This is a genomic window from Mycolicibacter icosiumassiliensis (assembly GCF_900078685.2).
Lineage (GTDB): Bacteria > Actinomycetota > Actinomycetes > Mycobacteriales > Mycobacteriaceae > Mycobacterium > Mycobacterium icosiumassiliensis.
Map to the genome: position 1 here is coordinate 2,896,999 of NZ_LT546166.1, position 57,671 is coordinate 2,954,669.

Consider the following 57,671-nt stretch of genomic DNA (forward strand, 5'->3'; position numbering starts at 1 on the left):
CGGCCGGCCCCACCGTTTCCGCCGGTGCCGCCGACCCCGCCGTTGGTTTTCCCGAGGCCGTTGCCACCGACACCACCGGTGACGGTGGCAAGGGCGGCAACGGTGGTGACGGTGGCAACGGCCTCGGGAAAACCAACGGTGGGGTCGGCGGCACCGGCGGCACCGGCGGCAAGTCGGGCAGCGTGGCGGGCACAGCCGGCGCGACGCCGACCACACCCACCAACACGACCGGTGGCGACGGCACCGCCGGCGGCGCTGGAGCCGTGCACAAGGCGCCCAGCAGCTAACCCAACGGCCGAAAGCCCCGCACACACCACGTGCGGGGCTTTCGTCGTCATGTCGATAAGATCGACGCTTGCGTCTCAGCCAAAATCACAGCCAGTAGGGGGAGTTTCCTCGCGTGGGCGAACAACCAGTCGACCCGACCGTCGTCTCCGACGTGACCCTGACCACGGCGCTGCAGGCGGCGCAGACCGCATTTGCCGCGGCCGCCGACCTAGATGCGTTGGCCCACGCCAAAACCGAGCACCTGGGCGACAAGGCGCCGCTGGCGCTGGCACGCCAGGCGCTGGCCAAGCTGGACAAGGCCGACCGCGCCGACGCCGGCAAGCGCGTCAACGCGGTCCGCACTGACGCCCAGCGCGCCTATGACCAGCGCTTGGCGGCCCTGCGCGCCGAGCGTGACGCCGCCGTGCTGGCCGCCGAAAGCATCGACGTCACGCTGCCCTCGGCCCGCAGGCTCGTCGGCGCCCGCCACCCCATCACCATGCTGGCCGAACACGTCGCCGACACCTTCGTCGCGATGGGCTGGGAACTGGCCGAAGGCCCCGAGGTGGAAGCCGAACACTTCAATTTCGACGCGCTGAACTTCCCGGTCGACCACCCCGCGCGCAGCGACCAGGACACCTTCCAGATCGCCCCGCCCGGATCGCGCCAACTGCTGCGCACCCACACCTCCCCGGTGCAGATCCGCGCCCTGCTGGCCCGCGAACTGCCGGTCTACGTCGTCTCGATCGGGCGCACCTTCCGCACCGACGAGCTCGACGCCACCCACACCCCGGTGTTCCACCAGGTCGAGGGGCTGGCGGTCGACCGCGGACTGACCATGGCGCACCTGCGCGGCACCCTGGATGCCTTCGCCCAATCGGAGTTCGGCCCGGCCGCCAGGACCCGCATCCGGCCGCACTTCTTCCCGTTCACCGAGCCATCGGCCGAGGTCGACATCTGGTTCGAGGGCAAGAAGGGCGGACCCGGCTGGGTGGAATGGGGCGGTTGCGGAATGGTGCACCCCAACGTGCTGCGCGCGGTGGGCGTCGACCCGGCCGAATACTCCGGCTTCGCCTTCGGCATGGGATTGGAGCGAACCCTGCAGTTCCGCAACGGAATCCCCGATATGCGTGACATGGTCGAGGGCGATATCCGGTTCTCCCTGCCGTTCGGGGTGGGTGCCTGATGCGCATTCCCTACAGCTGGTTGCGAGAGACCCTGATCGCCGGCACGCCGGGTTTCGACATCTCTGCCGGCGAGCTCGAGCAGGCGCTGCTGCGGATCGGCCACGAGGTCGAAGCCGTGCACACCCTGGGGCCGGTTACCGGGCCGTTCAAGATCGGCCGGGTCGTCGAGATCGAGGAGCTCACCGAGTTCAAGAAGCCGATCCGGGCCTGCCGCGTCGACGTCGGCGAAGCCGAGCCGCGTGACATCGTCTGTGGCGCCAGCAATTTCGCCGTCGGTGATCTGGTGGCGGTGGCACTGCCGGGAGCGGTGCTGCCCGGTGACTTCGCTATCGCCACCCGCAAGACCTACGGCCGCACCTCCGACGGCATGATCTGCTCAGCATCCGAAATACGGTTGAGCACCGACCATTCGGGCATCTTGGTGCTGCCGGCGGGCACGGCCGAGCCGGGCGCGGACGCCGCCGCAGTGCTGGGCCTCGACGACGTGGTCTACGAGCTGGCCATCACCCCCGACCGCGGTTACTGCATGTCGGTGCGAGGGCTGGCTCGCGACATCGCCTGCGCCCTGGACCTGGATTTTGCCGACCCAGCTGTGGTGCCGGCGTTGCCCGCCGAGGGCGAGGCCTGGCCACTGAGCGTGCAGCCGGGCACCGGGGTGCGCCGTTTCGCGCTGCGCAGCGTCACCGGCATCGACCCGGCGGCGGTCTCGCCGTGGTGGCTGCAACGCCGACTGGCGCTGTGCGGCATCCGCTCGATCTCCCCGGCCGTCGACGCCACCAACTACGTCATGGTCGAACTCGGCCACCCGATGCACGCCCACGACCGGGCCCGCATCACCGGCGGATTCGACGTCCGCTTCGCCGCGGCCGGCGAGACCGTCACCACGCTGGACGACATCGAACGCAAACTGGAGCCGGTCGACGTGCTCATCGTCGACGACGTCGCCACCGCGGCCATTGGCGGCGTGATGGGCTCGGGTAGCACCGAAATGCGCGACGACTCAACCGATGTGCTGCTGGAGGCCGCGATCTGGGACCCCGCGGCGGTGTCGCGGACCGCACGGCGACTGCACCTGCCCAGCGAGGCGGCCCGGCGCTACGAACGCTCCGTGGACCCGGCCATCTCGGTGGCCGTGCTGGACCGCTGCGCGACATTGCTGGCCGAGATCGCCGGGGGAGTCATCGGGGCGGGCCTGACCGACTGGCGCGGTGATCCGCCGATGCAGGACTGGAGCCAGGCGCCCGTCGAGATCGCTGCCGACCTGCCGGACCGCATCGCGGGGGTGAGCTACCGCGAGGGCACCACCGTTCGGCGGCTGACCCAGATCGGCTGCGACGTGTCCGTTGACGGTTCCCGTTTGACCGTCACCCCGCCGAGCTGGCGGCCCGACCTGCGCCAGCCCGCCGACCTGGTCGAAGAGGTGCTGCGNGCTACCGCGAGGGCACCACCGTTCGGCGGCTGACCCAGATCGGCTGCGACGTGTCCGTTGACGGTTCCCGTTTGACCGTCACCCCGCCGAGCTGGCGGCCCGACCTGCGCCAGCCCGCCGACCTGGTCGAAGAGGTGCTGCGGCTGGAAGGACTGGAGTCCATCCCCTCGGTGCTGCCGACCGCACCGGCCGGACGCGGCCTGACCGCCACCCAGCGCCGGCGCCGCGCGATTGGCAAGTCCTTGGCCCTAGCCGGCTACATCGAGGTACTCACCACGCCGTTCTTGCCCGCCGGGGTGTTCGACACCTGGGGTCTGGCCGACGACGACCCGCGCCGCAACACCGTGTCGGTGCTCAACCCGCTGGAGTCCGACCGGCCACAACTGGCCAGCACCCTGCTGCCCGGTCTGTTGGAAGCCTTGGGCCGCAATGTGTCCCGCGGAATGAGTGACGTCGCGCTGTTCACCATCGCCCAGGTGGTGCAGTCGGCGGGGCCGGGCCAGTTCCCGGCCGTCACGCCGGCCCGACGCCCGACCGCCGACGAGATCGCCGGAATCGACGCCGCCCTGCCACGCCAGCCACAACACATCGCGGTGGCGCTGACCGGCCTGGCCGAGCCCCGCGGTCCGTGGGGGCCGGGCCGGCCCGTCGAAGCCGCCGACGCCATCGAGGCGGCCCGGATCATCGCGCGCGCCAGCGGTGTCGAGGTCACCCTGCGCTCCGGGGCGTATCTGCCGTGGCATCCGGGCCGCTGCGCCGAGGTGCTGGTGGGCGAGACCGTGATCGGCCACGCCGGGCAATTACACCCGGCCGTCATCGAGCGTGCCGGGCTGCCCAAGGGCACCTGCGCCGTCGAACTCGACCTGGACGCCATCCCGGTCACGTCAGCGCTGCCCGCGCCCCGGGTGTCGCCGTTCCCGGCGGTCTTCCAGGATCTGGCCCTGGTGGTCGATGAGAAGGTGACCGTCCAATCGGTGGCCGACGCGGTGCGCGAGGGCGCCGGTGAGCTGCTGGAGGACATCGCGCTGTTCGACGTCTACACCGGCCCGCAGGTCGGTGAGGGCCGCAAGTCGCTGGCGTTCGCGCTGCGCTTCCGGGCCGCCGATCGCACGCTGACCGAAGACGAGGCCAGCGCCGCCCGCGACGCCGCGGTGCGCTGCGCCGCCGAGCGACTAGGCGCCGTGCTGCGCGGGTAACTCCGCGCGAGCTGGCGGCACCACCCACCTGCGCGAGCGTGCGCGTTTGCACGCGACTACGCCGGCCCTTCGTACAACGCCGCACGTTCGCGGGCTATCGCCAACCCCGGTGCTGGGGCATGCTGAGAGGCGCCACCGGCACTTCGAGGGGAGTTGGCTCGATGCACGAACCCGACATCTATGACGTCGTCGTACTCGGCGCCGGACCGGTCGGTGAGAACGTCGCCGACCGTGCCCGGGCCGCCGGATTAACCGTGGCGATCGTGGAACGCGAACTCATCGGCGGCGAATGCTCCTACTGGGCCTGCGTACCCAGCAAGGCCCTGCTGCGGCCGGTGCTCGCGGTGGACGACGCTCGCCGCGTGGCCGGCGCTCGGGAAGCCGTCACGTCCCCGATCGACGCCGCCGGAGTCTTCGGGCGCCGCAATCACTATGTGGGGGATTGGGACGACTCCGGGCAGGCGGACTGGATCGAGGGGATCGGCGCGACGCTGGTGCGCGGCCACGGACGGCTGGACGGTCCGCGGCGGGTGGTCGTCGCCACTGACGGTGGCGACATGAGGCTGACCGCCCGGCATGCCGTCGTGGTCTGCACCGGAACCCGGGCGGCCCTGCCGGATCTGCCGGGCATGGCCGAAGCCCGGCCGTGGACCAATCGCGAAGCCACCGAAGCCATGTCGGTGCCCGGGCGCCTCGCCGTGGTCGGTGCCGGTGGCGTGGGTGTCGAAATGGCCACCGCCTGGCAGGGTTTGGGCGCTGCGGTGACGCTGTTGGTGCGCGGATCGGGGTTGCTGCCGCGGATGGAGCCGTTCGTCGGTGAATACGTCGCTCGCGGGCTGGCCGACGCCGGCGTCGACGTGCGCACGGGGGTGTCGGTCGCCCGGCTGGTGCGACCCAAGGGCGACGGTCCGGTGCGTCTGGAATTGACCAGCGGCAGTGAGCTGGAGGTTGATGAGATCTTGTTCGCGACGGGCCGCGCGCCCCTCACCGAGGACATCGGTCTGGAAACCGTCGGGCTGACCCCCGGCGACTGGCTGGACGTCGACGACACCTGCCAAGTGCGCGCCATCGAGGACGGATGGCTGTACGCGTGCGGCGACGCCAATCACCGGGCCTTGCTGACGCACGAAGGCAAATACCAAGCGCGTATCGCCGGTGATGCCATCGGCGCCCGCGCTGCCGGGACGGCGCTGGACACCGCGCCGTGGGGTGTCCACGCCGCCACCGCCGACCATCACGCCGTGCCGCAGGTCTTCTTCACCGACCCCGAAGCGGCCGCCGTGGGGCTCACCGCCGAGCAGGCCGAGCGGGCCGGCCACCGGGTGCAGGTGGTGGACGTGGAGATCGGCGACACCGTCACCGGCGCCAAGCTGCACGCCGACGGCTACCGCGGGCGGGCGCGCATGGTGGTCGACGCCGACGAGTTGGTCCTGCTCGGCGTGGCATTCGTCGGTCCGGGCGTGGCCGAGCTGCTGCACTCGGCCACCATTGCCGTCGCCGGGCGGGTGCCGATGCGCCGGCTGTGGCACGCGGTGCCGTGTTTCCCGACGATCAGCGAGATCTGGCTGCGCCTGTTGGAGGCCTACCGTGATGCCGAATCGGTCTGACGGTCGGCTACCGTCAATCACCGGCGGCGAAGGTGCGTAGTTGCACGACGACACGCCGCTAGATGCCGGGCAAACACCCTCGCGGGAAAACGTAATTAATTTGCATCAGTACGCATAGACATGCAAAGCTGCCTCTGTGACCAAAGCGATCAAAGTGGCGGTGGCGGGTGCCAGCGGCTACGCCGGCGGAGAGATCCTGCGGCTGCTGCTGGGGCATCCGGCCTACGCCGCCGGCCGGCTGAGCATCGGCGCGCTGACCGCCGCCGGCAACGCCGGCAGCACCCTGGGCGAACAACACCCGCATCTGGTGCCCCTGGCCGACCGCGTGCTCGAGCCGACCGAGGTCGACGTCCTCTCCGGGCATGACGTGGTGTTTCTCGGTCTGCCGCACGGGCATTCGGCGGTACTGGCCGAGCAGCTCGACGACCACACCGTGGTGGTGGATTGCGGCGCGGACTTCCGGCTGGGCGATCCAACCGATTGGGAACGTTTCTACGGCTCGGCGCACGCCGGCACCTGGCCCTACGGACTGCCGGAGCTGCCGGGCGGCCGCGACAAACTCAAGGACGCCCGGCGCATCGCGGTGCCGGGCTGCTATCCGACCGCGGCGCTGCTGGCGCTGGTCCCGGCCGTTGCCGCCGGACTGGTGGAACCCGACGTCACCGTGGTCGCGGTCAGCGGCACCTCCGGTGCCGGCAAGGCCGCCAAGGTCGACCTGCTCGGTTCGGAGGTGATCGGATCGGCGCGGGCCTACAACATCGGCGGCGCCCACCGGCACACCCCGGAGATCAGCCAGGGGCTGCAGGCGCTCACCCACCGCGACGTCAGCGTTGCGTTCATCCCGGTACTGATCCCGACCTCGCGGGGCATCCTGGCCACCTGCACCGCCAAGACCACGGCACCGCTGTCCGAACTGCGCGCGGTCTACGAAAAGGCCTACCACGACGAGCCGTTCGTGCACCTGCTGCCGCAGGGGCAGCTGCCCAAGACCGGATCGGTGATCGGCAGCAACGCCGCGCACCTGGCGGTCGCCGTCGACGAGGACGCCTCGACGTTCATCGCGATCGCCGCGATCGACAACCTGGTCAAGGGCACCGGCGGCGCCGCGGTGCAGGCGATGAACCTGGCGCTGGGCTGGCCGGAGACCGAAGGACTCTCGGTGGTAGGAGTGGCACCGTGACCGACAACGTACGGCTGGTGCGCGAGCAGGGCGTCACCGCACCCGAGGGCTTCCGGGCCGCCGGCATTGCCGCCGGCATCAAGGCGTCCGGAAAGCCGGACCTGGCACTGGTATTCAACGAGGGACCGGACTACACGGCCGCCGGCGTGTTCACCAGCAACCAGGTGAAGGCCGCACCGGTGCAGTGGAGCCAGCAGGTGCTCAAGACCGGACGGCTGCGGGCGGTGATCCTGAACTCCGGTGGCGCCAACGCCTGCACCGGTCCAGGTGGCTTCCAAGACACCCACACCACCGCCGAAGCCGTGGCCGCCGCGCTGTCGCAGTGGGGCACCGAGACCGGCGCCATCGAAGTCGCGGTCTGCTCCACCGGGCTGATCGGCGACCGGCTGCCGATGGACAAGCTGCTGCCCGGTGTCACCGAGGTGGTGCAGGAAATGGCCGGCGGACTGGTCGGTGGCGACGAGGCCGCCCGCGCCATCATGACCACCGACACCGTGCCCAAACAGGTTGCGCTGCACCACAACGACAAGTGGACCCTGGGCGGTATGGCCAAGGGTGCCGGCATGCTCGCGCCCTCGCTGGCCACCATGCTGGTGGTGCTGACCACCGACGCCAAGGCCGGCGCCGAGGCACTTGATCTCGCGTTGCGCCGGGCCGCCGCGTTGACGTTCGACCGGCTCGACATCGACGGCAGCTGCTCCACCAACGACACGGTCCTGCTGCTCTCGTCCGGTGCCAGTGAGATCACCCCCAGCCAGGACGAGCTCGACGCCGCGGTGCTGGCAGTCTGCGATGACCTGTGCGCCCAACTTCAGGCCGACGCCGAGGGCGTCACCAAGCGGGTGACCATCACCGTCACCGGCGCCGGTGGCGACGACGACGCCCTGGTCGCAGCCCGGATTGTGGCTCGCGACAGTCTGGTCAAGACCGCGCTGTTCGGCTCGGACCCCAACTGGGGGCGGGTGCTGGCGGCCGTCGGGATGGTGCCGTTCGCCATCAACCCGGACCGGATCACGGTGTCGTTCAACGGCTCCCCGGTGTTCCACGACGGTATGCCGATGCCGGGTGCCCGGGAGGTCGACCTGTCCGGGGCGGACATCGATGTGACTGTCGAACTCAACTTGGGCAGCGGGCACGCCATGGTCCGTACTACCGACCTGTCGCACGCCTACGTCGAAGAGAATTCCGCGTACAGCTCATGACCGAACTCACCACCACCGTCAAGGCGCAGGTGCTGGCCGAAGCCCTACCGTGGCTCAAGCAGCTGCACGGCAAGATCGTCGTGGTCAAATACGGCGGCAACGCCATGACCGACGACACCCTCAAGCACGCGTTCGCCGCCGACATGGCCTTCCTGCGCAACTGCGGCATCCACCCGGTGGTGGTGCACGGCGGCGGACCGCAGATCAGCGCCATGCTCAAACGGCTCGGCATCGAAGGTGACTTCAAGGGCGGATTCCGGGTCACCACACCGGAAGTGCTCGACGTGGCGCGCATGGTGCTGTTCGGCCAGGTCGGCCGCGAACTCGTCGGCCTCATCAACGCCCACGGCCCGTACGCGGTCGGCATCACCGGAGAGGACGCCGCGCTGTTCACCGCGGTGCGGCGCAGCGTCACCGTCGACGGGATCGCCACCGACATCGGGCTGGTCGGCGACGTCGACCAGGTCAATACCGCCGCGGTGCTGGATCTGATTGCCGCAGGCCGGATTCCGGTGGTATCCACCCTGGCGCCCGACCCCGACGGGGTGGTGCACAACATCAACGCCGACACCGCCGCGGCCGCCCTGGCCGAAGCGTTGCAGGCCGAGAAGTTGCTGATGCTCACCGACGTGGACGGCCTCTACACCGACTGGCCCAATACCGATTCGCTGGTCAGTGAGATCGACACCGCGACACTGGAGCAACTGCTGCCGAGCCTGGAGTCCGGCATGATCCCCAAAGTCGAAGCCTGCCTGCGCGCCGTCCGCGGTGGGGTGCCCAGCGCCCACATCATCGACGGCCGCGTCGAACACTGCGTGCTGGTCGAGCTTTTCACCCACGCCGGCACCGGAACCAAGGTGGTAAACCCATGACAACCCTGCAAGACCGCTGGCAAGCGGTGATGATGAACAACTACGGCACCCCGCCGCTGGCACTGGTCAGCGGCGAGGGTGCGGTGGTCACCGACGAGACCGGCAAGAGCTACGTCGATCTGCTCGGCGGCATCGCGGTCAACGTGCTCGGCCATCGGCACCCGGCGGTGATCGAGGCCGTCACCACCCAGCTGAACACGTTGGGCCACACCTCGAACCTCTACGCCACCGAGCCGGGCATCGCCCTGGCCGAGGGCCTGGTCGACCATCTCGGCGCGCCGGCGCGGGTGTTCTTCTGCAACTCCGGGACCGAGGCCAACGAAGTCGCCTTCAAGATGACCCGGCTCACCGGCAAGACCAAGATCGTTGCCGCCCAAGGCGCATTCCACGGCCGGACCATGGGATCGCTGGCGCTGACCGGACAGCCCGACAAGCAGGCACCGTTCGCGCCGCTGCCCGGTGACATCACCCACGTGCCCTATGGCGACACCAAAGCACTGGCCGAGGCGGTCGATTCGACTACGGCCGCGGTCTTCCTGGAGCCGATCATGGGGGAGGGCGGCGTCGTCACCCCGCCGGCCGGCTACCTGGCCGAGGCCCGCGGCATCACCGCAGCGCACGGCGCCCTGCTGGTGCTCGACGAAGTGCAGACCGGGATCGGGCGCACCGGCGCCTTCTACGCCCACCAGCACGACGGGATCACCCCCGACATCATCACACTGGCCAAGGGCCTGGGCGGTGGCCTGCCCATCGGCGCCTGCCTGGCGGTCGGTGCGGCCGGTGACCTGCTGACCCCGGGTCTGCACGGCAGCACCTTCGGCGGCAACCCGGTCTGCACCGCGGCCGCGCTGGCGGTGCTGCGGGCGCTGGCCGACGGCGACCTGATCTCCCGGGCCGCCACGCTGGGCAAGACTCTGAGCCACGGCATCGAAGACCTGGGCCATCCGCTGGTCGACCATGTCCGCGGCAAGGGCCTGCTGCAGGGCGTCGTGCTGACCGAGCCGAAGGCCAAGGCCGTCGAACTGGCCGCTCGCGAGGCCGGCTTCCTGGTCAATGCCGCCGCGGCGGGCGTGGTCCGGTTGGCGCCGCCGCTGATCGTCACCGACGAGCAGATCGGCAGCTTCATCACCGCGCTGCCGGGCATCCTCGACACCGCGCAGGAGGCTGCAAAGTGATCCGCCACTTCCTGCGCGACGACGACGTCACCCCGGCCGAACAGGCCGAGATCCTTTCGTTGGCAGCCGAACTCAAAGCCGCGCCGTTCAGTCGCCGGCCGTTGGAAGGTCCCCGCGGGGTCGCGGTGATCTTCGACAAGAATTCCACCCGCACGCGGTTCTCCTTCGAGATCGGCATCGCCCAACTGGGCGGGCACGCCGTCGTCGTCGACGGGCGGTCCACCCAGCTGGGCCGCGACGAAACCCTGGAAGACACCGGACAGGTGCTCTCGCGCTACGTCGACGCCATCGTGTGGCGCACGTTCGCCCAGGACCGGTTGACCGCCATGGCCTCGACCGCCACGGTCCCGATCGTCAACGCGCTCTCCGACGAGTTCCACCCCTGCCAGGTGCTGGCCGACCTGCAGACCATTGCCGAACGCAAGGGCGCACTCAAAGGGCTCAAGCTGACCTACCTCGGCGACGGCGCCAACAACATGGCGCACTCGCTGATGCTCGGCGGCGTCACCGCCGGAGTGCACGTCACCGTCGCCGCCCCGGAAGGTTTCACCCCTGATCCCGCCGTGGTCGCCGCCGCCAAGCAGCGCGGCGCCGACACCGGCGCCTCGGTCACGCTCACCAACGATGCGGCCAAAGCCGCCGCCGGCGCGGACGTGTTGGTCACCGACACCTGGACCTCGATGGGTCAGGAGGACGACGGGCTGGACCGGGTGGCGCCATTTCGGCCCTTCCAGATCAACGACGAACTGGTCGGCCTAGCCGACCCGGACGTCACGGTGCTGCACTGCCTTCCGGCGCACCGCGGCGACGAGATCACCGACTCGGTGATCGACGGGCCGCACAGCGCGGTGTGGGACGAAGCCGAGAACCGGCTGCACGCGCAGAAGGCGCTGTTGGTGTGGTTGCTGGAACGGTCACGATGAGCCGCGCCGACAGCACCGTCACGCGAGCGGGCCGCCAGGCCCGCATCGTCGAGGTGCTGTCCTCAGCGTCGGTGCGCAGCCAGACCGAGCTGGCCGGCATCCTGGCCGCCGACGGCATCGAGGTCACCCAGGCCACCCTGTCCCGGGACCTCGAAGAGCTGGGCGCGGTGAAACTGCGGGGCCCCGATGGCGGAGTCGGCGGCTACGTCATCCCCGAAGACGGCAACCCGCTGCGCCTTTCCGGCGGCACTGACCGGCTCTGCCGGCTGTTGGGCGAGCTGCTGGTGTCCACCGACGCCACCGGAAATCTCGCCGTGCTGCGTACCCCGCCCGGGGCGGCGGACTACCTGGCCAGCGCCATAGATCGGGCCGCGCTACCGTACGTGGTCGGCACCATCGCCGGGGATGACACCATCTTCGTGGCGGCCCGTGAGCCGATGACCGGCGCAGAACTCGCCGCCACCCTCAACGACCTGCAATAACACCCAAAAGCACAAAGCACAAAGCAAGGAGAACTCGATGTCCGAACGCGTCATCCTGGCGTATTCCGGCGGCCTGGACACTTCGGTGGCGATCAGCTGGATCGGCAAGGAGACCGGCCGCGAAGTCGTCGCCGTCGCCATCGACCTCGGCCAGGGCGGCGAGGACATGGAGGTGGTGCGCCAGCGGGCCCTGGACTGCGGTGCGGTGGAAGCCGTCGTGGTCGACGCCCGCAACGAGTTCGCGGACGAGTACTGCCTGCCGACCATCAAGGCCAACGCGCTCTACATGGATCGCTACCCGCTGGTCTCGGCCATCAGCCGGCCGCTGATCGTCAAGCACCTGGTGGAAGCCGCGCGTAGCCACGGCGGCACCATCGTCGCCCACGGCTGCACCGGCAAGGGCAACGACCAGGTCCGCTTCGAGGTCGGCTTTGCCTCGCTGGCTCCCGAACTGAACGTCATCGCCCCGGTCCGCGACTACGCCTGGACCCGGGAGAAGGCCATCGCGTTCGCCGAGCAGAACGACATCCCGATCAACGTCACCAAGCGCTCGCCATTCTCCGTCGACCAGAACGTGTGGGGCCGCGCGGTGGAGACCGGGTTCCTCGAGGACCTGTGGAATGCCCCGACCAAGGACGTCTACGACTACACCGAGGACCCGACGGTCAATTTCAACGCCCCCGACGAGCTGATCATCAGCTTCGACAAGGGCCGCCCGGTGGCCATCGACGGTCGCCCGCTCAGCGTGCTGGAGATCATCCAGGAGCTCAACACCCGGGCCGGCGCACAGGGCGTGGGACGCCTCGACGTGGTCGAGGATCGACTGGTGGGCATCAAGAGCCGCGAGATCTACGAGGCGCCCGGCGCCATGGTGCTGATCACCGCGCACACCGAGCTCGAGCACGTCACCCTGGAACGCGAACTGGGCCGCTACAAGCGCGGGGTGGACCGCAAGTGGGGCGAGCTCACCTACGACGGCCTGTGGTTCAGCCCGCTCAAGCGGTCGCTGGAGGTGTTCGTCGAGGACACTCAGCAGCACGTGTCCGGTGACATCCGCCTGGTGCTGCACGGTGGCAGCATCATCATCAACGGCCGGCGCAGCGCGGAGTCGCTCTATGACTTCAACCTGGCCACCTACGACGAGGGCGACACCTTCGACCAGACCGCGGCGCGCGGCTTCGTCCAGATCCATGGGTTGAGCTCCAAGATCTCCGCCCGCCGGGATTTGGGCTCGTGAGCAGCCTCCTTCTTCACCGCGAGTGTGAATCTCACGACGCGACACGCCGGTGCGGCGTCGTGAGATTCACAGTCGGCGAGGAGGACTAGGCGGTGAGCACCAACGAGGGATCACTGTGGGGCGGACGGTTCGCCGAGGGGCCGTCCGACGCGCTGGCGGCGCTGAGCAAATCCACGCACTTCGACTGGGTGCTGGCCCCCTACGACGTGGCCGCGTCCAAAGCACACGCCAAGGTGCTGCACGGCGCCGGGCTACTCACCGCCGAGCAGCGTGACGGCCTGCTGGCCGGCCTGGACAGCCTCGGCGAAGACGTCGCCGACGGCAGCTTCGGGCCGCTGGTCACCGACGAGGACGTGCACGGCGCGCTGGAGCGCGGTCTGATCGACCGGGTGGGTGCAGACCTGGGCGGCCGGCTGCGGGCCGGGCGGTCGCGAAATGACCAGGTGGCCACGCTGTTTCGGATGTGGCTGCGTGACGCGGTGCGCCGCGTCGCGGCCGGAGTGCTCGACGTGGTCGAGGCGCTGGCCCACCAGGCCGGCGCCCACCCGAGTGCCATCATGCCGGGCAAGACGCACCTGCAGTCCGCGCAGCCGGTGCTGCTGGCACACCACCTGCTGGCCCATGCCCACCCGCTGCTGCGCGACGTGGACCGGATCGTCGACTTCGACGCCCGCGCCGCGATCTCACCGTACGGGTCGGGCGCGCTGGCCGGCTCGTCCCTGGGCCTGAACCCGGACGCCATCGCCGCCGAACTCGGGTTCACCGCGGCCGCGGACAACTCGATCGATGCCACCGCCGCCCGCGACTTCGCTGCCGAGGCCGCGTTCGTGTTCGCGATGATCGCCGTCGACCTGTCCCGGCTGGCCGAAGACATCATCCTTTGGAGTTCAACGGAATTCGGCTACGCCGTGCTGCACGACTCCTGGTCGACCGGCAGCTCGATCATGCCGCAGAAGAAGAACCCCGACATCGCCGAGCTGGCCCGCGGTAAGTCCGGTCGGTTGATCGGCAACCTGACCGGTTTGTTGGCGACGCTCAAAGCCCAGCCGCTGGCCTACAACCGGGACCTGCAGGAGGACAAGGAGCCGGCATTCGACTCGGCGGCGCAGCTCGAGCTGCTGTTGCCGGCGATGGCCGGGCTGGTCGGCACCTTGCGCTTCGACACCGAGCGGATGGTCGGGCTGGCACCAGCCGGCTACACCCTTGCCACCGACATCGCCGAATGGCTGGTGCGCCAAGGTGTTCCGTTCCGCATCGCGCACGAGGCGGCCGGTGCGGCGGTGAAGGCCGCCGAGCAGCGCGGCGTTGGCCTCGACGAGCTGACCGACGACGAACTGGCTGCCATCAGCTCGGACCTCACCCCGCGGGTGCGTGAGGTGCTCACGGTCGAGGGATCGGTCGGCTCTCGTGACGCCCGCGGCGGAACCGCGCCGGTGCGGGTGGCCGAGCAGCTGGCCGGTTTGCGGGAACGCACCGCCGAGCAGCGCCGGTGGCTCAACGGCTGATTTCCGCCACCGGGTCAGCGGCAGTACGACGCCAGGTTCTCGGCGAGCTCGTCGAACAAGTCCTGGTTGAGTCCGAATGCGACCCTAACCTCGTCGACCACCCCGTCGATTTCGTCGGGCGCCAGCGCGAGCTCGTCGAGGCGGGCACGGTAGGCGTCCTTGTACGGTTTCGCCCGCACCGGAAACTCATAGAACGACAGGCCGGCGCCGCCGAGCCCGAACGTGCGGTCCAGCACGCGCCCGATCGCCTGGCCGCCGGAGAGGTCCCCGAGGTAGCGGGTGTAGTGGTGGGCCAGCAACGCGCTGCTCGAGGCGGCAGCAATCCGCTCGCAATAGGCTTGGGCGGCAGGTGAATCGACCTCCGCGACGGCTCCGCCGGCCCAGAACCCCAGGTCGGCGTCGATCGCTGCGAGCCGCTCGAGGGCGGGGTCGTACACCGACGCGACGAGGGTGTCATCCCGGTTCGCCCGCACCGCGGCCTCCAGTGCGGCGTAGACCATCCGTAACCGCAACAGGTAGTCGACGTAGCCCTGTTCGTTGACCTTGCCGCCCATCAGTTCTGACACAAACGGCGAGGCCTCGGCAGCGTCGTGTGCCGCTTGCGATCCTTCCCGCATCGCGGTGGACAACGATCGGACGGCATCGGGGTCAAGCGGGGCCTTCAGCGGCATGCTGTGATCCGTTCCCTTCGTCGTGGGTGCTCTCATTGGTCCAGCTGCCCGGCATCATCGGAGTGGTGGCCCCGTTGCCGAATGCATCTTCCGCCAGCGTAGTGAGTCCGGCCGGGTCCGCCAGTCCAGACTTCGCCGCAGTGCCCGTCGATCCGATCGCGATGCTGCCCGAGGCACTGACTCCGGTCTGTTGTTCAGGGAGCGGCGCAGCGGGCGCCTCGCCGTCGGAGGTGATGAACTCGTAGCGATAGCCACGTGCTTTGACGTCAGCGCCGCGACGTTTGCGAGTCCTGGCCTTTCTGGCCGAAGCAGCCACTGCTGTGGCGTCCGCGGCTTCACTGGCGTTCCTGGAACGACGCGAAACCTCGGGTGCCCGCTGCTGCATGGGTGGGCCGAAGCCCACCCCGGGGCCGCCTCCGCCAATCGCGTAATACAGCGGTGGGGCGCCGGTAGCCGGGGGCGGATTCAGTACCGGCGGTGCTGGTGCGGTGGTCATGCTGGCGGGTGCCGGAGCCGGAGCGGGCGGCGTGGACAGCGCAGAAGCCGGGGGAGTTGGAACCACGACTGCCGCCGGCAGGCTCTGTGGCGTGACGACCGGCGGTACCTCTACGGCGGGGACCTGGGCCAGGTAGGCGAGCCCGGATAATCCCAATGCGATCGGGATCGCCGACGAGGCTGCCGCCGGCCCCATGATCGCGGCGTAGATCGGCGTGCCCATCACACCGAAGGTTGCCGCATAGGCGAAGAGGTAGAACAGCGGTAGCCAGGTGGTTGCCGCCGCCGCTGGGTCGGTCGCAAAGTCGATGACGATCTGGTACAGGGTGCCGAGTGGATCGGACAACACTCGTTTGAGCATTCGATACATGCTGCTGAAGTGCTCGGACCACGACAGCCACTCCTCGATGGGGTCGGTGAAGGCGGCGGACCCCGCCTCACCGACACCCGGATCGAGGACAGCCGGCGCCGGCGCCGGCTGCGGTGTTGCTGCCACTGTTGCCGCGGAGACAGCCTGATAGACGCTCATGGTGGTGGCGGCCTGCAGCCACATCCGGATGTAGTCCGCCTCGGTGACTGCGATCGGGATCGCGTTGATACCGAAGAAGTTTGTCGCCACCAACACGCTCAGCGTCGCGCGGTTGGCGGCCAGTTCGGCGACGGTCGGCATGGCTGCCAGGGCGGCGGTGTAGTCGCCGGCCGCCGTCTGGAGTTGGGCGGCAGCACTGGCGCTGTTCGCACCGGCCTGCATCAGCCAGGCCAGGTAAGGCGCGTGTGCGGCAAGGTAGCGGGCCGCGGCTTGGCCCTCCCACGTCCCGGCCTGCACGGCACCCAGGATTGTCGTGAGTTCGGTTGCAGCCGTGGTGTATTCGCTGCTTAGTGCGGTCCAGGCGTCGGCCGCTGCCAACAGCGGCCCGGCCCCCACCCCGCTGCTGAGCAGGGTGGAGTGCACCTCGGGGGGCAAGGCCATCCAGATGGGCGCGGTCATGGTCGCGCGGAGACGGTGTGAGAGTTCATCATTGGCTGTCCGGGGGAGCGATACCTCCCGCCACCCGCCTCCTGTCAATGGTTAGGCTAACCTAAAGCAGGCTACCCTAACTTAACGTGGCGTCAAGACCGCCGCGCTTGCCGATTCGCGGTGCGCCCGGACTCACGCGACGTCGCCGTCGACCTGTCTTTGCTGTCCGACGGCATCATCCTGTGGAGTGCAACGGAATTCGGCTGTGCAGTTGCTGCGCGCCCCCTGGTCGACCGCAGTTCGATCAAGCCGCAGAGGTGGTCGCGCTACCGGTTGACAGCGTCCCGCCCGGGGGTCACCATGGCAAGTGCCAACACCTCGATAGGCGAGGCTCCTGTGTGAACAAAGGCCACTGATCTGACGACGTCGAGAGACGCCCAAGGTTAGGACAGGTCGTCCCGGATTAAGGTGCGACCCAAAGTGGCTTCCCGCTGGGATACGTCGCGCAGTGCCGAAGCTCTAACGAGTGGGGTGTACGCCAATGAATTTCGGGTGTCCGCATCGATGATGCCGCGTTGATGTCCGTTCGGCCCGAGGAGGTGAGTGACGTGAGTAGCGGTGATAGTCCCGGTCCTAATCCGCCGTCCCGTCCGTTTCCCACCCTCGGCCAGGTTCTGACCGTCACGGCCTGACGACTAGGTTCCTACCCTTCGCATCAGCGCGCGGGTGTCGCTGTCGCGCGACCACAGGTGCCTGTCTTCGCGGTCGCAGAATCTGCATCACCGGAAGGCCCGACTATGTCGATGCGTACGGTCTCGACCCCCTCGCTCGGACGAAAGAAGTTGTCCGAAGGCAATTCTGCGACGATTCTGTCGGAGCGTCAGCTCGCACGGCTGGCCCAGTTCGCCGGGCTGTCTCGTGCGGACGTACTGGCTGCGTTGGAGACATCCGAGCACGGATTGCACACCCGGCAAACCGAGAGGCTGCTTCGTTCCTACGGTCGTAACGCTGTCCGGCATGACCGTCCTGCTCCGGCGATCATCCAGTTTCTGGCCACCTTCAAGAATCCGTTCATTCTGGTGTTGATCATGATCGGCGTGGTGATGTACGTCACGGATGTCGTGCTGGCGCCATCGCCCGAACACCGTTCCTACCAAGACGTTCTGATCGTCTCGGTGATGATCATCGTCAGTGTGACCCTGCGGTTCTGGCAGGAGTACCGCTCCGGTCGGGCCGCGGAGGCCCTGAAGGCCATGGTGTCGACGACCGCGACGGTTACCCGACATGTGGGTGGTGCGCCGATCATCCGGGAGCTGCCGATCGAGCAGCTCGTGCCGGGGGACTTGGTGCAGTTGGCGGCGGGCGACATGATCCCCGGCGATGTGCGGATCATTCGCGCTAAGGATCTGCAGGTAAATCAGGCGGTGGTCACCGGAGAGTCGATGCCCGCCGAAAAGCAGGGCGTGCAGCTCACGGACGTCGACTCGATGCACCCACTCGACATTGCCAACCTTGGGTTCATGGGTACCTCGGTGGTCTCTGGGTCGGGCACCGCGGTTGTGGTCAATACCGGCCGACGTACCTACTTCGGGGCCATGACCGCCAACTTGGCCGGCGCCCGACCGGAGACGAGCTTCGACGTGGGCGTGCGCAGCGTCAGCTTCTTGCTGATCAAGTTCATGCTCGTCATGGTTCCGGCGGTGTTCATCATCAACGGGCTGACCAAGAACTGGACGGATGCGCTGCTCTTCGGTATTGCGACCGCGGTCGGATTGACACCGGAGATGCTGCCGCTGGTGGTGACGGCGAACTTGGCCCGCGGCGCGGTGTCGCTGTCGCGCCACAAGGTCATCGTGAAACAGCTCAACGCGATTCAGAACTTCGGTGCGATGGACGTGTTGTGCACGGACAAGACGGGCACGCTCACCGAAGACCGGATCGTGCTTGAGGAGCATCTCGACGTCTACGGCCGTGTCAGCGATGACACGCTCCGACTGGCCGCGATCAACGCGTTCTTTCAGACCGGATTGCGCAACCTGCTGGACGCTGCGGTGCTCTCGGCGGCCGGACCGAAGCTGATCGGCGCGATCGTTGCTGAACATGGCCTGATCGACGAGATGCCCTTCGACTTCCGGCGCCGCCGCATGTCAGTGGTTGTCGACGACGCGGGATCCGACCTTATCGTCACCAAAGGTGCCGTGGAGGAGGTGCTTTCGGTGTGCACCACCGTCTTGGTCGGTGATGAGTATCGGGCGATCACGCCTGGGCTGGTAGCCGCCGTCGATCGGATGGTCGCCGGGCACAACGGGCAGGGCAAACGAGTGCTTGCCGTGGCGACGCGGCAGCTGTCGGAGGCCGAGGTCGCCGAGCACCCGCGCGAGTACCGAGCCGAAGACGAAGCCGGCATGGCCCTCGTTGGTTTTCTGACCTTCCTGGACCCGCCGAAGATGTCGGCCGCGAACGCCATCGCAGCGCTGCGTCAGCACGGCACCGCGGTGAAGGTGATCACCGGCGACAACCCGCTTGTGGCTGAAACCGTGTGCGGCAAGGTAGGCATCGACGTGAGCACCATCGTGACCGGCACGGAGATCGAGGCACTCGACGACGCCGCGATGGACGACATCGTCGCGGAGACCACGGTATTCGCCAAGATCGATCCGCTGCAGAAGGCGCGCATCGTCGAAGCATTGAAACGGCGCGGCCACACCGTCGGCTTCCTGGGCGACGGTGTCAATGATGCGCCGGCGTTGCGGGCCGCCGATGTCGGGATTTCGGTGGACACCGCAGTCGACATCGCCCGGGAATCCGCGGACATCATCCTGCTGGAGAAAGATCTGGGCGTTCTCGAACAAGGGGTCATCGAGGGGCGACGGACCTTCGCCAACATCCTCAAATACATCAAGATGACCGCGAGCTCGAATTTCGGCAACGTGCTCTCGGTGCTGGTGGCCAGTGCGCTGCTCCCGTTCCTGCCGATGATCCCGGCGGTCGTATTGGTGCAGAATCTGGTCTACGACCTCTCGATGCTCACCATTCCGTGGGACCGGGTCGATCGGGAGTTTCTGGACCGTCCCCGTCGATGGGCCGCCGACAGCATCGCGAGATTCATGGTGTGCATCGGGCCGATCAGCTCTATTTTCGACGTCACCACCTTTGCGCTGATGTGGTTTGTGTTCCGGGCGAACTCACTCGAACGCGCCGCGCTGTTTCAGTCGGGGTGGTTCATCGAATCGCTGATTTCTCAGACCCTGATCGTGCACATGATCCGCACCCAGCGGATCCCGTTTCTGCAGTCCCGGGCCGCGTGGCCTGTGCTGCTGACCACCGGCGCAGCATGCGTATTTGGGCTGGTGTTCCCGTTCAGCGGGTGGGGCCGGTCGCTGGGCTTGGTGGCCTTGCCGTGGAACTACTTTCTGTGGCTGGTTGCACTCCTGCTTGGATATTGCGTGCTGACCCAGTTGGCGAAAGTTGCGTTCATCAGACGCTTCGGCGGCTGGTTGTAGTCGCTCAGGCGCGGGCCGCGACGGGCCGCGTGCGTGGCCTATTCCATGCCGGTGCGGCCGGGGGTCCAGAAGGGTTTGGTACGGATGCGCCGTCGATCCCAGCCGCGTTCGGTGATCAGGATCTTCCGCAGGGTTTGGATAGTGCGGGCCTCACCGGCGAGGTAGGCGATGCCGGGACGGTCGGGAAGCTCGACGGCGCGCAGGGCGTCGGCGAGGACGTCGGAGTTCGCCGCCGAGGCGTCCCCGCGCTCGACCTGGGTCACCGACCGCGGGAGGGGTAGGTGGTCGGCCTCGGTCGCCGCTTCGACGACGCCGTACACCGCCGCGTCGGGCCGCAACGACCGCAGCATCGCGGCGAACGCGACCGACGCCGTCTCTTCCCCGGCGAATACGTGGTAGGCCGCGTCGTGGCGGACGACGAAATTGCCCTGGGGCCGGGTGAAATCGACGTGGTCCCCGAGCGACACGGCCGTCGCCCACCGCCGGGCAGGTGTGACGGCGTCTCGGTCGAAGCCGTGTTGGCACATCACGATGTCGAGGGTTCCGGCGTCGGGATCGGCGTCGTAGATGGAATAGCTGCGTAGTGCGTCGTGGGGGTGAAGGCGCAGCACCGAATCGAGCAGACCGGCGACCTGCAGACGGACGTGCTGGCCCGGTGTCCAGGTCAGGTCCCGCAATCGTGGACCGGTGAAACGGATACGGCGCATCGTCGGCGTCAACTGTTCGGTCTCCCCGACGGTTGCGGACAAAAACAGCGCGTCGCGCAGGGTGCTGACCAGGGGTAACGAATCGAGGAGCGGTGCCACGAGGTCTCCAAAGAGTCGAATTAAATTAGGCATGCCTTACCTAATTGATGACAGTAGCAGATCGAGCGCTCCGCTAGCGTGAAGGGATCAACGGCACCCGAAAGATCTCGACCGCGTGGCGCCTGATGGCGGCGATCGCGCTCTGCGGGCTGCTGCCGCAGTGCACCGGAGGCGCCCCGCCGGCGCCCACCTCAGTACTGGCAGCACCCTCGCCCCGAAACGTCGCTCCCGAGACCGCCGCCGTCGCACGCGTTACGGCCGCTGAACTCGGCCCGACCTGGCACCGTGACTGCCCGGTTGCCCCGGCGCAGCTGCGGCGGGTCACCGTGACCCATCTCGGATTCGACGACCGGCCGCACCGCGGCGAGTTGATCGTGAATCAGGAGCTGGTCCCGCAGGTCATCGCGGTATTCGACCGGCTCTATCGGCTGGAATTCCCGATCGAGCGGATGCAACCGGTGGCCCACTATCGGGGCGGCGACGACGAGCTGTCGATGGAGGACAACAACACCTCGGCGTTCAACTGCCGGCGCATCCCCGGCTCCGGCAACTGGGCGCTACACGCCTATGGCCGTGCCATCGACGTCAACCCGCTGCTGAATCCGATGGTCGATCACGGCAAATTCGAGCCGCGCAACGCCGGGGTTTACCTGGATCGTCGTCGAATCGAGCCGGGCCTGCTGCATGCCGGTGACGCCGCGGTCCGTGCGTTCACCGAAGCCGGGTGGCGCTGGGGAGGCTACTGGAAGTCGCCGGTGGACTACCAGCACTTCGAGTGGCGCTGACGGACACTCCTGCCACATTGGTACCGCCGAGTGACCAATGACCGAAGTCGGAGAGCGATGTCACCGGCGGTATCACGGCCGCGGCCGGCCCAAGTGATAGCGCCGGCGCTATCCAGATCGGCAACACCCACATGCTTCCCGCGCGGAGCCCGTGGGGCGCATGTGACGCAGGTTCCCGCGGCCTATTCCACCAGTTCCGACAACTCCAACCAGCGGCCCTCCTGCTCGGCCACCTCGGCTTCGAGCGCCCGCAGCTCCCGGGTGAGCTCCGCCAGACCCACGTGATCGGCCTGGTCATAGTCGGCCAGCTCGTGGTGCTTGGCCTCGATCTGCTCGGCCAGCCGCGCCAGCCGGCGATCGACGGCGGCCAGATCCTTCTGTGCCGCACGCAGTTCGGCGCCCGACAGCGGGCCCGGGCCGCCGGCGGCTGCGGCGGCGGGCCGCGACACCGTTGTTCGACGGGCGTCGGCGGCCAGCTGCAGGTATTCGTCGACACCGCCCGGCAGGTGCCGCAGCCGCCCATCCAGGATCGCGTATTGGTTGTCGGTAACCCGCTCCAGCAGATACCGGTCATGGGAGACCACGATCAAGGTGCCCGGCCAGGAGTCCAACAGGTCCTCGGTGGCGGTCAGCATGTCGGTGTCGACGTCGTTGGTGGGCTCGTCGAGCACCAGCACATTGGGCTCGGCGAGCAAGGTGAGCATCAACTGCAGCCGCCGCTGCTGCCCACCGGAGAGCTCGCCGACTCGAGCTGACAGTTGAGCGTTGCCGAACCCGAGCCGCTCCAACAGCTGCGCGGGCGTCATCTCCTTGCCGTCGACCTGGTAGTCGTTGCGCAGCCGGCCTACCACGTCGGCCACCCGGTCTTCGGTGAGCGTCGCCAACTCCGCCGACTGCTGGTCCAATATGCCCAGTCGCACCGTCTTGCCGCGCTTGACCCGGCCGCTGTCCGGCACCACGGTGCCGGCGATCAGACCGAGCAGGGTGGACTTCCCGGCACCGTTGGCGCCGACGATTCCGGTGCGCTCGCCGGGGCCGATCCGCCATTCGACGTCGCGCAGCACCGGCTTGCCGTCGAAGGCGACCGAGACATCCAGCAGGTCGATGACGTCCTTGCCCAGCCTGGCGGTCGCTAGCTTCATCAGCTCGACCTCGTTGCGCAGCGGCGGGACGTCGGCGATCAACGCGTTGGCCGCCTCGATGCGGAACTTCGGCTTGGAGGTGCGGGCCGGTGCCCCGCGTCGTAGCCAGGCCAACTCTTTGCGTAACAGGTTCTGCCGCCTGGCTTCACTGGCCGCGGCCATCCGGTCGCGCTCCACCCGCTGCAGAACATAGGCCGCGTAGCCGCCCTGAAACGGTTCCACGATGCGGTCGTGCACTTCCCAGGTGGTGGTGGCCACTTCGTCGAGAAACCACCGGTCGTGGGTGACGACCAGCAGGCCGCCGGTATTGCGGGCCCAGCGCTGCTGAAGATGCCGCGCCAGCCAGGTGATCCCTTCCACGTCGAGGTGGTTGGTCGGCTCGTCGAGGCAGATCACGTCCCATTGGCCGATCAGCAAGGCCGCCAACTGCACTCGTCGGCGTTGCCCTCCGGACAGCCCGGAGATGGTTGCATCCCAAGCGATGTCGGAGACCAAGCCGTCGACCACATCACGGATTCGCGGGTTGGACGCCCATTCGTGATCGGCTTGATCGCCCACCAGTGCGGCCCCCAGCGTGCTGTCGGGATCGAGGGTGTCGGCCTGGTCCAGCAACCCGACCCGCAGACCGCTACGTCGGGTGACGCGGCCCGAATCCGGGTTCGCGGCGCCGGCCAACAGCCGCAGCAGCGACGATTTGCCGTCGCCATTGCGCCCGACGATGCCGATCCGGGCGCCGTCGTTCACCCCGAGGGTGACTGAGTCCAACACCACACCGGTGGGGTATTGCAGGTGAAGGGCCTCAGCTCCGAGCAGGTGTGCCACCGCTGGAACGGTACTGCCTGCCGGTCGGCGAATGCTGAACCAGCCGGACCTAAGGTGCTGATGTGCCAGAATGTGCACGATATTCCGGGATCGGGCGCGAAGTAGGGGAGCAGCGGTGGATCTGAACTTGTCGGCCATCACCCGGCCGGTCGAGTGGCTGATGGCCACCGCACAGAACGGCCTGGAGGTGCTGCGCTGGGGCGGCCTGGAGACCGGGACCGTGCCGTCACCGTTCCAGATCGTCGAGAGCACCCCGATGTACAAGCTGCGGCGGTATTTCCCGCCGGACAGCCGACCGGGGCAACCGCAGCCCGGACCGCCGGTGCTGCTGGTGCACCCGATGATGATGTCGGCAAACATGTGGGACGTCACCCAGGATGAGGGCGCGGTCGGCATTCTGCACAATGCCGGTGTGGACCCGTGGGTGATCGACTTCGGTTCACCCGACGAGATCGAAGGCGGCATGCGCCGCAATCTGGCCGACCACATCGTCGGCCTGAGCCAGGCCATCGACACCGTCGCGGAGACCACCGGGCGCGATGTGCACCTGGCCGGTTACTCCCAGGGCGGCATGTTCGCCTATCAGACCGGCGCATACCGGCATTCGAAGAACATCGCCAGCATCATCGCGTTCGGTTCGCCGGTGGACACGTTGGCCGCGCTGCCGATGGGTCTGCCGCCCAATCTGGCCTCCGGTGTCGCCGGCTTCATGGCCGACCACGTCTTCAACCGGCTGGACATCTCGGGATGGCAGGCGCGCCTTGGCTTCCAGATGATGGATCCGCTCAAGACGGCGAAGGCCCGGATGGATTTCCTGCGCCAGCTGCACGACCGGGAGGCGCTGCTGCCGCGCGAGGCTCAGCGGCGGTTCCTGGAGTCCGAGGGCTGGATCGCCTGGTCGGGTCCGGCGATCTCGGAGCTGCTCAAGCAGTTCATCGCCCACAACCGGATGATGACCGGCGGCTTCGCGATCAACGGTCAACTGGTCACCCTGACCGACATCACCTGCCCGGTGCTGGCATTCGTGGGCGAGGTCGATGACATCGGGCAGCCGGTGGCCGTCCGCGGCATCCGCCGCGCCGCACCTGAGGCCAAGGTCTTCGAATATCTGCTGCGGGCAGGGCACTTCGGTCTGGTGGTGGGTTCCAAGGCCGCCGAATTGACCTGGCCGACCGTGGCGCGCTGGGTGCTGTGGCAGTCTGGGATGGGCCCGCAGCCGGCGGGGGTGGCACTGATGTCCGCGCAGCCGTCCGAGGGCGCCAAGCGCGGCGTCGCGATGACGTCGCGGATCGCGCACGGGCTGGGGGAGGCCTCCGAGGTCGCGCTGACCCTGGCGCGCGGCGCCGCGGACGCCATGCTGGCGGCGCAGAAATCGGTGCGCACCATGGCGGTTGAGACCGCGCGCACCCTACCTCGGCTGGCCCGACTCGGACAGATCAACGACCACACCCGAATCTCGCTGGGCCGCATCATCGATGAGCAGGCCGCCGACTCGCCCGACGGCGAATTCTTGTTGTTCGACGGGCGGGTGCACACCTACGAGGCGGTCAACAAGCGCATCGACAACGTCGTCCGCGGCCTGATCGACGTCGGGGTGCGCCAAGGCGTTCACGTCGGTGTGCTGATGGCCACCCGGCCCAGCGCCCTGGTCGCGATCGCGGCGCTGTCCCGGCTGGGTGCGGTGGCCGTGCTGATGCCGACCGACGGGGACCTGCTGCCCGCGGCCCGCCTCGGTGGTATCTCCGACATCATCGTGGACCCGGAGACTCTGGAGCTGGCCGGCCCGGCCGCCCGCGAGCTGGACTGCCAGGTGCTGGTGCTCGGCGGTGGTGAAGCCCGCGACCTGGACTTGCCCCCCGACGCTGAAGCCGTCGTCGACATGGAACGGATCGACCCGGACGCCGTCGAACTGCCCGGCTGGTACCGGCCGAACCCGGGATTCGCCCGCGACCTGGCGTTCGTAGCCTTCGGTAATGCGGCCGGCGAGCTGGTGGCCAAGCAGATCACCAACTTCCGCTGGGCGCTCTCGGCGTTCGGCACCGCGTCGACAGCGGCCCTGGGCCCCAACGACACGGTCTACTGCCTGACTCCGCTGCACCACGAGTCCGGGCTGCTGGTCAGCCTCGGCGGTGCCGTGGTCGGCGGGGCCCGCATCGCACTGTCGCGCGGCCTGAACCCGGACCGGTTCGTCGCCGAGGTTCGCCAGTACGGCGTCAGCGTGGTGTCCTACACCTGGGCGATGCTGGGCGAGGTCATCGACGACCCGAACTTTGTTTTGCAGGGCAACCACCCGGTCCGGCTGTTCATCGGCTCCGGTATGCCCACCGGCCTGTGGAACCGGGTCACCGAGGTGTTCGCGCCGGCCCATGTCGTCGAGTTCTTCGCCACTAAGGACGGTCAGGCCGTGCTGGCCAACGTTTCCGGCGCCAAGGTCGGCAGCAAGGGCCGTCCGCTACCCGGCGCGGTGGATGTGGAGCTGGCCGCCTACGACTGCGATCACGACCTGATCCTGGAAGACGACCGGGGCTTCGTGCGGGTTGCCGAGACCGACGAAGTCGGTGTGCTGCTGGCCAAACCCCGCGGACCGATCGACCCGTCGGCCTCAGTCAAGCGCGGCGTGTTCGCCCCGGCCGATACCTGGATCTCCACCGAGTTCCTGTTCCGGCGCGACTCCGACGGTGACTACTGGCTGGTCGGCGGGCGCGCGTCCAGCGTCCACACCGACCGAGGAGTCGCGTTCCCGGTGGTCATCACCGATGCCCTCGGTGCCGTCACCGGCGTCGACCTGGCGGTCACCTATCGGGTGCCGACCGAGCGGGCCGACCTGGTGGTGTCGGCGGTGACGGTGCAGCCGGGCGCCACAGTCACCGCCGCCGACCTCAGCGAGGCGGTGGCGGCGCTGCCCTCCGGCGCCGGTCCCGATGTCATCCACGTGGTACCGAACCTGTCGCTGAGCACGGTGTACCGCCCGGTGGTGGGCGCGCTGCGCGAGGCCGGGCTGCCCAAGGCCGGACGCAACGCCTGGTACTTCGATGCCACCACGCGGCAGTTCAAACGGCTGACGGCCGCGGTGCGTGCGGAACTGGCCGGTGGTCGCCCATGATCGCCCAAGACCTGATTGACATCCTGGTCTGCCCGGCCGACCGCGGCCCGCTGCTGTTGGTGCAGCGTGCCAGTGGCTCCGGCGACATGGCGCTTTATAACCCGCGCCTGCATCGGGCCTACCGCATCGACGACGACATTCCGGTGCTGCTGATCGACGAGGCCGAATCCGTCGGCGACGACGAACACGCGCTGCTCATTGCCCAAGCGGGCCCGGCAGATTCCCAGTGAGATAACGCTGCAGGGTCGGGGCGATCATCGCCACGACCTCCTGCGCCGGTAGCGAGGCGATCGGCTCCAGCCCGACGATGTAGCGGGCGACCACCACGCCCATCAACTGGCTGGCGGCGAACTCGGCGCGCAGTACGCCGGATCCGGCCGGTTCATCGATTCGCGGGGCGAGCTCGGCGATCACGATGTCACGGAAGAATGAGCGGGCCAAGGGCACTTCGGTCCCGGTGAGCATGGATCGCAACGCCGCGATCAGGCCGGTTCCGGCCTGCGAATCCCACAGCGGCAGTAGCAGTTCGGGCAGCGTGTGCCCGAGTTGCTCGACCGGTGTCTCGCGCAACGGCCCCAGCACCGTCATCGGATCGATCGGCAGCTCGACCGCAGCGGCGAACAGCTGCTGCTTGGTGCCGTGGTAGTGATGCACCAGCGCCGCGTCGACACCCGCCTGCGCGGCCACCGCCCGGATTGAGGTGTTCGTGAAACCATTGCGGGCAAACAGGTCTCGGGCCGCAGCCAGGATCTTGTCTCGGTTGTCCGAGGCGCCCGACGGGCGGCCGGGCTTTCGGCTGCGCCCTGCGGCGGCCATCACGGCGTCCGTCGTCGCAGCGTGACCGCGGCCAGTCCCAGTGCCGCAACCGCGAACGCCAGCACGATGATGATGTCGCGTACCGCGACACCGGTTAGTTGCGGGTGGGTGCCCACCTGCTGCAGCGCTTCGAGCGCGTAGCTGGCCGGCATCGCGTCGCTCACCCACTGCAGCCACTCGGGCATCGCGGCGCGCGGCACGATGATCCCGGCCAGCAACAGTTGCGGCACCATCAGCAGCGGAATGAACTGCACGGCCTGAAATTCGGTGCGGGCGAACGCGCTGCACAGCAGTCCCAAACCGACACCGAGCACTGCGTTGATGATCGCGATGCCGAACACCCAGGCTGGGCTGCCCACGGTGTGGAAATCCAGCAGCCAGAAGGCGACGACACACGCCAGGCTGGCCTGGGCAGCCGCCGCGACCGAGAACGCCGTCCCATAGGCGGCGAGCAGGTCGACCCGGCGCAGCGGGGTGGTCAAGATGCGCTCCAGGGTTCCCGACGCGCGTTCGCGCTGCATGGTGATCGCGGTGATGACGAACATCAGAAACAGCGGGAACAGGCCCAGCAGAATCAGGCACGCGGCGTTGAACGGCGACGGGGTGCCCGGCGGGTGTACAGCGCCCGAGAACATGAAATACATCAGCGTGATGACCAGGCTGGGCACAGCCAAGATCATCGCGACACTGCGGTGATCACCGGCGAGCTGGCGCAGGATGCGCAGGGTGGTCGCCACGAAGGGCCGTGGCTGCAGGAATCCGGTCAGCCGGCTCGGGGCGCGGTGGTGCGCCGGATGATGGACAGGAACGCTTCCTCCATCGACGTACATCCGGTCTCCTCTCGCAGTCGTCTCGGGGTGGTGCGCGCCAGCAGCCAGCCCTCGTGCATCAGCAGCAGATCGCCGCAGTGATCGGCCTCGTCCATCACATGACTGGACACCAGCAGCGTGGTGCCGCGCCGGGCCAGCGCCGAGAACTGCTGCCAGAGTTCGGCGCGCAACACCGGGTCCAGGCCGATCGTCGGCTCGTCGAGCACCAGCAGGTCTGGCCGCCCGACCAGGGCGCAGGCCAGCGAGACCCGGGCGCGCTGCCCACCGGACAGGTTGGCGCAGTAGTCGCCGCGGTGTTTCTGCAAGTCCACCGCCTCGATCGCGTCGTCCGCCTCGCGGGTGTCCACCCCGGCGAGTGCGGCGAAGTACCGCACGTTGTCGATCACCCGCAGGTCGTCGTAGATGGTGGCCTGTTGCGGCATGTAGCCGACCCGGTGGCGAAGCACGGGGGAGCCGGCCGGGCTGCCCAGCACCTCGACCCGTCCGTCGGTGATCAGTTGAGTGCCCACGATGCAGCGCATCAAGGTGGTCTTTCCGCAGCCCGAGGGGCCGAGCAGGCCGGTGATGGTGCCCGGGGCGATCTGCACTGAAAGGTCGTGCAATACCGGCCGCTTGCCACGCACCACCCGAAGGTGATCGATCGCGACGGCCGGACCCGAGCCCGAGAATTCATCACGCGATGAAATCATCATGTGGTGAATAATCTGCCCGGCGCGACGCCCTGTCAATGGCGTTGGGGTCGCAGGGCAGAATCTCCCAGCGTGAGTGCTGCCCGGCTTGCCGTGGATCCGCTCGCGGCTGCCCAGCGGTTGCTCGGCGCCACCCTGACCTGCCGCGGCGTTGACGCGACGATCGTCGAAGTGGAGGCCTACGGCGGGGTGCCGAACGGCCCCTGGCCAGATCCGGCGGCGCATTCCTATCGCGGCCCCACCGCACGCAACTGCGTGATGTTCGGTCCGCCCGGGCGCCTGTATACCTACCGCAGCTACGGCATGCACATCTGCGCCAACGTGGTCTGCGGCCCGGACGGGACGGCCGCCGCGGTGCTGCTGCGTGCGGCGGTGATCGACGAAGGGGAGTCGCTGGTCCGGGCCCGCCGCGGTGACGCCGTGCCGGAGGTGGCGTTGGCCCGCGGTCCGGGCAATCTCTGCTCCGCATTAGGAATCACTATGCAAGACAATGGAATCGACTTGTTCGATGCGGCCAGTCCGGTGCGGCTTCGGCTCGGCGGACCGCTGCCGGCGCAGGCCGGACCGCGGGTGGGCGTCAGCTTGGCTGCCGACCGGCCATGGCGGCTGTGGGCGCCCGGCAAACCCGAGGTTTCGGCCTACCGGCGCAGCCCGCGGGCACCGGCGCCGGGCGCCTCGGACTGATCCGGGAAAATCAACCCATGCCGACGACGATTCTCGACGAGCTGACCTGGCGCGGGCTGATCGCCCAGTCAACCGACCTGGACGCCCTGACCACCGACGTGACGGGCGGGCCGATCACGGTCTACGCCGGATTCGACCCGACCGCGCCCAGCCTGCATGCCGGAAACCTGGTGCCGCTGCTGGCGTTGCGCCGATTCCAGCGGGCCGGACACCGGCCCATTGTGCTGGCCGGCGGTGCCACCGGGCTGATCGGCGACCCTCGTGACAGCGGCGAACGCACCCTGAACACCGCCGACACCGTGGCCGAATGGTCCGAGCGGATCCGTGGCCAGCTGGAGCGCTTCGTCGATTTCGACGACGGCCCGACTGGCGCCGTAGTGGTGAACAACCTGGACTGGACCGCGCCGCTGTCGGCGGTGGAATTCCTGCGTGACGTGGGCAAGCATTTCTCGGTCAACGTGATGCTTGACCGCGACACCATCCGGCGCCGCCTCGACGAGGGCATCTCCTACACCGAGTTCAGCTACATGCTCCTGCAGGCCAACGACTACGTGCAGCTGCATCAGCGCTACGGCTGTTCGCTGCAGATCGGCGGCTCCGATCAATGGGGCAACATCATCGCCGGGGTCCGGCTGGTGCGCCAGAAACTGGGCGCGACGGTGCACGCATTGACCGTGCCCCTGGTCACCGCCGCCGACGGCACCAAGTTCGGCAAGTCCACCGGCGGCGGCAGTCTGTGGCTGGACCCGGAGATGACCAGCCCATACGCCTGGTACCAGTACTTTTTCAACACCGCCGACGCCGACGTGGTCCGCTACCTGCGCTGGTTCACCTTCCTGTCGGCCGAGGAACTGGCCGCGCTGGAGGAAGCGACCGCCGAGCGCCCGCACGAACGCGCCGCCCAGCGCACGTTGGCCCGGGAGTTCACCACCCTGGTGCACGGGGAGGCGGCGACCGAGGCGGTGGAGTTAGCCAGCCAGGCGCTGTTCGGCCGCGGTGAGCTGACCCGATTGGACGAATCCACCCTGACGGCGGCACTGCAGGAGACCTCGGTTGCGCGGCTGGAGCCCGGAACCGCGGACACCATTGTCGACCTATTGGTCGCCACCGGTCTGTCGGCAAGTCGGGGCGCGGCCCGGCGCACCATCGGCGAGGGCGGTGTCTCGGTGAACAACGTTCGCGTCGACAGTGAGGAATGGACGCCGGAGCCCGAGAATTTCTTGCATGGTCGGTGGTTGGTGTTGCGCCGAGGAAAGCGCAATGTGGCTGGTATTGAGAGGGTCTAGTGAGGGTCTCGTGAGGGTCTGGCGACGCGATCGTCGGCACAGGTTGATCTTGAAAAATCTTCCTGACCAGCGGATTTGACTCTTAGATTCCCCTCGCGTAACTTTATCCACGTCGCAGGGAGCGCCGGAAACGGAAGCCCCAGAGACGCCCCGGAGGGATTCGAGAGAATCGCGACGGATTCTGACTGTCCGCACGGCCTGCAAGCGGTTAAACACCGCGGGTAGGCTGCGCGCTCGGTCGGGCGTGTTGTTTGAGAACTCAATAGTGTGTTTGGTGGTTTTTGTTTGTTGTTGTTTTTGCCATGCTCTTGGCGCCCCGTGTTGGGGGTGTGGCGTTTTTTGTCGGTTTTTCGGAACTGATGTTTTGGGATTGTTTCCAAATGGTTTTTGTTTGGAGAGTTTGATCCTGGCTCAGGACGAACGCTGGCGGCGTGCTTAACACATGCAAGTCGAACGGAAAGGCCCTTTCGGGGGTACTCGAGTGGCGAACGGGTGAGTAACACGTGGGTGATCTGCCCTGCACTTTGGGATAAGCCTGGGAAACTGGGTCTAATACCGAATAGGACCGCGCGCTTCATGGTGTGTGGTGGAAAGCTTTTGCGGGGTGGGATGGGCCCGCGGCCTATCAGCTTGTTGGTGGGGTAATGGCCTACCAAGGCGACGACGGGTAGCCGGCCTGAGAGGGTGTCCGGCCACACTGGGACTGAGATACGGCCCAGACTCCTACGGGAGGCAGCAGTGGGAAATATTGCACAATGGGCGCAAGCCTGATGCAGCGACGCCGCGTGGGGGATGACGGCCTTCGGGTTGTAAACCTCTTTCAGTATCGGCGAAGCTCCAAGATTCTTCTTGGGGTGACGGTAGGTACAGAAGAAGCACCGGCCAACTACGTGCCAGCAGCCGCGGTAATACGTAGGGTGCGAGCGTTGTCCGGAATTACTGGGCGTAAAGAGCTCGTAGGTGGTTTGTCACGTTGTCCGTGAAAACTCACAGCTTAACTGTGGGCGTGCGGGCGATACGGGCAGACTAGAGTACTGTAGGGGAGACTGGAATTCCTGGTGTAGCGGTGGAATGCGCAGATATCAGGAGGAACACCGGTGGCGAAGGCGGGTCTCTGGGCAGTAACTGACGCTGAGGAGCGAAAGCGTGGGGAGCGAACAGGATTAGATACCCTGGTAGTCCACGCCGTAAACGGTGGGTACTAGGTGTGGGTTTCCTTCCTTTAGGGATCCGTGCCGTAGCTAACGCATTAAGTACCCCGCCTGGGGAGTACGGCCGCAAGGCTAAAACTCAAAGGAATTGACGGGGGCCCGCACAAGCGGCGGAGCATGTGGATTAATTCGATGCAACGCGAAGAACCTTACCTGGGTTTGACATGCACAGGACGCCGGTAGAGATATCGGTTCCCTTGTGGCCTGTGTGCAGGTGGTGCATGGCTGTCGTCAGCTCGTGTCGTGAGATGTTGGGTTAAGTCCCGCAACGAGCGCAACCCTTGTCTCATGTTGCCAGCACGTTATGGTGGGGACTCGTGAGAGACTGCCGGGGTCAACTCGGAGGAAGGTGGGGATGACGTCAAGTCATCATGCCCCTTATGTCCAGGGCTTCACACATGCTACAATGGCCGGTACAAAGGGCTGCGATCCCGTGAGGGTTAGCGAATCCTTTAAAGCCGGTCTCAGTTCGGATTGGGGTCTGCAACTCGACCCCATGAAGTCGGAGTCGCTAGTAATCGCAGATCAGCAACGCTGCGGTGAATACGTTCCCGGGCCTTGTACACACCGCCCGTCACGTCATGAAAGTCGGTAACACCCGAAGCCGGTGGCCTAACCCTTGTGGAGGGAGCCGTCGAAGGTGGGATCGGCGATTGGGACGAAGTCGTAACAAGGTAGCCGTACCGGAAGGTGCGGCTGGATCACCTCCTTTCTAAGGAGCACCATTTTTTCCCCCGTCCCCGTCACGAGTGCGGGATACATGATGGTTGGGATATTTTCGCCGGGGCCTGTAGTGGGTGCCCGGTGGTGCAGATTAATTTGAAACAACAACAGCTTTGATCACCAACCGCCAGAAGTCTTGTGCTTCTGGTGGCCGACCTTGGGTTGGGCACACTGTTGGGTCCTGAGGCAACAGGCCCGTATTGGCTCCCTTGTGGGGGTGGGTGTGTTGTCGCTCCATCTTGGTGGTGGGGTGTGGTGTTTGTTTTGTGGATAGTGGTTGCGAGCATCTAGCAAGCAAGGCTTGTGTCTTGTTTGTTTTGCAATTTTTGTTTTTTGGTTTTTGTGTTTTGTAAGTGTTTAAGGGCGCATGGTGGATGCCTTGGCATCGAGAGCCGATGAAGGACGTAGGAGGCTGCGATATGCCTCGGGGAGCTGCCAACCGAGCGTGGATCCGAGGATGTCCGAATGGGGAAACCCGGCACGAGTGATGTCGTGTCACCTTCTGGTGAATGTATAGCCAGTGGGGAGGTAACGCGGGGAAGTGAAACATCTCAGTACCCGTAGGAAGAGAAAACAAAATGTGATTCCGTGAGTAGTGGCGAGCGAAAGCGGAGGATGGCTAAACCGTATGCATGTGATACCGGGTAGGGGTTGTGTGTGCGGGGTTGTGGGAGCGTCATGTCTGGTTCTACCTGGCCGGAGGACAGTGAGAAAGTGTTGTGGTTAGCGGAAGTGGCTTGGGATGGCCTGCCGTAGACGGTGAGAGCCCGGTACGTGAAAACCCGATACCTGTCTTGTGATGTTTTCCCGAGTAGCAGCGGGCCCGTGGAATCTGCTGTGAATCTGCCGGGACCACCCGGTAAGCCTGAATACTACTCGATGACCGATAGCGGATTAGTACCGTGAGGGAATGGTGAAAAGTACCCCGGGAGGGGAGTGAAATAGTACCTGAAACCATGTGCCTACAATCCGTCAGAGCCCTCCCTTGTGGTGGGGTGATGGCGTGCCTTTTGAAGAATGAGCCTGCGAGTCACCGGCACGTCGCGAGGTTAACCCGTGTGGGGTAGCCGCAGCGAAAGCGAGTCTGAATAGGGCGTATCCAATCCGTTGGGGTTGGTGTAGTGGCGTGTTGTGGACCCGAAGCGGAGTGATCTACCCATGGCCAGGGTGAAGCGCGGGTAAGACCGCGTGGAGGCCCGAACCCACTTAGGTTGAAGACTGAGGGGATGAGTTGTGGGTAGGGGTGAAAGGCCAATCAAACTCCGTGATAGCTGGTTCTCCCCGAAATGCATTTAGGTGCAGCGTTGCGTGTTTCTCACCGGAGGTAGAGCTACTGGATGGCCGATGGGCCCTACTAGGTTACTGACGTCAGCCAAACTCCGAATGCCGGTGAGTGTAAGCGTGGCAGTGAGACGGCGGGGGATAAGCTCCGTGCGTCGAGAGGGAAACAGCCCAGATCGCCGGCTAAGGCCCCAAAGCGTGTGCTAAGTGGAAAAGGATGTGCAGTCGCTTAGACAACCAGGAGGTTGGCTTAGAAGCAGCCACCCTTGAAAGAGTGCGTAATAGCTCACTGGTCAAGTGATTGTGCGCCGATAATGTAGCGGGGCTCAAGCACACCGCCGAAGCCGCGGCAATACGTAAGTATTGGGTAGGGGAGCGTCCTGCATCCGGTGAAGCCACAGAGTGATCTAGTGGTGGAGGGTGTGGGAGTGAGAATGCAGGCATGAGTAGCGATGAGGCAAGTGAGAACCTTGCCCGCCGAAAGACCAAGGGTTCCTGGGCCAGGCCAGTCCTCCCAGGGTGAGTCGGGACCTAAGGCGAGGCCGACAGGCGTAGTCGATGGACAACGGGTTGATATTCCCGTACCCGTGTGTGGGCGCCCATGATGAATCAGTGGTACTAACCACCCAAAAGGTGGTCGATCAATCCTTTCGGGGAGCGACGACTACTGGCTGCGTGGGACCTTCGCTGGTAGTAGTCAAGCGATGGGGTGACGCAGGAAGGTAGCCGTACCAGTCAGTGGTAATACTGGGGCAAGCCGGTAGGACGTCAGATAGGCAAATCCGTCTGGCATAGAGTCCGAGAGGTGATGCATAGCCGTTTGCGGCGAATTCGGTGATCCTATGCTGCCAAGAAAAGCCTCTAGCGAGCACGCACACGGCCCGTACCCCAAACCAACACAGGTGGTCAGGTAGAGAATACCAAGGCGTACGAGTGAACTATGGTTAAGGAACTCGGCAAAATACCCCCGTAACTTCGGGAGAAGGGGGACCCTCATACCGTCATGGCCTTTGCGGCCGGCAGCGGGAGGGGGTCGCAGAAACCAGTGAGAAGCGACTGTTTACTAAAAACACAGGTCCGTGCGAAGTCGCAAGACGATGTATACGGACTGACGCCTGCCCGGTGCTGGAAGGTTAAGAGGACCGGTTAACCCTTCGGGGTGAAGCTGAGAATTTAAGCCCCAGTAAACGGCGGTGGTAACTATAACCATCCTAAGGTAGCGAAATTCCTTGTCGGGTAAGTTCCGACCTGCACGAATGGCGTAACGACTTCTCAACTGTCTCAACCATAGACTCGGCGAAATTGCATTACGAGTAAAGATGCTCGTTACGCGCGGCAGGACGAAAAGACCCCGGGACCTTCACTATAGCTTGGTATTGATGTTCGATGCGGTTTGTGTAGGATAGGTGGGAGACTGTGAAACTCGCACGCCAGTGTGGGTGGAGTCGTTGTTGAAATACCACTCTGATCGTATTGGACCTCTAACTTCGAACCATGAAGCTGGTTCAGGGACAGTGCCTGGTGGGTAGTTTAACTGGGGCGGTTGCCTCCTAAAATGTAACGGAGGCGCCCAAAGGTTCCCTCAACCTGGACGGCAATCAGGTGTTGAGTGTAAGTGCACAAGGGAGCTTGACTGTAAGACTGACACGTCAAACAGGGACGAAAGTCGGGACTAGTGATCCGGCACCCCCGAGTGGAAGGGGTGTCGCTCAACGGATAAAAGGTACCCCGGGGATAACAGGCTGATCTTCCCCAAGAGTCCATATCGACGGGATGGTTTGGCACCTCGATGTCGGCTCGTCGCATCCTGGGGCTGGAGCAGGTCCCAAGGGTTGGGCTGTTCGCCCATTAAAGCGGCACGCGAGCTGGGTTTAGAACGTCGTGAGACAGTTCGGTCTCTATCCGCCGCGCGCGTCAGAATCTTGAGGAAACCTGTCCCTAGTACGAGAGGACCGGGACGGACGAACCTCTGGTATACCAGTTGTTCCACCAGGAGCACGGCTGGATGGCTACGTTCGGACAGGATAACCGCTGAAAGCATCTAAGCGGGAAACCTACTCCAAGACCAGGATTCTCACCCTTTTAGAGGGATAAGGCCCCCCGCAGACCACGGGATTGATAGACCAGACCTAGAAGCACCGCAAGGTGTGCAGGGAACTGGCACTAACCGGCCGAAAACTTACCAACACAAAAAAACAACAATTGTGTTGCCCGCAACCACACCACAAAACATCTCAAACCCACACCCCACCACCAAACACAAAACTTTGGTGACCAGAGTGGACCACCCCCACACGGGGACAGTCCACCACAGGAAAAGAAAATAGAGTTACGGCGGAAATAGCGACAGGGAAACGCCCGGTCCCATCCCGAACCCGGAAGCTAAGCCTGTCAGCGCCGATGATACTGCCCACACGGGTGGAAAAGTAGGACACCGCCGAACACAACATCCACCAACCCCGCCGACTCCGCCGTCACCGACGGATAACGCCGCTCAAACCGCTCACTGAGCCGCGCGACCGACTCCGGAGAGGGAACCCTCGACGACGACTGTTCGAACATACGTTCGATTATAGCCCTCCGGGCAGACACCGGCCACCGGCGACAAGGCCGGGGTCAGTGCGCCGCTGAATCCCAAGAGCGCCCGTAGCCCACCGCGACCTCCAACGGCACGCTGAGCGGGTAGGCGCTGCCCATCTTGTCGCGCACCAGCGCCTCCAGCGGCTCACGTTCGCCCTCAGCCACCTCGAACAGCAATTCGTCGTGCACCTGCAGCAGCATCCGCGACCGCAGAGTGGAGGCCTTCAGGGCTTGGTCGACGTTGATCATCGCGACCTTGATGATGTCGGCCGCGCTGCCCTGGATCGGGGCGTTGAGCGCAGCCCGCTCGGCGGACTCCCGGACCTGACGGTTGCTGCTGTCCAGCTCCGGCAGGTAGCGCCGGCGGCCCAGCACTGTCGAGGTGTAGCCGTCCTTGCGGGCCTGTTCGACCACCTCGTGCAGGTAGTCGCGCACCCGGCCGAACCGGTCGAAGTAGGCGTCCATCTGCTCTTTGGCCTCTTCGGTGGAGATCTTGAGCTGCGAGGCCAGCCCGTAGGCGCTCAGCCCATAGGCCAGGCCGTAGGACATCGCCTTCACGCGGCGGCGCATATCCGGGGTCACCTCGTCGATGGGCACCGAAAACGCCCGCGACCCGACGAACGAGTGCAGGTCTTCGCCGGTGTTGAACGCCTCGATCAGGCCTTCGTCGGCCGACAGGTGCGCCATGATGCGCATCTCGATCTGGCTGTAGTCGACCGTCATCAACTCGGGGTAGCCCTCACCGACCACGAAGCCGTCGCGGATCTGGCGGCCGGCGTCGGTGCGGATCGGGATGTTCTGCAGGTTGGGGTCGGTGGACGACAGCCGGCCGGTCGCCGCGATGGTCTGATTCAGCGTGGTGTGGATTCGGCCATCGGAGGCAACCGATTTCAGCAATCCGTCGACGGTCACCTTCAGGCGGGTGACGTCACGGTGGGTCAGCAGGTGCTCCAGGAACGGATGGCCGGTCTTGTCGAACAGGGTCTGCAGCGCGTCGGCGTCGGTGGTGTAGCCGGTCTTGGTCTTCTTGGTCTTGGGCATGCCCAGTTCGTCGAAGAGCACCACCTGCAGCTGCTTGGGGGATCCGAGGTTGATCTGCTTGCCGATCACCGCGTAGGCGGCCTCGGCGGCGTCGCGGATCTGGTCCCCGAACCGGCTCTGCAGCTGGCCCAGGTGATCGAGGTCGACACCGATCCCAGCGGTCTCCAGCTCGGCCAGCACCCGCTGCAGGGGCAGCTCGATGTCGGCGAGCAGTCCGGACGAGTCGATGCGGGCCAATTCCAGATCCAGCGCGTCGGCCAGATCGGTGACGGCCCGAGCCCGCAGGATCGCGGTCTGCACGGCCTGATCGTCGATGCCCTCGGTGTCATCGAGCAGCGAAAGCTGTTGCTGTTCATCGGATTCAGCACGCAGCTCCCGGCGCAGGTAGCGCACCGAGAGGTCGTCGAGGCTGAAGCTGCGCTGACCGGGCCGCACCAGGTAGGCGGCCAGGGCGGTGTCGCAGGTGACACCGTCCAGGGTCCAGCCGCGCCCGGCCAGGTCGTGCATGGCCAGCTTGGCCTCGTGCAGCGCCTTGGGCTTGTCCGGGTCGGCCAGCCAGGCACCCAGCGCGGTGTCGTCCTCGGCGGTCAGCGCCGCGGTGTCGATATAGCCGCCGTCGCCGTCCGCCGAGGCCAGGGCCAGCGCGGTGGCGTCGCTGTCAAAGCTGCGGTGGGTGCCGATCACGGCCAGCCCGGTGCGCCGTCCGTCGCCGGCGTGTTCGGCCAGCCACGAGGCGACTGTTCCCGGCTCCAGGGCGCCGCCGCGCACCTCGAAGCCCTCCTCGGCCTCGGGTACCGCGCCGCCGGCAGTGGAGAGCGTGTCGAACAGCCGGTCGCGCAGCACCCGGAACTCGAGGTCGTCGAAGAGCTGATGGATCTGCTCACGGTCCCACGGCACCAACCGCAGGGTGTCGGGTGTCTGGGCCAGCGGCACGTTGCGCACCAGGTCGGTTAGCTCGCGGTTGAGGATCACGGTAGATAGGTTGGCGCGCAACGCATCTCCGACTTTACCCTTGACGGTGTCGACCTGGTCCACCAGCCCCTGCAGCGACCCGTATTCGGTGATCCACTTCGACGCGGTCTTCTCCCCCACCCCGGGGATGCCCGGCAGGTTGTCGCTGGGGTCGCCACGCAGCGCCGCGAAGTCCGGGTACTGCGCCGGGGTCAGGCCGTACTTCTCGACGACCGCGTCCGGAGTGAACCGGGTCAGGTCGCTGACACCCTTGCGGGGGTAGAGCACGGTCACGTTCTCGTTGACCAGCTGCAGGGCGTCGCGGTCACCGGTGACCACCAGCACCCGGTAGCCCTCGGCGTCGGCCTGGGTGGCCAGCGTGGCGATCAAGTCGTCGGCCTCAAAGCCGGGCTCCGACAACGTGGTGATGCCCAGCGCGGCCAGCACTTCCTTGGTGATGTCGATCTGGCCACGGAACTCATCCGGGGTAGACGACCGGGTGGCCTTGTATTCCGGGAAGCGCTCGGAGCGGAAGGTCTGCCGCGACACGTCGAACGCGGCGGCGACGTGGGTGGGCGCCTCATCGCGCAGCAGGTTGATCAGCATCGCGGTGAACCCGTAGACGGCGTTGGTGGTCAGGCCGCTGCGGGTCTTGAAATTCTCCGCGGGCAGGGCATAGAACGCCCGGTACGCCAGCGAGTTTCCGTCCAGAAGCAGTAGCGTCGGTTTGGTCTGACTCACGGACCCAACTCTAGGCACCCGCCCCGACACCCAGTGACAGCCGCGCCCGGTCGACGAGCACCCGGGCGGCGGGGCTGCGCGGTCCCGACGCACGCCAGGCCAACACCAGCCGGCCCCGCAGCTGCGGCGTCAGGCGTAGTGCGTGCAGGCCTGGGCGACTGCGAGCCATCGAGCGCGGCAGGATCGCGACCCCGAGCCCACGCTCGGCGAGCTCGGCCAGCGCCTGCGGGGTGCTGGCTTCGAATGCGATCCGCGGCGAGACGCCGATCCCCGCGCAGGCTTGATCGAGCTGGCGGCGGATGCCGGTGCCGACCGGCAGGGTGATCAGCGGCCGCTGCGTCAACTGCTCAAGGCTGACCGTGGCATGTCCGGCCAGCTCATCGGCCAGGCCCACCGCGGCATCGACGGGCTCGTCGGTGACCACCTCGATGTCCAGCCCGGCGGGTTGGTCGTCGGGGCCGACCGAGACGATCGCCAGGTCCAAGTCTCCGCCGTGCACTGCCTCGATCAGCTCATCGGAATTGGCTGTGCTGAGAGTGATTTCGACATTCGGATACTCGGCGTGAAATTCGGCGAGCAGCCCGGGCACATCGACGGGATGGGCGGTGACGGTGCCGATCGCGACCGTGCCGCGCACCAGCCGGCTGAGCTCGTCGACGGCCAGCCGCACGTCGTCCACGGCCGCCAAGGCGGTTTTGGCGTACGGCAGCACGGCCGCGCCGGCCGCCGTCGGACGGACCTCCCGGCGAGAGCGGTCCAGCAGCCGTTGACCGAGTTCTCGCTCCAGCCGCCCGATCTGGGCGCTGACCGCCGGCTGCGCCACATGCACCCGCTGCGCCGCGCGGGTGAAGTTCGCTTCTTCCACCACCGCCACGAAGTATTCGAGCTGCCGCAGTTCCATAAGCAATAAATATAGTTTCTGGTCTGATTAGGTATTGGACTTATAGTTTTCTGGCCAGGACGCTGAAGCCATGACCGATTCAGACGTTGTGATCGCCGGAGCCGGTATCGGCGGATTGACCACCGCACTGACCCTGCACGCCCGCGCGATCCCCGCGACCGTCGTCGAGGGCGCCCAGGAACTGCGGCCGCTGGGTGTCGGCATCAATCTGCTACCGCACGCCGTCCGCGAGTTGTTCGCGCTGGGCCTGGGCGAGCAGCTGTCGACGCTGGCGGTGGCGCCGACATCGCTGGCGTACTTCGACACCCGCGGCCGGGAATTGTTCCGCGAACCGCGGGGCATCGCGGGCGGCTACGAATTCCCGCAGTATTCGGTGCACCGCGGGGATCTGCAGCTGTTGCTGCTCGATGCGGTGCGGGAGCGATTGGGGGCGAGCGCCATACGTACCGGAGCGCGGGTCACCGGGTTCGTCGACGCCGACGACGCGGTGCGGGTGCAGCTGGGGGACAACGAGCTGACGGGCGCTTTCTTGGTGGGCGCCGACGGGATTCATTCGGCGGTGCGCGCCCAGCTGCACCCCGGCGGCGACGAGCTGCGGTGGTCGGGGTTCCGGATGTGGCGCGGCGCAGCGCCCGGGGAACCGTACCTGGACGGGCAGACCATGGCGATCGTCAAGGCCGACGACGGAATCGAGCTGGTGATCTATCGGATCGGCGCCGGCCTGATCAACTGGGTGCTGCTGGTGCCCGAAGCCCAGCCCGGGCCGCTGCCGGGCACCGCCCGTTGGAACCAGCGATGCCAGGCCGATCAGGTGTTGGCCTACCTGGACGGCTGGAAGCTGGAGTGGCTCGACGTCGCCGACCTGGTGGGCCGCACCGCTGACCCGCTGGAATATCCGATGGTCGATCGCGACCCGCTGCCGTGGTGGGGCCGAGGACGCGTGACGCTGCTGGGCGACGCGGCACACCCGATGTATCCGGTGGGCGCCAACGGCGGATCGCAGGCCATCTTGGACGCACGGGCCCTGGCCTACGGCCTGGCAGCGCATCCGCAAACCGGCCTGCGGGCCTATGAGGAGCACCGCCGGGAAGCGACCGCGGCGGTGGTGGCCGCCAACCGGGAGATGCACCGCCGCGGCGCCGTCCTGCGCTCGGACAACCTGGCTCGGGTGGCCGCCGCCTACCGGCGCGACACCGGAGCGGATCGGGCGCGGGCCTGAACCTAGAACACGTTTCAGTTTCGCCGTTCCGGTTGGGTACGCTGACCGAGTGCCAGATGTAGCCTCGCAGCCGGCCATCGACGGGTGGTTCGCCACCGACGACGCCGGCCTCCCCCACCTGATCGGCGCCAAGTGTCCCCAGTGCGGCACCTATGTGTTCCCGCCGCGGGAGAACAACTGCCCCAACCCCGCCTGCGACGGCGACGTGTTGAAGCCGGTCGCGCTGTCGCGGCGCGGCAAGATTTGGAGCTACACCGAGAACCGGTATCTGCCGCCGGCCCCCTACCCGCCGAGCGACCCGTTCGAGCCGTTCGCGATCGCCGCGGTGGAGCTGGCCGACGAGGGCCTGATCGTGCTGGGCAAGGTCGTCGAAGGCACCCTGGCCGCGGACCTGAAGGTCGGCATGGAGATGGAGCTGACCACCATGCCGCTCTACACCGACGACGACGGCGTGACGCGCACGGTTTACGCGTGGAAGAAGGTGGACTCCAATGGCTGAACCGCTGTACATCCTGGGTGCGGGCATGCACCCGTGGGGCAAGTGGGGCCGCGACTTCACCGAGTACGGGGTGGTCGCCGCTCGTGCCGCGCTGGCCGACGCCGGCCTGAACGCACAGCAGATCCAGTTCATCGCCGGTGCGGACACCATCCGCAACGGCTACCCGGGCTTCATCGCCGGTTCGACGTTCGCCCAGAAGCTGGGCTGGAACGGGGTCCCGGTGTCCTCCTCGTATGCCGCCTGCGCCTCCGGTTCGCAGGCCCTGCAGAGCGCCCGGGCCCAGATCCTGGCCGGCTTCTGCGATGTGGCGCTGGTGATCGGCGCCGACACCACCCCCAAGGGCGCGTTCGCCCCGGTCGGCGGTGAACGTAAAGCCGACCCGGACTGGCAGCGATTCCACCTGATCGGGGCGATGAACCCGGTGTACTTCGCGCTGCTGGCGCGCCGCCGGATGGACCTCTACGGCGCCACCTCCGAGGACTTCGCCCAGGTGAAAGTGAAGAACTCCCGGCACGGGCTGAACAACCCGAATGCGCGCTACCGCAAGGAATCCGCGGTCGCCGACGTACTGGCCAGCCCGGTGGTCTCCGACCCGCTGCGCCAGCTCGACATCTGCGCCACCTCCGACGGCGCGGCGGCGCTGATCGTGGCCAGCGCGGAATTCGCCAAGAAGCACTTGGGTTCGCTCGACGGTGTGCCGTCGGTGCGCGCGGTGTCCACAGTGACCCCCCGGTACCCCCAGCACCTGCCCGAATTGCCGGACATCGCAACTGATTCCACCGCCGTGGTGGCGGCCCCGGAGCGGGTGTTCAAGGACCAGATCCTGGACGCCGCCTACGCCGAGGCCGGGATCGGCCCGGAGGATGTCAGCCTGGCCGAGGTCTACGACCTGTCCACCGCGCTGGAGATCGACTGGTACGAGCACCTGGGCCTGTGCGCCAAGGGTGAAGGCGAGCAGCTGCTGCGCAGCGGCGCCACCACGATCGGTGGCCGGGTGCCGGTCAACCCGTCCGGCGGGCTGGCCTGCTTCGGCGAGGCGATCCCGGCGCAGGCGATCGCTCAGGTATGTGAGTTGACCTGGCAGCTGCGCGGTCAGGCCACCGGCCGGCAGGTCGAGGGCGCCACGGTGGGCGTCACGGCCAACCAGGGCTTGTTCGGGCACGGCTCGTCGGTGATCATCGCCCGGTAATTCCTCACGCGATGACCGAAACCGTGGTCGTCAAGGTCAAACCGGGCAGCCGCAAAGGTCCCCTGGTCGAGACCGACGACGACGGGGCGCTGACCGTCTACGTGCGCGAGCCCGCCGTGGACGGCGAGGCCAACGCGGCCGTCATCCGTGTTCTGGCAGAGCATTTCGGCGTTCCACGCTGCCGTATCGAACTGGCTTCCGGCGCGGGAGCACGTGTCAAGCGTTTCCGGATCGAGCGGTAGGCGGCTCGGGGCCAGTCAGCAGGGTCAGTCCGAGCGCAAGCTGCTCAGCACACCGCGACGGGTCAACTCAGCGAGTACGACCTGGCCCTGCAATTCGGCTCGGTCCATACAGGCCACCCGAGCGGCCTCCGGGTCGCGCTGATGGATCGCCGCGGCTTCCGCCTCAAAGCTGTACAGAAACTCTTCGTGTTCGTTGGCGTAGCTCCTCCAGAATCCGCGCGGCATGAACACCCGTGAGGCACTGATGGCCGCCTGCAGTGGCGGGCCGGCGTATTCCTCGACAATGATCCGGCGAAACTCGATGGCCGCGTCGTGAAATGCGGCCGGCTCCTTGTTGGCGCGCAGTTCCCGCAGCGCCGCATCCAGTTCAGCAAGGACACGCGGTGTCGGGCACGCCGCTGCCCGGGTCGATGGGATGGCATTCAATGTCCCGTGTAATTCGTGCTGTTCGCGAACGACAGCCTCATCGAACCGGCTGACAAACACGCCACGGTGATAGACGCTGGCCAGCATTCCCTGCTGCTCGAGTTGGTCAATCGCCTGCTGAACGGGCAGCCGGCTGACCCCCAGGGCACTCGCGACTGCATCGCGATTGATCCGATCGCCGGTGCGCAACTCCCCCACCAGCACCAGATCGACGATGTGGTTGACGACCAGGTCTTTTTCTTTGACCCCGTATTTCTTCGGCATGGTGAGGCTTAGTCAGAAGCCTCGGCTGACGTCTCCCCCGACGAACCAGCTTGCGGCAGTAATGATTCCAACGCGGCACGGTTGATCCGCCGAAACGCGCGCTTGGGCCGATTGGCATCCAAAATGGCCACCTCCAAGGTGCCCGGTCCCAGTTCGCGCGGTTCGACACCGTTGCCGGAGTCGGTCTGTTTGAGCGCATTGACCGCGATGTGCAGCGCGTCGGCCAGTTCCGCGTTCTCGGCGTAAGACTCCTTGAGCGCGTTGGTGACCGGCTCGGTGGTGCCGCCCATCACCACGAAGTGCGGCTCATCGGTGATCGATCCGTCGTAGGTAATCCGGTACAGCTCCGGCGCTTTCGTCTGGCCCTGGTAGGCGACGCCGGCGACGCACAACTCCACCTCGTACGGCTTGGCCTGCTCGGTGAAGATGGTGCCCAGCGTCTGGGCGTAGACGTTGGCCAGCTGGCGCGCGGTGACGTCGCGCCGGTCATAGGCGTAGCCACGGGTGTCGGCGAACTGAATACCGCCGCGGCGCAGGTTCTCGAACTCGTTGATCCGGCCCGCCGCGGCGAAACCCACCCGGTCATACAGTTCGCTGATCTTCTGCAATGAGCGCGAAGGATTTTCCGCAACGAACAACACGCCGTCGGCGTAGGCCAGGGCCACCACGCTGCGACCGCGGGCAATGCCCTTGCGCGCCAGCTCGCTGCGCTCGCGCATCGCTTGCTCGGGCGAGATGAAGTACGGGAAGCTCATTTCTTACCCCGCTTGGTCTCCGACCCCGAATCTCCGCCACGCGTTCGACTCTCGACCACCAGACGGGCGAGTTCGGCGATCCGCTCCTCGGCGATATCGACGGCGCCGTCGGCGTCGATGGTGACCGCGGTCGGGTAGATGCCCCGCACCAGATCCGGACCGCCGGTCGCGGAGTCGTCGTCCGCAGCGTCATAGAGCGCCTCAATGGCTACCCGCAGCGCGGAGTCGGCGTCGCTGATCCGGCTGTAGAGCTTCTTGATCGACGACTTGGCGAACAGCGAGCCCGATCCCACCGCCTGGTAACCCTCACTCTCGATATTCCAGCCGCCGGCGGCGTCGAACGACACGATGCGCCCCGCGGTCTGCGGGTCGTCGGCATCGATGTCGTAACCGGCCAACAACGGCAACGCCACCAGGCCCTGCATCGCGGCACCCAAGTTGCCGCGCACCATGGTCGAGAGCCGGTTGACCTTACCGGCGAACGTCAGCGGGACACCTTCGAGCTTCTCGTAGTGCTCCAGTTCCACCGCGTAGAGCCGAGCAAACTCAACGGCGATCGCCGCGGTGCCGGCGATGCCGGTCGCGGTGTACTCGTCGGTGACGTACACCTTCTGCACGTCGCGGCCCGCGATCATGTTGCCCTGCGTGGAACGGCGGTCACCGGCAATGAGGACCCCGCCCGGGTACTTCAACGCGACGATCGTGGTGCCGTGCGGCAGTTGCTCACCAGCCCCGCCGGAGTGCGCGGCGCCCGCGCCGGTCGGCAACAGCTCCGGGGCCTGCAACCGCAGGAACTCCGAAAACGACGACAGACCTACGCCGGTGAGCGCGATTCCTGGGGTTGCTGAGTTGATGGGCAGACGATCACGCGACAACCAGGTCACTGGCCGCCCTTTTGGACGTACGCACGCACGAAGTCCTCGGCGTTCTCTTCCAGCACGTCGTCAATCTCGTCGAGCAGGTCATCGGTGTCCTCGGTGAGCTTCTCTCGGCGTTCCTGGCCCGCCGCAGTGCTGCCGGTGAGATCGTCGTCGTCTCCGCCGCCCCCGCCGCGCTTGGTCTGCTCCTGAGCCATTGCTGCCTCCTGAATCTCATCGGCCGCGCATGACCGCGGCCGGCTTCTCCACCCTACCGGTCGGCGCCGATGTTGCTCGGGGTCTAGGTGGTGAGTTGTTGGACCAGTTCGGCGGCACTGTCCACCGAGTCCAGCAAAGCTCCGACGTGCGCCTTGCTGCCGCGCAGCGGCTCGAGCGTGGGGATTCGCACCAGCGAGTCCCCGCCCAGGTCGAAGATCACCGAGTCCCAGCTCGCGGCCGCGATGTCGGCCCCGAACCGGCGCAGGCACTCACCGCGGAAGTAGGCCCGGGTGTCGGTCGGCGGGTTGTGCACCGCGGCCAGCACCTGCTGTTCGGTGATCAGGCGACGCATCGAGCCACGGGCGACCAGCCGGTTGTACAGACCCTTGTCCAGCCGCACGTCAGAATACTGCAGGTCGATCAGGTGCAGCCGGGGCGCCGACCAGCTCAGGTTCTCCCGCTGCCGGAAGCCCTCCAGCAGACGCAGCTTGGCCGGCCAGTCCAGTAGGTCGGCGCACTCCATCGGATCACGCTCAAGCTGGTCGAGCACCCGGGCCCAGGTCTCGATGATGTCGGTAGCCCGCGGATCTGGATCACGGCTCTCCACCAGCTTGGCCACCCGGTCGAGGTAAATCCGTTGTAGCGCAAGGCCGGTCATCTCACGGCCGTCGGCCAGTGCCACGGTGGCCCGCAGGGTCGGGTCACGGCTGATGACGTGCACCGCACGCACCGGCCGGGCCAACACCAGATCGCTCAGGTCGATCCCGTGCTCGGCGCCCTCCTCGATCAGATCGAGAACCAGGGCTGTGGTGCCCACCTTCAAATACGTCGACGTCTCGGCGAGGTTGGCGTCGCCGATGATCACATGCAGCCGGCGGTACTTGTCCGCGTCGGCGTGTGGTTCGTCACGAGTGTTGATGATGCCGCGCTTGAGGGTGGTCTCCAGGCCGACCTCGACCTCGATGTAGTCGGCGCGCTGGGAGAGCTGGAAGCCCGGTTCGTCGCCCGCAGCGCCCAGCCCGACCCGCCCGGAGCCGGTGACCACCTGCCGGGACACCAGAAACGGGGTCAGACCGGCGATGATCGCCGAGAACGGCGTCTGCCGGCTCATCAGGTAGTTCTCGTGGGTGCCGTAGGAGGCGCCCTTGTTGTCGATGTTGTTCTTGTACAGCTGCAGCTTGGCCGCACCGGGGACGCTGGCGACATAGCGCGCGGCCGCCTCCATCACCCGCTCGCCGGCCTTATCCCAGATGACTGCGTCCAACGGGTCGGTGACCTCGGGCGCGGAGTATTCGGGGTGGGCGTGATCGACGTAGAGCCGTGCCCCGTTGGTAAGGATCATGTTGGCCGCGCCGACCTCGTCGGCGTCGATGATCGGCGGCGGGCCAGACGAGCGGCTCAGGTCGAAGCCGCGGGCGTCACGCAGCGGCGATTCCACCTCATAGTCCCAGCGGGTGCGCTTGGCGCGCGGGATGCCCGCGGCGGCGGCGTACGCCAGCACCGCCTGGGTGGAGGTGAGGATCGGGTTCGCGGTGGGATCTGACGGCGAAGCGATGCCGTATTCGACTTCGGTCCCGATGATCCGCTGCATGAGGTTCAGCCTAGAGGTGGCGCGGAACGCGACCGTCAGAGGTGTTGACGTCACCGAGGTCAGTGGCTAATTTCACCGAAATGTCCGCCGATCAAGCCCGTCAGCGCGTAACCGACGTAGCCGGGAAACGTTACGGCGAAGTGCTGCTTGTCGAAGTCGGCGAGTCGGGTCCGCAGGCCGGCGTCTACAACAGCTTCGGCCTCAACGACTGCCCCGCGCCGCTGTGGTCGGCGCTCGATGCGCAGGCCATCGCCACCGAGAACGGCGCGGCCGCCGCCCTGCTCAACGGGCCGCGCTACTGGCTGATGAACACCATCGAAAAGGCGCCGCAGGGCCCGCGGGAGACCAAGACCTTCGGCGGGATCGAGATGATCAAGCAGGCGCAGGTCGCGTTGTCGTCGATGAACCCCGGGCCCTACACCGTCAATGAGGTCAGCCGCCACGCGGTCTTCATCTTCGATGCCGGCGAGCAGATCTACGAGCTGATCGACCCCGACGGGCGGCGATGGGTCATGCAGACCTGGAGCCAGGTCGTGGATGCGAACCTGTCCCGAGCCGACCTCGCCGGACTGGCCGACCGGCTCAAGCTGCCACCGGGTTGGGCCTACCGAGCGCGCGTGTTGACCAGCCCCCTGACGGTAGACACCACCGTCGAGGTTGCCCGCGTGTTGCAGGACGACCTGACCAACAGCTACTCACTGAGCAGCAGCTAGCGCTACAGGTACTGGCCCAGGTTGGACTCGGTGTCGATGGCACGGCTGGCGCTGGAGCTCTTGCCGGTGACCAGGGTGCGGATGTAGACGATCCGCTCGCCCTTCTTGCCCGAGATCCGCGCCCAGTCATCGGGGTTGGTGGTGTTGGGCAGGTCCTCGTTCTCGGCGAACTCGTCGACGATCGAGTCCAGCAGGTGCTGGATGCGCAGACCCGGCTGGCCGGTCTCCAGCACCGACTTGATGGCGTTTTTCTTCGCCCGGTCGACCACGTTCTGGATCATCGCCCCGGAGTTGAAGTCCTTGAAGTACATGACCTCTTTGTCACCGTTGGCGTAGGTGACCTCCAGGAACCGGTTGTCGTCGATCTCGGCGTACATCCGGTCGACGACCTTCTCGATCATCGCCTTGATGCAGGCCGCGCGGTCCCCGCCGAACTCGGCGAGGTCGTCGGCGTGCACCGGCAGCGTCTCGACCAAGTACTTCGAGAAGATGTCTTGTGCGGCTTCGGCATCGGGGCGCTCGATCTTGATCTTGACGTCGAGGCGGCCGGGCCGCAGGATCGCCGGGTCGATCATGTCCTCGCGGTTGGAGGCGCCGATCACGATGACGTTCTCCAGTCCCTCCACGCCGTCGATCTCGCTGAGCAGCTGGGGCACCACGGTGGTCTCCACGTCCGAGGAGACACCGGTGCCACGGGTGCGGAAGATCGAGTCCATCTCGTCGAAGAACACGATGACCGGGGTGCCCTCGGAGGCCTTCTCGCGGGCACGCTGGAAGATCAGCCGGATGTGGCGTTCGGTCTCGCCGACGAACTTGTTCAGCAGCTCGGGGCCCTTGATATTGAGGAAGTACGACTTGGCCTCGTGGGCGTCGTCGCCACGTACCTCGGCCATCTTCTTGGCCAGTGAGTTGGCCACCGCCTTGGCGATCAGCGTCTTGCCGCAGCCGGGCGGACCGTAGAGCAGCACGCCTTTGGGCGGACGCAGTGCGTACTCGCGGTAGAGATCTTTATGCAGGAACGGCAACTCCACGGCGTCGCGGATCTGCTCGATCTGGCGAGTCAGCCCGCCGATGTCGCCGTAGCTGACGTCGGGCACCTCCTCGAGCACCAGGTCTTCGACCTCGGCCTTGGGGATGCGCTCGAAGGCGTAGCCGGCCTTGGTGTCCACCAGCAGTGAATCGCCGGGGCGCAGCTTGCGGGGACGCCGGTCGTCCGGCAGCGCGTCCGGGTGACTGTCGGGAAGGTCCGCGGCGACCAGCGGCTCGGCCAGCCAGACGATGCGCTCCTCGTCGGCGTGGCCCACCACCAACGCGCGGTGCCCGTCGGACAGAATTTCGCGCAACGTGGATATTTCGCCGACCGACTCGAAATTGCCGGCCTCGACTACCGTCAGCGCCTCGTTGAGCCGAACCGTTTGGCCCTTCTTGAGGGTTGCTAGCTCGATGTTGGGCGAGATGTTCAGCCGCATCCGACGACCGGAGGTGAATACGTCGACGGTGTCGTCTTCATGACCACCCAGCAGCACGCCGTAGCCGCTCGGCGGCTGACCGAGTCGATCGACCTCTTCACGCAGGGCGAGCAACTGCTGACGCGCCTCTTTGAGGGTGTCCATCAGCTTGGAGTTTCGCGCGGTCAGCGAGTCAATGTGGGCTTCGAGCTGACGCACGTCGCGGCCGACGCGACCGGTGTCCAGAGGTGTGTCATCGAGCTGCGCGCGGAGCATCGCGGCTTCGCGGCGCAGTTCTTCCAACTCGGCGAAGTCATCACCGGGCGTGCCCGACCCCCCGGATGCGTCGAAATTCTCAGGACGCGGCGAATCTTCCATGTTGCTCATGGTGCGCTCCTTTCCCGAACTGGAAGTTGAAGCGACGGATACCTCAACGCTACCGGCCATTGTCCATTCGCGTGCTCTGTGGCAATCCGACACACCGGCTCCGCTGCTAGCCTCGCTCTCAAATCGGGTGATCAACAAGGCCTAGAAAGGATCCGCATGACGATGAAATCCCTCGCCACGGGTATGGCGGCAGTCGCGGCCATCAGCACGGCGACCTCAGCTGTGAGCTACCTGGCAACGCCCGCACCTGCCGCCGCCCAGGCACCCACGACGGTGTTCTTCGCCCCGCTGCCGTTGGACCCGGCGGTCGCCCTACCGGCCCCGGGGCAGTTGGCCGACGTGCTCAACACGCTGGCCGACCCGGGTGTTCCCGCCGCCGGAAAGTCCAACCTCGTCGAGGGCGGCCTGGGCCCTGTCGAGTCCGGTGCCATCGACCACCGGCTGCAAAAGGCCCTCAAGAAGGGCGCCCTCCCGCTGACGATCAGCGTGGCCAACGTCGCACCGGCCGGTCCCGGAGCGGCTAGCGCCGACGTCACTGCGTCGGGGCCGAAGCTGGAGCCGCACTCGGTGAATCTCACATTCGTCGACCAGGGTGGCTGGAAGCTTTCCCGGGCCTCGCTGTTGTCGCTGTCGCAGCTGACGTCGAACTGATCGCAGAGCTGATGTACCAGAGCCGCATCACCGTTACCGCCGCACTCGCGGCGGCGGCGCTGGTCCTGTCAGGCTGCAACGGCCACCAGCCGGCGGAGCCGGTCGCCGAGGTTTCGGTGACGTCGACGACGGTGCCTGTCCAGGCGCCGTCGTCGGCCTTGCCGGAGCCCGAGGCGTTGACCGATGTGCTGTACCGGCTGTCGGACCCCGAGGTTCCCGGCGCGGACAAGCTGGCGCTGATCGAGGGCGCCAAACCTGCCGACGCCGCAACTATCGACAAGTTCGCCACCGCACTCAAAGACGGCGGCTATCTGCCGCGTCGGAGCGCGACCCCGGCAACGTGACCGCCGATGTCACGGTCAACACGGCCAATCCCGCCACCGGCACGTTCTCCTTCCCGATGGAATTCACCCCGAATCACGGCGACTGGCAGCTGTCGCAGGCCACCGCCAAGAGCCTGCTGGCATTCGGCAACGCCCAGGCCAGCGGTACAGCGCCGGCACCGGCCCCGGCACCACCGGCGCCCTGACGATGTGGATCGGCTGGCTCGAATTCGATCTGCTGCTCGGTGACGTGCACTCGCTCAAGCAGAAGCGCTCCGTGGTGCGCCCGATCGTCGCGGAACTGCGACGCAAGTTCAATGTGGCCGCCGCCGAGACAGATTCGGCTGATTTACACCGCCGCAGTGGTATCGGAGTTTCCGCGGTGTCCGGCGATCGCGGCCATCTGGTGGACCTACTGGATGCGGCGGAACGATTGGTGGCCGCCCGTCCCGAAATCGAGCTGCTGTCGGTACGCCGCGGGTTGAGCCGCAGCGACGACTGAGGCCTGGCCACGGTGCCGACGACGCAGTCCCGACCCGCTAGGGGCGGCCCCGCTTGCGCCCCAGCCGGGTCGGGGTGACGGTGTCCGGTGCCAGTCGGCGAGCGCAGACCAGGAATGCGGTGTGGCCACGCATCGCATGCTGGGGCCGCACCGCCAAGCCGACGACGTTCCAGCCGCGCTGCATGGTCTCCCAGGACCGCGGCTCGGTCCAGCACTGCTGCTCACGCAGCGCCTCGTTTACCTGGGACAGCTGGGTGACGGTGGCGACGTAAATCACCAGCACCCCGCCGGGAACCAGGACCCGCGACACGGTGCCCAGCACATCCCAGGGTGCCAGCATGTCCAGCACCACCCGATCGATCGACCCGTCGGGCAGGTCGCAGTCGGCCACATCGCCCATCACCAACTGCCAGTTGTCGGGCTGGCGCCCGAGGAAGGTCTCGACGTTGGCGCGGGCGTGCACGGCATGGTCGTCACGCAGCTCGTAGGAGATCACCTTGCCTTCGGGCCCCACTGCCCGCAGCAGCGACAGTGTCAGGGCTCCCGAGCCGGCGCCGGCCTCGAGCACCCGCGCCCCGGGGAAGATGTCGCCCTCGTGGATGATCTGCGCGGAGTCCTTGGGATAGATCACCTGCGCACCGCGCGGCATCGACATCACGTAGTCGACCAGCAGCGGTCGCAGCACCAGGAACGGGTCACCGTTAGCGGATTTGACCACGCTGCCGTCGGGTAGCCCGATCACCTCGTCGTGCGGAATGGCCCCGCGATGAGTGTGGAAGTCACCGCCGGGGACCAGCACCGTGGTGTAGCGACGCCCCTTGGCGTCGGTGAACTGGGCCCGATCGCCCGCCTGAAAAATCCCGGATTCGGACACAGCCGTCCACCCTACGCAGCGTGTTCGCGAGGGGTTGTCGGTGCATACCCGTAGGGTTCGGAGCTATGAGCAAGCCGGCGTTATCCCCGTCGCGGGCGGCCGACTTCAAACAGTGCCCGCTGCTGTACCGATTCCGGGCCATTGACCGGCTCCCGGAACCAGCGTCGGCCGCGCAACTGCGCGGCTCGGTGGTCCACGGCGCACTGGAGCGGCTCTACGCGCTGCCCGCACCCCAGCGCGGTCCCGACACCGCCCGGGACCTGGTGACCCCGGCCTGGGAGCACCTGATCAGCACCGCCCCGGACTTGGGCGCCGGGCTGGACGCCGAGCAGCTGATGGCAGAGGCACGCAAGCTGCTGGCCGGTTACTACCGGTTGGAGGATCCCCGCCGATTCGACCCGCAGAGCTGTGAGCAGCGGGTCGAGGTCGAGCTGGCCGACGGCACCCTGCTGCGCGGTTTCGTCGACCGCATCGATGTCGCCGCGACCGGAGAGCTGCGGGTGGTCGACTACAAAACCGGCCGGGCACCGTCGGCCACCGGGCGGCTGTCCGAGGCCGCCGAATCGAAGGCACTGTTCCAGATGAAGTTCTATGCGGTGGCCCTGCTGCGGTCCCGCGGCGTGATGCCCGCACGGTTGCGGCTGATCTATCTGGCCGACGGGCAACTGCTGGACTACTCCCCCGATCACGCCGAACTGCTGCGCTTCGAGAAGACTCTGATCGCGATCTGGCAGGCCATCCAAACCGCTGGCGCCACAGGGGATTTCCGTCCACAACCGTCACGCCTGTGTGATTGGTGCGCCCACCGTGCGCGGTGTCCGGCATTCGGGGGGACCCCACCGCCCTACCCCGGCTGGCCGGCCGACACTGCGGCATGACCGGCAGCTATTACCGGCGCGCGGGCGGTTCCGGCGCCGGCGACGTGGTCTACGAATCCACCGACCTGACCCGCAGCAACTGGGGCCAGCTGCAACACGGGTCTCCTCCGCTGGCGCTGCTCACCCGCGAGATCGAGGGGCTGATCGACGGATCGGGGCAGCGGATCGCCCGGTTGAGCCTGGACATCCTCGGGGCGATACCGGTGGCACCGGTTCGGGTTTCGGCCCGGGTGCAGCGGCCGGGCCGGCGGATCGCTTTGCTGGAAGCCGAGATGTTCACCTGTGACGACGATCGGCCGGTGGCGCGGTTGAGTGCGTGGGCGCTGGCCACCGCCGACACCACCACGGTGTCCTCCGACCGGCACGCGCCACTGATCAGCGGGCCGTCGCTACCCCCGCCGGAGTGGTTCGCCCAGGCCAGCGGTTACGCGCATTCGGTGCGCTGGCGTGTCCAGCAGGATGCACCCGACGGCAGCGCGATCGCCTGGCTGAGTCCGCAGGTGCACCTGGTGGACGGCGAGCCGACCACGGCCCTGCAGCGGCTGGCGATGGTGGTCGACTCCGCGAATGGCGTCGGCGCCGCGCTGGACGTCAATGAGTACGTGTTCATGAATACCGACACCGTCGTGCACCTGCACCGGCTGCCGACCGGCGACGATTTCGGCCTGCGCGCCCGCGCTTCCATCGGGCCGGATGGGGTGGGCGTCACCACCGCGGAGTTGTTTGACCACGGCGGATTCGTCGGGACATCAGCGCAGGCGTTGCTGGTGCAGCGGCGCTGACCGGTGGCTCAGACCACCGCGGTCAACGCGGCGATCGCCAGTCCGCCCAGCACCGCGATGCTGTCCTCCACCAGCGCGATCGGCAGGTCGTGGCCGCCGTTGGCGGCGACCAGGCGCTGTCGCATCCCGAAACCGACCAGGGTGCCGATGACCGCGCCGATGACGCCCGCACCCAGAGCCGTCCAGGTGTAGTTCCAGGCCGTGCCGAGCACCGCGCCCGCGAACCCGCCCGACACTATGCGCGCAATGAACTGCATCGGTACGGTGCGCGCCGGCGTGCTGGGCAATTGGTCGGTGATGAATTCACCGACCGCCAGCAGCGTCAAGACGGTGACGGTCACCGGATGGCTCAGCCACTCGGCCCACGTCCCGTTCAGGTTGATCCATTGCAGGACTGCCGCCCAGGCCATCACGGCCGGCGCGGTAAACGCGCGCATTCCGGCAACGGCACCGATGAACAGCGCGAGCACCAGCACGATGAAATGCGTCACCACTACCTCCCGGGCCAGTCGAGCCGACCACCGGACGCTAACACGGCGACGCCTCAGCTACCGGGACTGATCAAAATCGGCAGAATCTGATGTCCGAGGCAAGGATCGCCTTGGCCCCGATCGCGGCCAACTCATCCATGATCGCGTTGACCTCGCGCCGCGGCACCAGCGCGCGCACCGCCGCCCAATCCGGGTCGGCGAGCGGCGCGATAGTCGGCGACTCCAGGCCCGGGGTGATCGCGGTGGCCTGGTCGAGCAGGGCACGCGGGCAGTCGTAATCCAGCATCAGATACTGCTGCCCGAACACCACACCCTGCACCCGAGCGGCCAACTGGTCGCGGGCAGAGGCGGTCTGAGCACCGCGGCCGTTTGCTTCCGCACCTTCGATCAACACCGCTTCGGAATCGCACAGCGACTCACCGAAAGCCACCAGTCCGTGCTGGCGCAGTGTGCGCCCGGAACCCACCACGTCGGCGATCGCGTCCGCGACCCCCAGCTGGATCGAGATCTCCACCGCCCCGTCGAGCCGGATGACGGTGGCCTCGATGCCCTTACCGGCCAGGTCCTTGCGAACCAGGTTCGGATAGGCGGTGGCGATGCGCTTGCCTGCCAGGTCGGCGGCGACCCAGTCCCGCCCGGCCGGGGCGGCGTAGCGAAACCGCGAGGACCCGAAACCCAGCGCCAACCGCTCGGCGACCGGCGCCCCGGACTCGGCCGCCAGATCCCGTCCGGTGATCCCGAAGTCGAGTTCACCGGACCCGACGTAGATGGCGATGTCCTTGGGCCGCAGGAAGAAGAACTCGACCTTGTTGGCCGGATCGATGACCGTCAGGTCCTTGGCGTCGGTGCGGCTGCGGTAACCGGCCTCCGACAGCATTGCCGCGGCAGCCTCACTGAGCGCCCCCTTGTTGGGGACGGCGACACGCAACATGCTCACAGCTTTCCGTAGACGTCGGACAGCGTCAGCCCGCGCGAGATCATCAGCACCTGGGTCCAATACATCAGCTGGCTGATCTCCTCGGCCAGGTCTTCATCGGACTGGTGTTCGGCGGCCAGCCACACCTCGCCGGCCTCCTCCAGGATCTTCTTGCCGATCGTGTGTACACCGGCGTCCAGCGCCGCCACGGTGCCGCTGCCGGCCGGCCGGGTCGCGGCACGCTCACCGAGTTCGGCGAACAGCTCCTCGAAGGTCTTCACGAGCAGGGATTGTTTCATGTCCGGTCCGGGGCGGTCACGGCAGTTTCGCTCCGCGGGGGTCGGCTACTGCCGCGAGGGTGCACAGATGCACAGCTTTTACGTGTCGGCGTGCAAACGCGCACCCTCGCCGGGGAACGAAGAAGACAGTTGGACGCAGATGTCATGCAGGTCGCTCAGCCCGAGCCCGGTCAGGGATGTCACCTGGTGGCGCCGAGCCCCGGCCGGCACCGGCACCGCGTTGGGCACGACCAGCACCGCGCAGCCGGCCGCTTCGGCCGCGGCGGCACCGGTCGGCGAGTCCTCCACGGCCAGACACCAGCGCGGATCTACGTCCAGCAGCTCGGCGGCACGCAGATAGGGATCCGGCGCCGGTTTGCCCGCGGGCACCTCATCGCCGCAGACCACGACCGCGAAATAGTGCCGGCCGATACTGCCCAGCGCCCGCTCGGCCAGCATCCGCGGAGTATTGGTCACCAAGGCTGTCGGCATCCCTGCGCCGGCCAACTCGTCGAGCAACTCCCGGGCGCCGTCGCACCAGGGCAGGCCTGCGTCGAACAGCTCACCGGTGTAGTCGTGCAGCCAACGTGCCGAGGCCGCCATGGCCGCCGGATCGAGCGGCAGGCCGAGGTCGTCGTAGACGATCCGCATGGTGTTCTCCGCACAGCCGCCGACCGTGGCCGCCCGGACTTCCGGGGTCAGCACCCCGCCGAGGCGGTCATAGAGCGCGTCCATTGCGACGTCCCACAGCTTCTCGGAATCCACCAGGGTGCCGTCCATGTCGCACAGCACCGCGCGCAAAGCGCCCATTAGGGCAGCATCTCCGCTCAGTCCTCCGGGTTGTAGCCGAGGTTGGGGGCGAGCCAGCGCTCACCTTCGCGCAGGGTCCAGCCCTTGCGCCGTGAGTAGTCGGCGATCTGATCCTGGGCCATCCGGCCGACCACGAAGTACTGCGACTGCGGGTGTGAGAAGTACCAGCCGGTGACGGCGGCGCCGGGCCACATGGCCATCGACTCGGTCAGTTCGATGCCGGTCCGGGTGTGGACGTCCATCAACTCCCAGATCGTCGCCTTCTCGGTGTGCTCCGGGCAGGCGGGATAGCCGGGGGCGGGACGGATGCCCTGGTACTTCTCGGCGATCAGTGCCTCGTTGTCCAGCTGCTCGTCCGGCTGGAATCCCCAGAACTCCTTGCGAACTCGCTGGTGCATCCGCTCGGCGAAGGCCTCCGCCAGCCGGTCGGCGATCGACTCCAGCAGGATCGCGCTGTAGTCGTCGAGGGCTGCCTTGAACTCCGCGATCTTCTCGCCGCTGCCGAGCCCCGCGGTGACGGCGAAGGCGCCGACGTAGTCAGCCAGACCGGTGTCCTTGGGCGCGATGTAGTCGCCGAGGCTCCGGTTCGGGATGCCGGCGCGGTGCTCGCCCTGCTGGCGCAGGTGGTGCAAGGTGGCCAGCACCTCGGTGCGGGTCTCGTCGGTGTAGACCTCGACATCGTCGCCGCCGGGGATGGCGTTGGCCGGGAAGAAGCCGATCACCCCGTTGGCCCGCAGCCACTTCTGGCTGATCAGGGTGTCGAGCATCGCCTGGGCATCGTCGTAGAGCTTGCGCGCGGCCTCGCCCGACACCGGGTTGTTGAGAATGTCGGGGAAACGCCCCTTCATCTCCCAAGCATTGAAGAACGGCTGCCAGTCAATGAATTCGCGCAACTCGGCGAGATCGTAATCCAGGAACTCTCGCACTCCGATTCCGACGGCGGGCACCGGCGGCCTGTAGCCCTCCCACTCGATCGGTGTCCGGTTCGCGCGGGCCTTCTCCAGCGTCACCATCGGCCGCTCGTTCTTCTGGGCGTGCCGTTCACGCAGCGACGCGTAGTCGGCCTCGGTGGCCTC

Annotated in this window: 46 protein-coding genes, 3 rRNA genes, 4 pseudogenes and 1 riboswitch (1 of these 54 running past the window's edge); of the genes and pseudogenes, 32 read left to right on the plus strand and 21 right to left on the minus strand. The window is 66.9% G+C overall.

Features of this window, described 5'->3' with window-relative positions; all coding sequences use genetic code 11:
• The 13 genes and pseudogenes from BN4346_RS48185 to argH all read left to right on the plus strand — a co-directional run.
• Positions 1-287: pseudogene (locus BN4346_RS48185) on the plus strand (hypothetical protein); the annotation flags it as partial.
• A 113-nt stretch (positions 288-400) separates the two neighbouring features.
• Positions 401-1,453 (plus strand): phenylalanine--tRNA ligase subunit alpha, encoded by a 1,053-nt coding sequence (pheS, locus tag BN4346_RS37845; RefSeq protein ID WP_067973671.1) that lies wholly within the window; start codon positions 401-403, stop codon positions 1,451-1,453.
• A pseudogene (locus BN4346_RS50070) lies at positions 1,453-2,865 on the plus strand (phenylalanine--tRNA ligase subunit beta); the annotation flags it as partial. The gene pheS and the pseudogene BN4346_RS50070, both read left to right, overlap by 1 nt.
• A gap of 20 nt (positions 2,866-2,885) precedes the next feature.
• Positions 2,886-4,079, plus strand: a pseudogene (locus BN4346_RS50075) (phenylalanine--tRNA ligase subunit beta); the annotation flags it as partial.
• Between the two features lie 161 nt (positions 4,080-4,240).
• Positions 4,241-5,686, plus strand: a complete 1,446-nt coding sequence (locus BN4346_RS37860) for a dihydrolipoyl dehydrogenase family protein (RefSeq protein WP_067973677.1) — start codon at positions 4,241-4,243, stop codon at positions 5,684-5,686.
• 136 nt (positions 5,687-5,822) lie between these two features.
• The gene (gene argC / locus BN4346_RS37865; RefSeq protein WP_067973679.1) at positions 5,823-6,866 is read left to right on the plus strand and encodes an N-acetyl-gamma-glutamyl-phosphate reductase; all 1,044 of its coding nucleotides are present in this window, start codon (positions 5,823-5,825) and stop codon (positions 6,864-6,866) included.
• Positions 6,863-8,068, plus strand: a complete 1,206-nt coding sequence (argJ, locus tag BN4346_RS37870; protein WP_067973682.1) for a bifunctional glutamate N-acetyltransferase/amino-acid acetyltransferase ArgJ — start codon at positions 6,863-6,865, stop codon at positions 8,066-8,068. Before argC ends, argJ begins: the two co-directional genes overlap by 4 nt.
• The gene (gene argB / locus BN4346_RS37875) at positions 8,065-8,940 is read left to right on the plus strand and encodes an acetylglutamate kinase (RefSeq protein WP_067973684.1); all 876 of its coding nucleotides are present in this window, start codon (positions 8,065-8,067) and stop codon (positions 8,938-8,940) included. The genes argJ and argB overlap by 4 nt, the downstream gene beginning before the upstream one ends.
• Positions 8,937-10,115: an acetylornithine transaminase gene (locus tag BN4346_RS37880; RefSeq protein WP_067973687.1), complete on the plus strand. Its 1,179-nt coding sequence runs from the start codon at positions 8,937-8,939 to the stop codon at positions 10,113-10,115. Before argB ends, BN4346_RS37880 begins: the two co-directional genes overlap by 4 nt.
• Positions 10,112-11,038 carry an ornithine carbamoyltransferase gene (argF, locus tag BN4346_RS37885; protein WP_067973689.1) on the plus strand — a complete coding sequence of 309 codons (927 nt, stop codon included), beginning with the start codon at positions 10,112-10,114 and terminating at the stop codon, positions 11,036-11,038. The genes BN4346_RS37880 and argF overlap by 4 nt, the downstream gene beginning before the upstream one ends.
• Positions 11,035-11,520, plus strand: coding sequence for an arginine repressor (locus BN4346_RS37890; protein ID WP_067973691.1), 486 nt, complete (start codon positions 11,035-11,037; stop codon positions 11,518-11,520). Before argF ends, BN4346_RS37890 begins: the two co-directional genes overlap by 4 nt.
• A gap of 37 nt (positions 11,521-11,557) precedes the next feature.
• Complete coding sequence (locus BN4346_RS37895) at positions 11,558-12,757, plus strand: argininosuccinate synthase (protein WP_067973694.1); 1,200 nt, start codon at positions 11,558-11,560, stop codon at positions 12,755-12,757.
• 92 nt (positions 12,758-12,849) lie between these two features.
• Complete coding sequence (argH, locus tag BN4346_RS37900) at positions 12,850-14,262, plus strand: argininosuccinate lyase (protein ID WP_067973696.1); 1,413 nt, start codon at positions 12,850-12,852, stop codon at positions 14,260-14,262.
• 14 nt (positions 14,263-14,276) lie between these two features.
• Here the strand turns inward: argH and BN4346_RS37905 are convergent, their stop codons facing one another.
• Together BN4346_RS37905 and BN4346_RS37910 are read right to left on the minus strand one after the other, a co-directional pair.
• Positions 14,277-14,933 (minus strand): biliverdin-producing heme oxygenase, encoded by a 657-nt coding sequence (locus tag BN4346_RS37905; RefSeq protein WP_067973699.1) that lies wholly within the window; start codon positions 14,931-14,933, stop codon positions 14,277-14,279.
• The gene (locus BN4346_RS37910) at positions 14,911-16,416 is read right to left on the minus strand and encodes a PPE family protein (protein WP_067973702.1); all 1,506 of its coding nucleotides are present in this window, start codon (positions 16,414-16,416) and stop codon (positions 14,911-14,913) included. Before BN4346_RS37910 ends, BN4346_RS37905 begins: the two co-directional genes overlap by 23 nt.
• Positions 16,417-16,756: 340 nt before the next feature.
• A riboswitch (M-box (ykoK) riboswitch) is annotated at positions 16,757-16,924 on the plus strand.
• 259 nt (positions 16,925-17,183) lie between these two features.
• On the opposite strand from BN4346_RS37910, the gene mgtA reads away from it, so the two are divergent.
• Positions 17,184-19,889 carry a magnesium-translocating P-type ATPase gene (gene mgtA / locus BN4346_RS37920; protein WP_067973708.1) on the plus strand — a complete coding sequence of 902 codons (2,706 nt, stop codon included), beginning with the start codon at positions 17,184-17,186 and terminating at the stop codon, positions 19,887-19,889.
• A 38-nt stretch (positions 19,890-19,927) separates the two neighbouring features.
• Here the strand turns inward: mgtA and BN4346_RS37925 are convergent, their stop codons facing one another.
• Complete coding sequence (locus BN4346_RS37925; RefSeq protein ID WP_208863248.1) at positions 19,928-20,695, minus strand: siderophore-interacting protein; 768 nt, start codon at positions 20,693-20,695, stop codon at positions 19,928-19,930.
• Positions 20,696-20,820: 125 nt separating this feature from the next.
• Between BN4346_RS37925 and BN4346_RS37930 the strand changes: the two genes are divergently transcribed.
• Positions 20,821-21,480, plus strand: a complete 660-nt coding sequence (locus BN4346_RS37930; protein ID WP_067973713.1) for a M15 family metallopeptidase — start codon at positions 20,821-20,823, stop codon at positions 21,478-21,480.
• A gap of 182 nt (positions 21,481-21,662) precedes the next feature.
• Here BN4346_RS37930 and BN4346_RS37935 read toward each other — a convergent pair whose 3' ends face one another.
• The gene (locus BN4346_RS37935) at positions 21,663-23,444 is read right to left on the minus strand and encodes an ABC-F family ATP-binding cassette domain-containing protein (protein WP_067973716.1); all 1,782 of its coding nucleotides are present in this window, start codon (positions 23,442-23,444) and stop codon (positions 21,663-21,665) included.
• A 115-nt stretch (positions 23,445-23,559) separates the two neighbouring features.
• On the opposite strand from BN4346_RS37935, the gene BN4346_RS37940 reads away from it, so the two are divergent.
• Both BN4346_RS37940 and BN4346_RS37945 read left to right on the plus strand, forming a co-directional pair.
• Complete coding sequence (locus BN4346_RS37940; RefSeq protein WP_067973720.1) at positions 23,560-26,547, plus strand: acyl-CoA synthetase; 2,988 nt, start codon at positions 23,560-23,562, stop codon at positions 26,545-26,547.
• Positions 26,544-26,777 (plus strand): Trm112 family protein, encoded by a 234-nt coding sequence (locus BN4346_RS37945; protein ID WP_067973723.1) that lies wholly within the window; start codon positions 26,544-26,546, stop codon positions 26,775-26,777. The genes BN4346_RS37940 and BN4346_RS37945 overlap by 4 nt, the downstream gene beginning before the upstream one ends.
• On the opposite strand, the gene BN4346_RS37950 is transcribed toward BN4346_RS37945, so the two are convergent.
• Genes BN4346_RS37950 through BN4346_RS37960 form a run of 3 tightly spaced genes read right to left on the minus strand, consistent with a single transcriptional unit; the run spans position 26,743 to position 28,885 of the window.
• Positions 26,743-27,363: a TetR/AcrR family transcriptional regulator gene (locus BN4346_RS37950; protein ID WP_067973727.1), complete on the minus strand. Its 621-nt coding sequence runs from the start codon at positions 27,361-27,363 to the stop codon at positions 26,743-26,745. The genes BN4346_RS37945 and BN4346_RS37950 overlap by 35 nt on opposite strands.
• Positions 27,363-28,193 carry an ABC transporter permease gene (locus BN4346_RS37955; RefSeq protein WP_067973730.1) on the minus strand — a complete coding sequence of 277 codons (831 nt, stop codon included), beginning with the start codon at positions 28,191-28,193 and terminating at the stop codon, positions 27,363-27,365. Before BN4346_RS37955 ends, BN4346_RS37950 begins: the two co-directional genes overlap by 1 nt.
• Positions 28,127-28,885: an ABC transporter ATP-binding protein gene (locus BN4346_RS37960; protein ID WP_067973733.1), complete on the minus strand. Its 759-nt coding sequence runs from the start codon at positions 28,883-28,885 to the stop codon at positions 28,127-28,129. The genes BN4346_RS37955 and BN4346_RS37960 overlap by 67 nt, the downstream gene beginning before the upstream one ends.
• A gap of 69 nt (positions 28,886-28,954) precedes the next feature.
• Between BN4346_RS37960 and BN4346_RS37965 the strand changes: the two genes are divergently transcribed.
• The 5 genes from BN4346_RS37965 (at position 28,955) to rrf (ending at position 36,510) form a co-directional block, all read left to right on the plus strand.
• Positions 28,955-29,566, plus strand: a complete 612-nt coding sequence (locus tag BN4346_RS37965; protein ID WP_067973736.1) for a DNA-3-methyladenine glycosylase — start codon at positions 28,955-28,957, stop codon at positions 29,564-29,566.
• A gap of 17 nt (positions 29,567-29,583) precedes the next feature.
• Entirely contained in the window at positions 29,584-30,852 is a 1,269-nt protein-coding gene (gene tyrS / locus BN4346_RS37970) for a tyrosine--tRNA ligase (RefSeq protein WP_067974387.1), read from the plus strand.
• 388 nt (positions 30,853-31,240) lie between these two features.
• Positions 31,241-32,775, plus strand: a 16S ribosomal RNA gene (locus BN4346_RS37975).
• Between the two features lie 358 nt (positions 32,776-33,133).
• Positions 33,134-36,254, plus strand: a 23S ribosomal RNA gene (locus BN4346_RS37980).
• A gap of 143 nt (positions 36,255-36,397) precedes the next feature.
• Positions 36,398-36,510: ribosomal RNA gene (gene rrf, locus BN4346_RS37985) — 5S ribosomal RNA — on the plus strand.
• Together the 16S, 23S and 5S rRNA genes form the textbook arrangement of a ribosomal RNA operon.
• A gap of 173 nt (positions 36,511-36,683) precedes the next feature.
• Here rrf and polA read toward each other — a convergent pair.
• Together polA and BN4346_RS37995 are read right to left on the minus strand one after the other, a co-directional pair.
• The gene (polA, locus tag BN4346_RS37990) at positions 36,684-39,398 is read right to left on the minus strand and encodes a DNA polymerase I (RefSeq protein ID WP_067974390.1); all 2,715 of its coding nucleotides are present in this window, start codon (positions 39,396-39,398) and stop codon (positions 36,684-36,686) included.
• Positions 39,391-40,281: a LysR family transcriptional regulator gene (locus BN4346_RS37995; RefSeq protein ID WP_067973739.1), complete on the minus strand. Its 891-nt coding sequence runs from the start codon at positions 40,279-40,281 to the stop codon at positions 39,391-39,393. The genes polA and BN4346_RS37995 overlap by 8 nt, the downstream gene beginning before the upstream one ends.
• A 70-nt stretch (positions 40,282-40,351) precedes the next feature.
• Between BN4346_RS37995 and BN4346_RS38000 the strand changes: the two genes are divergently transcribed.
• The 4 genes from BN4346_RS38000 to BN4346_RS38015 are packed head-to-tail and all read left to right on the plus strand — an operon-like array spanning position 40,352 to position 43,430.
• Complete coding sequence (locus BN4346_RS38000; protein WP_067973741.1) at positions 40,352-41,500, plus strand: FAD-dependent monooxygenase; 1,149 nt, start codon at positions 40,352-40,354, stop codon at positions 41,498-41,500.
• Positions 41,501-41,549: 49 nt separating this feature from the next.
• On the plus strand, positions 41,550-41,999 hold the full coding sequence (locus BN4346_RS38005; RefSeq protein ID WP_067973744.1) for a Zn-ribbon domain-containing OB-fold protein: 450 nt from the start codon (positions 41,550-41,552) through the stop codon (positions 41,997-41,999).
• Complete coding sequence (locus BN4346_RS38010; protein ID WP_067973746.1) at positions 41,992-43,188, plus strand: lipid-transfer protein; 1,197 nt, start codon at positions 41,992-41,994, stop codon at positions 43,186-43,188. Before BN4346_RS38005 ends, BN4346_RS38010 begins: the two co-directional genes overlap by 8 nt.
• A gap of 11 nt (positions 43,189-43,199) precedes the next feature.
• The gene (locus BN4346_RS38015) at positions 43,200-43,430 is read left to right on the plus strand and encodes a DUF167 domain-containing protein (protein WP_067973749.1); all 231 of its coding nucleotides are present in this window, start codon (positions 43,200-43,202) and stop codon (positions 43,428-43,430) included.
• Between the two features lie 24 nt (positions 43,431-43,454).
• On the opposite strand, the gene BN4346_RS38020 is transcribed toward BN4346_RS38015, so the two are convergent.
• From BN4346_RS38020 to dop, 5 genes are all read right to left on the minus strand, one after another.
• Positions 43,455-44,120, minus strand: a complete 666-nt coding sequence (locus tag BN4346_RS38020; protein WP_067973752.1) for a GntR family transcriptional regulator — start codon at positions 44,118-44,120, stop codon at positions 43,455-43,457.
• Between the two features lie 8 nt (positions 44,121-44,128).
• The gene (gene prcA, locus BN4346_RS38025; protein ID WP_067973755.1) at positions 44,129-44,875 is read right to left on the minus strand and encodes a proteasome subunit alpha; all 747 of its coding nucleotides are present in this window, start codon (positions 44,873-44,875) and stop codon (positions 44,129-44,131) included.
• The gene (gene prcB / locus BN4346_RS38030; protein WP_067973757.1) at positions 44,872-45,759 is read right to left on the minus strand and encodes a proteasome subunit beta; all 888 of its coding nucleotides are present in this window, start codon (positions 45,757-45,759) and stop codon (positions 44,872-44,874) included. Before prcB ends, prcA begins: the two co-directional genes overlap by 4 nt.
• Positions 45,756-45,950, minus strand: a complete 195-nt coding sequence (locus BN4346_RS38035) for a ubiquitin-like protein Pup (protein WP_024441366.1) — start codon at positions 45,948-45,950, stop codon at positions 45,756-45,758. Before BN4346_RS38035 ends, prcB begins: the two co-directional genes overlap by 4 nt.
• 83 nt (positions 45,951-46,033) lie before the next feature.
• Positions 46,034-47,542 carry a depupylase/deamidase Dop gene (dop, locus tag BN4346_RS38040; protein WP_067973760.1) on the minus strand — a complete coding sequence of 503 codons (1,509 nt, stop codon included), beginning with the start codon at positions 47,540-47,542 and terminating at the stop codon, positions 46,034-46,036.
• An 80-nt stretch (positions 47,543-47,622) separates the two neighbouring features.
• Here dop and BN4346_RS38045 point away from each other — a divergent pair, with 80 nt between their 5' ends.
• Entirely contained in the window at positions 47,623-48,255 is a 633-nt protein-coding gene (locus tag BN4346_RS38045) for a hypothetical protein (RefSeq protein WP_067973764.1), read from the plus strand.
• A 2-nt stretch (positions 48,256-48,257) separates the two neighbouring features.
• Here BN4346_RS38045 and arc read toward each other — a convergent pair whose 3' ends face one another.
• Complete coding sequence (gene arc, locus BN4346_RS38050; protein ID WP_067974393.1) at positions 48,258-50,081, minus strand: proteasome ATPase; 1,824 nt, start codon at positions 50,079-50,081, stop codon at positions 48,258-48,260.
• Between the two features lie 165 nt (positions 50,082-50,246).
• On the opposite strand from arc, the gene BN4346_RS38055 reads away from it, so the two are divergent.
• The 3 genes and pseudogenes from BN4346_RS38055 to BN4346_RS38065 all read left to right on the plus strand — a co-directional run bounded on the left by BN4346_RS38055 (position 50,247) and on the right by BN4346_RS38065 (position 51,566).
• Positions 50,247-50,741: a hypothetical protein gene (locus tag BN4346_RS38055; protein WP_067973767.1), complete on the plus strand. Its 495-nt coding sequence runs from the start codon at positions 50,247-50,249 to the stop codon at positions 50,739-50,741.
• An 11-nt stretch (positions 50,742-50,752) separates the two neighbouring features.
• A pseudogene (locus tag BN4346_RS38060) lies at positions 50,753-51,270 on the plus strand (hypothetical protein).
• 2 nt (positions 51,271-51,272) lie between these two features.
• The gene (locus BN4346_RS38065; RefSeq protein WP_067973769.1) at positions 51,273-51,566 is read left to right on the plus strand and encodes a DUF503 domain-containing protein; all 294 of its coding nucleotides are present in this window, start codon (positions 51,273-51,275) and stop codon (positions 51,564-51,566) included.
• Positions 51,567-51,603: 37 nt separating this feature from the next.
• Here BN4346_RS38065 and BN4346_RS38070 read toward each other — a convergent pair whose 3' ends face one another.
• Complete coding sequence (locus BN4346_RS38070) at positions 51,604-52,440, minus strand: tRNA (adenine-N1)-methyltransferase (protein WP_067973772.1); 837 nt, start codon at positions 52,438-52,440, stop codon at positions 51,604-51,606.
• Between the two features lie 65 nt (positions 52,441-52,505).
• On the opposite strand from BN4346_RS38070, the gene BN4346_RS38075 reads away from it, so the two are divergent.
• Together BN4346_RS38075 and BN4346_RS38080 are read left to right on the plus strand one after the other, a co-directional pair.
• A complete protein-coding gene (locus BN4346_RS38075; protein ID WP_067973775.1) occupies positions 52,506-53,318 on the plus strand; it encodes a RecB family exonuclease in 813 nt (270 codons plus the stop codon).
• The gene (locus tag BN4346_RS38080; protein WP_067973778.1) at positions 53,315-54,100 is read left to right on the plus strand and encodes a thioesterase family protein; all 786 of its coding nucleotides are present in this window, start codon (positions 53,315-53,317) and stop codon (positions 54,098-54,100) included. The genes BN4346_RS38075 and BN4346_RS38080 overlap by 4 nt, the downstream gene beginning before the upstream one ends.
• An 8-nt stretch (positions 54,101-54,108) precedes the next feature.
• Here the strand turns inward: BN4346_RS38080 and BN4346_RS38085 are convergent, their stop codons facing one another.
• The 5 genes from BN4346_RS38085 to metH all read right to left on the minus strand — a co-directional run.
• A complete protein-coding gene (locus BN4346_RS38085; RefSeq protein WP_067974395.1) occupies positions 54,109-54,591 on the minus strand; it encodes a DUF4126 family protein in 483 nt (160 codons plus the stop codon).
• Between the two features lie 70 nt (positions 54,592-54,661).
• The gene (gene hisG / locus BN4346_RS38090) at positions 54,662-55,522 is read right to left on the minus strand and encodes an ATP phosphoribosyltransferase (RefSeq protein ID WP_067973781.1); all 861 of its coding nucleotides are present in this window, start codon (positions 55,520-55,522) and stop codon (positions 54,662-54,664) included.
• Positions 55,523-55,524: 2 nt separating this feature from the next.
• Positions 55,525-55,806, minus strand: a complete 282-nt coding sequence (locus BN4346_RS38095; RefSeq protein ID WP_046284100.1) for a phosphoribosyl-ATP diphosphatase — start codon at positions 55,804-55,806, stop codon at positions 55,525-55,527.
• A gap of 78 nt (positions 55,807-55,884) precedes the next feature.
• Positions 55,885-56,586: an HAD family hydrolase gene (locus BN4346_RS38100; RefSeq protein WP_067974398.1), complete on the minus strand. Its 702-nt coding sequence runs from the start codon at positions 56,584-56,586 to the stop codon at positions 55,885-55,887.
• A 26-nt stretch (positions 56,587-56,612) separates the two neighbouring features.
• Positions 56,613-57,671 carry the 3' portion of a methionine synthase gene (gene metH, locus BN4346_RS38105; protein ID WP_067973784.1) on the minus strand. 2,688 nt of this gene lie beyond the right edge of the window, so 1,059 of the gene's 3,747 nt are visible here — the last part of the coding sequence; its start codon lies off the right edge, out of view; its stop codon occupies positions 56,613-56,615.

Coding starts and splice junctions, on each gene's coding strand:
- BN4346_RS37995 (WP_067973739.1), bottom strand. CDS start 40,281: ATGGAACTGCGGCAGCTCGAATACTTCGTGGCGGTGGTGGAAGAAGCG.
- BN4346_RS38035 (WP_024441366.1), bottom strand. CDS start 45,950: ATGGCTCAGGAGCAGACCAAGCGCGGCGGGGGCGGCGGAGACGACGAC.
- BN4346_RS38010 (WP_067973746.1), top strand. CDS start 41,992: ATGGCTGAACCGCTGTACATCCTGGGTGCGGGCATGCACCCGTGGGGC.
- BN4346_RS38055 (WP_067973767.1), top strand. CDS start 50,247: ATGACGATGAAATCCCTCGCCACGGGTATGGCGGCAGTCGCGGCCATC.
- BN4346_RS38020 (WP_067973752.1), bottom strand. CDS start 44,120: ATGCCGAAGAAATACGGGGTCAAAGAAAAAGACCTGGTCGTCAACCAC.
- BN4346_RS38095 (WP_046284100.1), bottom strand. CDS start 55,806: ATGAAACAATCCCTGCTCGTGAAGACCTTCGAGGAGCTGTTCGCCGAA.
- BN4346_RS37905 (WP_067973699.1), bottom strand. CDS start 14,933: ATGCCGCTGAAGGCCCCGCTTGACCCCGATGCCGTCCGATCGTTGTCC.
- hisG (WP_067973781.1), bottom strand. CDS start 55,522: ATGTTGCGTGTCGCCGTCCCCAACAAGGGGGCGCTCAGTGAGGCTGCC.
- arc (WP_067974393.1), bottom strand. CDS start 50,081: ATGGAAGATTCGCCGCGTCCTGAGAATTTCGACGCATCCGGGGGGTCG.
- BN4346_RS38000 (WP_067973741.1), top strand. CDS start 40,352: ATGACCGATTCAGACGTTGTGATCGCCGGAGCCGGTATCGGCGGATTG.
- BN4346_RS38075 (WP_067973775.1), top strand. CDS start 52,506: ATGAGCAAGCCGGCGTTATCCCCGTCGCGGGCGGCCGACTTCAAACAG.
- BN4346_RS37890 (WP_067973691.1), top strand. CDS start 11,035: ATGAGCCGCGCCGACAGCACCGTCACGCGAGCGGGCCGCCAGGCCCGC.
- BN4346_RS38080 (WP_067973778.1), top strand. CDS start 53,315: ATGACCGGCAGCTATTACCGGCGCGCGGGCGGTTCCGGCGCCGGCGAC.
- BN4346_RS37860 (WP_067973677.1), top strand. CDS start 4,241: ATGCACGAACCCGACATCTATGACGTCGTCGTACTCGGCGCCGGACCG.
- prcA (WP_067973755.1), bottom strand. CDS start 44,875: ATGAGCTTCCCGTACTTCATCTCGCCCGAGCAAGCGATGCGCGAGCGC.
- BN4346_RS37895 (WP_067973694.1), top strand. CDS start 11,558: ATGTCCGAACGCGTCATCCTGGCGTATTCCGGCGGCCTGGACACTTCG.
- BN4346_RS38015 (WP_067973749.1), top strand. CDS start 43,200: ATGACCGAAACCGTGGTCGTCAAGGTCAAACCGGGCAGCCGCAAAGGT.
- BN4346_RS37950 (WP_067973727.1), bottom strand. CDS start 27,363: ATGGCCGCCGCAGGGCGCAGCCGAAAGCCCGGCCGCCCGTCGGGCGCC.
- BN4346_RS37955 (WP_067973730.1), bottom strand. CDS start 28,193: ATGTACGTCGATGGAGGAAGCGTTCCTGTCCATCATCCGGCGCACCAC.
- BN4346_RS38065 (WP_067973769.1), top strand. CDS start 51,273: ATGTGGATCGGCTGGCTCGAATTCGATCTGCTGCTCGGTGACGTGCAC.
- BN4346_RS37880 (WP_067973687.1), top strand. CDS start 8,937: ATGACAACCCTGCAAGACCGCTGGCAAGCGGTGATGATGAACAACTAC.
- BN4346_RS37945 (WP_067973723.1), top strand. CDS start 26,544: ATGATCGCCCAAGACCTGATTGACATCCTGGTCTGCCCGGCCGACCGC.
- BN4346_RS38045 (WP_067973764.1), top strand. CDS start 47,623: ATGTCCGCCGATCAAGCCCGTCAGCGCGTAACCGACGTAGCCGGGAAA.
- mgtA (WP_067973708.1), top strand. CDS start 17,184: ATGTCGATGCGTACGGTCTCGACCCCCTCGCTCGGACGAAAGAAGTTG.
- dop (WP_067973760.1), bottom strand. CDS start 47,542: ATGCAGCGGATCATCGGGACCGAAGTCGAATACGGCATCGCTTCGCCG.
- BN4346_RS37910 (WP_067973702.1), bottom strand. CDS start 16,416: ATGACCGCGCCCATCTGGATGGCCTTGCCCCCCGAGGTGCACTCCACC.
- tyrS (WP_067974387.1), top strand. CDS start 29,584: ATGCCGACGACGATTCTCGACGAGCTGACCTGGCGCGGGCTGATCGCC.
- BN4346_RS37960 (WP_067973733.1), bottom strand. CDS start 28,885: ATGATGATTTCATCGCGTGATGAATTCTCGGGCTCGGGTCCGGCCGTC.
- argB (WP_067973684.1), top strand. CDS start 8,065: ATGACCGAACTCACCACCACCGTCAAGGCGCAGGTGCTGGCCGAAGCC.
- BN4346_RS37930 (WP_067973713.1), top strand. CDS start 20,821: ATGGCGGCGATCGCGCTCTGCGGGCTGCTGCCGCAGTGCACCGGAGGC.